We start from the raw sequence: 57,671 nt of genomic DNA, 5'->3' as shown, positions 1-57,671 counted from the left end.
CGCGCATCATGTCCGCTGCGCCCTCCCCTGTTACGTCCCCGTCCGCCCTGTCGCGCTGGAGCGGCTATGCCCTGGCTCTGGCCGGGGCGTTCCTGTTTGCCACCAAGGGCATCTTTATCAAGCTGGCCTATGCCTATGATGTCGATGCCTCAACGCTGCTGACCCTGCGCCTTCTGATCGCCACCCCCTTCTTTATTGCAGTGGGCCTGATCACCCGCTACCGTCAGCGCAAGGCCGCGCCCCTGTCGGGCAGCCTCTACCTCAAGGCGCTGGCGGTGGGCGCGCTGGGCTACTGGTTCGCCAGCTATACCGATTTCGAAGGACTGGTGTACCTGTCGCCGCAGTTTGAACGCCTGATCCTGTTCACCTATCCCCTGTTCGTCATCCTTCTGGGGGCGTGGCTGTTCCGTCAGCCTTTGAAGGCCATGGCCCTGCCCGCCTTTGTGATCGCCTATGCCGGTCTGGCCCTCGTCTTCTGGTCCGAAGCGGGCAGCGGCGGGCCGGACGTCGCCATCGGCGCCGGCTGGGTCATGGCCTCCTCCGTCGCCTTCGCCCTCTATCTGCTGCTGGCCAAGCCGCTGATCGCGCAGATGGGCGCCGCCCTCTTCACGTCAGTGGGAATGGTCGGAGCCGCCCTCGCCACCTTCATCCACTTCGGTCTGACCCATCAGGCCAGCGCCATCCCGGCCGATGCAGGTCTGTGGGTGCTGGCGCTGGGTCTGGCCATAGGCGCGACGGTCCTGCCCGGTTATCTGGTTAGCTTCGCTCTGGCGCGCATAAGTTCTCAGGCCAATGCCGTCATCGGCTTTATCAATCCCATCTTCACCATGGGACTGAGCGTTCTGATCCTGAAAGAAAGCCTGTCGCTCATCGACCTGATCGGCACGGTTCTGGTGCTGGGCGGCGTCGGTCTCTACACCTGGCTGGAACAGCGTCCTCAGTTGCTCAGCAAGGCGGACGTATCCTCCGCCGGATAGGCATCCGTCCCCACCGTCACCCGCGCGTAAAGGTCCCGCGCGCTTAGCCCCAACATCGGATGCACCCAGTCGGGAGCAATCTCCGTCAGCGGCCCCATGACAAAGCCCCGCTCATGGGCGCGCGGATGCGGCAGTATCATGTCACCGTCGATTACGACATCCCCATAGGCGATAAGGTCGAGATCGAGCACGCGCGGCTGATTGGGCTGCGGCCCGCGCACACGACCGGCCTCGGCCTCAAGCGCGTGCAACTCTATTAGTAAACGCTGCGGCTTCAAAGTCGTAGAGACCGCGAATACGGCATTATGATAGGGCGGATACTCAGGGTTTGGCCACGCCTGAGAACGCCACAAGGATGAAATCTGCGTAACCTTTATCCCGTATTGGCACAAGCGCTTGACAACCCTGTGTAAGGCCTGCAAAGGATTAAGCTCGTCGTGAGGCAAATTCGCACCGTAGGCTATATAGATAGCCGGTGTGATTTCAGAGAACGACGCTACTGTTTTAGTCATTTTGATTCTTCAATTTTCAAACGAAAGCTATTTGAATGAGTTTTTATCCAACTGACAAGATTGCTCTTTTTATCGACGGCGCCAATCTTTACTCAGCCGCCAAGGCGCTCAACTTCGATATTGATTACCGCAAGCTTCTCGATGAGTTCCGCAAGCGCGGCATTCTTCTGCGTGCCTACTACTATACGGCTCTGGTCGAAGGGGATGACTATTCGCCGATACGCCCGCTCGTGGACTGGCTCGATTATAACGGGTTTGCCCTGATCACCAAGACCGCCAAGGAATATACGGATGCGCAGGGCCGTAAGCGCTGGCGCGGCGATATGGATATCGAAATCGCCTGCGACATGATGGAAATTGCTGAGCACGCGGACCATCTGGTCCTGTTTTCCGGTGACGGCGACTTCCGCCGCCTGATCGAGGCCGTTCAGCGCAAGGGCTGCCGCGTCACTGTCGTGTCCACCGTGAAGTCGCAGCCGCCCATGACTTCCGACGAACTGCGCCGTCAGGCCGACACCTTTGTCGATCTGGCCGATCTGGCCAGTGTCGTGGGCCGCCCGCGTCAGCAGCCCGCCAATACCCGCAACGAAGAGTTTGAGGACTAAAAGAAGAAGGCCCCACCACCCGGCGGGGCCTTCTGTCTATCCGTGATCCTTGAGCAGGCGAGCTTTTTCGCGGCCCCAATCGCGCTTGGCCTCGGTTTCGCGCTTGTCGTGCAGTTTCTTGCCCTTGGCCAGAGCGATCTCGACCTTCACCCTGCCCTTGTCGTTGAAATAGAGCTTGGTTGGCACGATGGTCATGCCTTCGCGCTGCACGGCAATCATGAAGCGTGCAATCTCACGCCGATGCATCAGCAGTTTGCGATGACGGCGCGGCTCATGGTTGAAGCGGTTGGCAAAGCCATAGTGCGGAATGTCGGCATTGATCAGCACCAGTTCGTCGCCATTCTCGATCGAGACATAGGACTCGGCGATATTGGCGCGGCCCTGACGCAGCGACTTGACCTCGGTTCCGGTCAGGACGATGCCCGCCTCGGTATTGTTTTCGAGGAAATAGTCGAAGCGCGCCCGCCGGTTATCGGCGATGACCTTATAGTTGGATTGCTCTTTTTCGGCCAAGTCAGAGCCCCGCGGCTTTCATCGCCTCATCGACCAGCGGTCGCACGGTGGCGGCGCAGGGCACGATGGGCAGGCGCACCTCGTCGGTCGTCTGGCCCAGACGGCTCAGGGCGTATTTGGTGGGCGACGGCGAGGCATCGGCAAACAGCACCTTGTGCAGCTTGATCAGTTTGTCCTGCCAGAGGCGGGCCGTGGCGAAATCGCCGTCTTGCGCAGCCTTGTAAAGCGCCACCATTTCCGCCGGCGCGACGTTGGAGGTGACTGAAATCACGCCGTGACCGCCATGCGCCATATAGCCCAGAAGCGTCGGATCATCGCCGGAGATAAACGAAAAGCCCGGTTCGATAGCGATGCGCAACTGGCTCATGCGCACCAGATCGCCGGTGGCGTCCTTGATGCCGACGATGTTGGGTAGCTTAGACAGGCGCACAATGGTGTCGTTGGAAATGTCGATGACCGTGCGGCCCGGCACGTTATAGAGCATCACCGGTATTTCAACCGAATCGTTGAGTGCCTTGAAATGTTGGTACAAACCCTCCTGCGACGGCTTGTTGTAATAGGGCACGACGACCAGCACGGCATCGGCACCGACCGTCTTGGCGTGGCGCGCCAGTTCCAGCGCTTCGGCGGTGTTGTTCGACCCGGCCCCGGCGATAACCTTCACGCGACCGGCAGCGACTTCGACGCACAGACGCACGATTTCCTTATGCTCGTCCATCGACAGGGTCGAGGTTTCGCCCGTCGTACCCACCGGCACCAAACCATGCACACCGGCCTTGATCTGCGTCTCCACCAACTGTTTGAAGGCCGCATAGTCCACCTCACCGTCTTTGAACGGCGTTACCAGCGCGGTAATGACGCCGGAAAACAGGGGCAGAGCATCAGCGTTAGACATGGAGGTCATCATCCGGATTAAGCAGATCGAAATGTGGGGATGAGCCTTAAAACCACAATGGATTTGCTGCAACGACTTTGTAAAAAGAAAACGTCGGAATAAGGCGCGACTTGCGTCGAACCTAAATATCCGCACCATTACGCCATCAGGTTTTGCTCTGACGGTTTTTGTGATCGAAGCGTGACCACCGCACCGCGGAAATCACGATAAAAACCCCGGACACATAATTGTGCCGTCATGTGCGGCCATTATGACCCGCCGCCTACGCTTAAGGAATTTGTGATGACCAAGGCTTTCCGGACATTCAATGCGCGCTCGCTGACGTCGTGGTGCCGCTGGATGGGTGGCGCAGCCCTGATCGCGCTGACGGCGGGGGCGGCCCTGTCGCCCGTTCTGGCGCAGGATACGACATCGGCACCGCGCCCCTATCAGGCGGGGCTTATCACGGAAACCGAACGCGCCACGCTGAAACAGGCCCTAGAGGCGGCGCGCAGCAAGAAGTTCGCTTTGGCCGAGTCTCTGCGCGGCAGCTTAAGCGATCCGGTGGCGCGCAAGATCGTGCAATGGGCCATCCTCAATAACGACGGTGATGTTTACGGCTTTGCCGCGCTCGATGGCGCGCGCCGCGACCTGTGGGGCTGGCCGCGCGAGCAGAAGCGTCAACTGGCCGCTGAAAAGCAGATCGTCAATTCCAGCCTGACGCCGCCGCAGACCATCGACTGGTTCAAGGGCGCGCCGCCCGTTTCGGTCGATGGGGCCATGGCCCTGATCAGTGCCTATGAGCGCGCCGGTCAGACGGAGGCCGCCTCGGCACTGGCGCGCTCATGGTGGCGCGATCAGGCCTTCGACCTGACCGATCAGACGCGTTTTCAGACCAGCTTTGGCCGCTACCTGACGCCAGAAGACCATAAGGCGCGCCTGACCACCCTGCTGCTCGGCACGCAAGGGCCCGCCACCAATGCCATGCTGCCGCTGGTCGATGAAACCAGCCGCAAGGTGGCCACGGCCGCCATGGCCCTGCGCTCCGGCTCGGCGTCCGGCGTGACCCTGTACGAACAGGCGCTGACGGTCAGCCCGCGCAATCCGGTGCTGGCCTATGAGCGTCTGCGGGCGCTGCGCCGCGCCAAGCTGGAGACGCTGGGCTTTGGCCTGCTGGCCGACCTGCCCGCTGCTCCGGCCTCGGACGCCGCCATGAGCAATCTGTGGGTCGAGCGCCTCTCCTATTTCCGCGCGGCGCTCAAGGCCCGCAATTATCAGGCCGCCTATGAGGCCATGAACGGCGGGGGCTTTCCCAACGGCGAAAAGAAGGCCGAGGGCGAATTCTTCGCCGGGTGGACCTCCCTGATCCGCCTGAACCGCCCCGATCTGGCCCTGCCGCATTTTGAAAAGGTGCGCGAAGCCGGGACCTCTCCCATTACCCGCAGCCGCGCCCACTACTGGCTGGGCCGCGCCTACGAGGCCCGGGCTCAGGCCGGCGACGCCGAAAAGGCGCACGCCCATTTCGTCGAAGGCGGTCAGTTCATCTACGCCTTTTATGGTCAGCTGGCGGCCGAAAAGGCCGGTGTGAAGGCCATCACCCTGGGCAAGGACCCGGTGCCGACCGCCGCCGACCGCGCGCGCTTCGACAATCGCGATATGGTCAAGGCCGCGAAAATTCTGGGGCAGAGCGGAGAACGCGACCTGTTCAACGCCCTGATTCTGGCGCTGGACGACGTATTGCCGACCGCCGAAGAGCAGGCACTGCTCGTCGATCTGGCCGGGACCTACGGCACGCAGGATCTGGCCATGCGCGTGGCGCGCGTCTCGCAGCAGCGCGGCTTCTACCTGCCGGAACGCGCCTATCCGCTGCGCAAACTGCCCGCCGTGAAATCCCCAGAAGGGGCCTTTGTGCTGGCCATCACGCGTCAGGAATCGGGCTTTGACCCGATGGTACGCTCAAGCGCCAATGCGCGCGGCATGATGCAGTTGATCCCGCCGACCGCAAAGGGCGTGGCGCGGCGTATGTCGCTGACCTATTCCGACTCGATGCTGTACGATCCGGACTATAATATGCAGTTGGGGGCGTATCATCTGGGCGAACTGGTCGATCGCTACGGCGGTTCCTACGTCATGGCCGCCGCCGGCTATAATGCCGGACCGAACCGCCCGCCGCAGTGGATTGTCGATTGCGGCGATCCGCGCGGCGAAACGGCGGACCCCATCGCCTTTATCGAGTGCGCGCCCTTCACCGAAACGCGCAACTACATGATGCGGGTCATGGAAAACCACGCCGTCTATCGCGCCCGCCTCAATGGCGGCACCGCCCCTCTGACGCCGATGGCCGACCTGAAACGCGGCATGATCATCGCCTATACACCGCAAACCGGCGACAGCGAGGATACGGGCAGCCTGCCAACCGGCCCGATCAACTATAATGAGCTGAAAAGCACCGCCGGCAATTAGGTGGTCACGACAGGATTTGGCGAATTTTCACACACCGCCGCAAATTCGCGTGCGAAAAAAACCGCACAAAATTCATGCATTGAAATTTATAAAATTAAAATATTTCAATTACTTATAAATAGTCCGCCGCTCGATTACCCTTCGATGCAATACTGTTATTGCTGATTGCAGTGATGCCTCACAGGTGAGTCGATCAGCGGACTGTGACCATTGACCTCCCACAGCATCGCTCGAGCGGAGAGCCGGAGGCGCGCGCCACGCCCCAGGTTCTCTTTTATAATCAGAGTTGGTGCCCAAAGGGAGCCATAAATATGCGCATCAAAAATGTTCCGATAGCGTTCAAGATCGTCGGCATACTCGCCTTTCTGGCCATTTCGATGATCTCCGTCGGCGCCCATTACGCCGTGACCTTCAAAAACATCAATCAGACCTATTCCGAACTGGCCACGGATGATTACCCGGCGCTGGTGGCACTCATCCGGATCAGTCAGCGTAACGCCTATATTGCGCAGCACCTGTTCAAGGTGGAGAGCCTGACCTGCCCTTCGCAGGCATGTGAAGCCGCGGGCAAGGAGGTCACCAGTTCCGTCAAGGAATCCGACGAACTGATGCAGACGGCCCGCGATCATGTGCATGGGCGTGACGACGTTCTGGATCAGCTTGATGCAGCACGCAAACAGATCACCGCCGCCGCGCAACCCGCGACCACCGCCTATCTGAGCGGCGACAAAGTTGCGGGCCGGCGTCACCTTCAGGAAGTCGAAAAGGGTCAGCAAACCTTCCGTAAGGTGATCCGCCCGCTGATCAAGGATATAGACAACAGCACCCAGACCACGACCGCCGACCTGCAAAAGCGAACAGAGAACCTGCTTCAGCTCGGTGCTCTGGTAGCGCTGGGCCTCGCTCTGGCGGCGATCCTGATTTCATTCCTCGGGGCACGGGCCCTAATTGCGCGTCCCATACTGGACGTGTGCAATCATATGAAGCGCATGTCCGATGGCGACATTTCCGAAATGTCCCTCGATTCAACACGTCGCGACGAAATCGGCCGCATGAACGGCGCCCTGCTCATCTTTGCCGAGGGACTGAGACACGCAGAAACCCTGCGGGCCCAGGCGGCGCAGGATAAGGCCGCTGCCGAGGCGCTACGCCGTCAGGCCATGCTCGATCTGGCCGATGAGTTTGAACGCTCGGTCGGCGGGATCGTCACGCTGGTGTCATCAGCGGCTACCGAAATGCAGGCCGCCGCCACCCAACTCAACGCTTTGGCACAGGAGGCCACCGTGCAGTCGGTCGCCGTGTCCGCCGCCGCCGAAGAGGCCGGGGCCAGCGTCACTTCAGTAGCCGCTTCGACCGAAGAACTGGGCTCCTCCATCAGCGAGATCAGCCGTCAGGTCGAAATGTCGGCGACAGTGGCCGCCACCGCCGCCCGCGAAGCCGACGGTGTCCAGTCCATCGTTCGGGAACTGACCGATACGGCCGCCTCAATCGGCGGGGTAATCGAACTGATCGCCGGTCTGGCCGATCAGACCAACCTTCTGGCGCTCAACGCCACGATCGAGTCGGCGCGCGCCGGCGAAAGCGGCAAGGGTTTTGCGGTCGTTGCCTCCGAAGTGAAGACGCTGGCCGGTCAGACGGCCCTGGCCACTACGGAAATCTCGTCCAAGGTCGCCCACATACAGGAGGCCGCGGGCAAGGCGGCTCTGGCCATGCAGAGCATTACGGGCACTATTTCGCGCATCAATTCGTCCAGCACCGCCATTGCGGCCTCGGTAGAACAGCAGGGCGCGGCCACGCGGGAGATCGTTCAGGCCGTCACCCAGGCCTCAGTCGGCACCCAGCAGGTCAGTTCCAACATCACCGGCGTCGCTTCGTCAGCGGAACAAACGGGCGGTGCCGCCTCTCAGGTGCAAACCGCTTCCGCCGAACTGGCGTTACAGGCCGAACGCCTGCACAGCGAAATGGACCGGTGCCTGTCCAATGTGCGCGCCGCTTAAACCTGTCAGGGAATCAGAGGGTGCGCGCCTAAATGCAGGCGGGTCCCCTCGCCCGCGACTTCAAAGCCGCCCGTCAGGTGAAAGACCTCAGCCAGAAGCGCCGGTGTAAACACCGTCTCAGGGCGTCCGAACCCGGCCAGAGACCCGTCGTGCATTACGCACAGGTCGTCGCAGAAGGCCGCCGCCAGCCCAAGATCGTGCAGACTGGCGATCACGACATGGCCGCGCGCGGCCGCGGCCTTCAGCACGCCCAGAACCTGACGCTGCCACGCCGGATCGAGCGCCGTCAGGGGTTCATCGAGCAGCAGGACCGGACACGCCGTCGCCAGAAGTCGCGCCAGAAGCACCCGCGCTGTCTGACCGCCGGACAGCGAAAAGACGCGGCGGTGCGCCACATCGCCCAAGCCCACCTCCCGCAGTGCCGCCGCCGCGCGCGGCTCAGCATCACGAAAACGCTGCGCCCCCAGTTGCACAATCTCGTGCACGGTCAGGTCCCAGCTTATGCTGCGCGCCTGCGGCAGGTAGCCGATACGGGCGGACCGTTCAGAGAGGGATAAGGACGACAGGGCGCGATCGTCGATCCTTACCGCCCCCGCCGACGGGGCGACCAATCCCGCCAGTGCGCGCAAAAGCGTCGTCTTGCCGGAACCGTTGGGTCCGACAAGGCCGTAAAGGCGGCCCGGCTCGAAGCGTAAGGTAACGTCGCGGACGGCTTCGGTCTGCGCCAGACGGACATGGATGTTCTGTGTTTCGATCATCCCTGCACCCATTCCTTCGCGCTTTTCCACGCCAGAAACGCGAACAGGGGCGCACCGATCAAGGAGGTAAGCACCCCCAGTCGAATATCGGTCGAGGTCGGCAGCAGGCGCACCGCCCCGTCGGCCAGCAGCACCATCACCCCGCCCGCCAGTCCCGATGGCGCGATCAGCCGATAGGGGTCGCGCACGCCCAGACCGCGCACCAGATGCGGCGCGGCCAGCCCGACAAAGCCGATCACCCCCGATACGGCCACGGCCAGCCCGGCCAGCACGCTGATGGCGACAACCGACAGGGCCGCCAGTTGGCGCAGATCGACGCCTTGCGAGCGCGCCGTATCCTCGCCGAGCGTCAGTATCCTCAGACCCGGCCCCACCCGCCACAGCATAAGCGCCGCCAGCAGAAGTCCCCCCGCCGCCAGGGCCGCATCCGTCCAGCTACGGTTTTCCACCGAGCCCATCATCCAGCCCAGAATCTCGGCTGTAGTGACCGGCGAGGGCGACAGATTGAAGACCAGCGCCATCAGCGCCCCGGTCAGGCTCGACAACCCAACCCCCAGAAGAATCAGGGCCTGCCGGTCGGGAAAGCGGCTGACAAAGGCCAGAATAATCAGCGACACGCCGCCCGCAAACAGCAGGGCAAAGCCTTCGACCGCCCCGGGAGTCAGCCCCAGGCCCAGCACGATGGCCACCGCGGCCCCCAGACCGGCCCCGCCCGACACGCCCATCAGCCCGGGTTCGGCCAGCGGGTTGCGGAAATAGCCCTGCGCCACTGCCCCGGCCACACCCAGCATGGCACCGACCAGCAGCGCACACAGATTGCGCGGCAAGCGGATCTGCCAAACGATCTCTCCGGCCAGACTGCCGGGCGCGCGCAGGGCTTCAGCATAGTCGGCGGGGCTCAGGGCCACCTCGCCCATGCCCATCAGCAGGATCAGCAAAAAAGCCGCCGAAAGGGCCAAAATCGTCCAGAGTTTCAAGAGAGTGTCTCCGCCAGTTCAGGCAGGCTAAACGCCGCGTACCACGCACTGCACGCCAGCATCGGGCTGGGGATGGTTACATGTGCCGCCCGCTCGATACGCGCCCGCACCAGCGGATGCCGCCCCGGCGCGCGCCGCATGGCATAGGCGTCGTCATAGAAGCCCAGCGCATAGACATCCGCCCTTTCCCGCAGGAACAGTTCGGGCGACAGATAATAGAAATAGGGCTGCGACGCCACCAGCCGATGACCGGTCGCGCCAATGATCTGCCCCACCCAGGTCGAAGCCCCCGCCGAAAAACCGGAGGGGGTGTAATAGACGACCTGACGCGACCGGACCGGCGCCGGAACCCGTGACAGGGCGGCAGTCATGTTTTGCGCTTCGCGTGTTCCGGCCAGAGGCACCCCTAGTTGGGACGCCACGGTTTCGACCTCGGCCCCGGCCTGAGCGAAGGTCGAAACCTCGTCGATCTGAATGGTTTTTATGCCATGCGCCTGCGCCTGAGCGATGAGTCGGGCATCGCCGCCCCAGGTCCGCAAAATAGCGTCAGGCTTCAAAGCCAAAAGCGCCTCAAGCGTCGGGCGGCGTAGCGGTATCGCCCCCACACGGCTGCGATAAAAACTGTCCTGATGGCGCGCGCGCGGCGACAGACTGAGGATATGATCGGACGGCAGCAAGGCCAGCGCATACTGGTCGGCGCACATGTCCAGCGACACAACACGCAGGGGTTTAGCCCCGGCACCACACGCAAAAAGGCCCAACCCGCCAAAAAACAACCATAGGATGATATTTTTCACCCGATTTACCACCTCAGATTGGTTATCCACAGGCCTTTTTCCGTCTTACTGGCCACTCCACAGGCCGTCGCGCCAGTTTCCGAAGAAGGGTATCCACCCTGTCGGATTACGCGTCATGGGGGGAGACATGCCGCCGGAACCCAAACGCCAGCCCGCTCTGTCGCCGGACCTTGCCGAAAGCGCGCGCCCGAACCTATACGTCGTCTCCGATTCCGCAAGGGGCATCGCGCCCCTGCCCGCGCGTTTTTCGGCTCGCACCCCGCCCGCCGTCTGGCAGTGGGCGGCACTGGCGGCTCTGACCCTCGCCCTGGTGAGCGGCCTGTGGCTGGCCTTCGGTCCGCTGACTCAGGCGCTCTACTGGCTGTGCTGGGGCGTGTTCATGCTCAATGCCAGCCTGCGTCTGGCGGCCTGCGTCGTGCCGGTCGTCACGCATACGCCGGCCCCCCTCGCCGATGCCGACCTGCCGGTCTATTCGGTGATCGTTGCCCTCTATAAGGAAGCCGCCATTGCGCCGCAACTGATCGCCGCGCTCGAAGCGCTCGACTATCCGCGCCACCGGTTGGAAATTCTGTTCGCCATCGAAGACGACGACCCTGAAACCCTCATCGCCTTTGAACATCATCTGAACCGCGACCTGCACCCGCATCGGGCGCACATGCGCGTCGTGCGGGTCGAAACCGCGCCCCCGCGCACCAAGCCGCGCGCTCTCAATTTTGCGCTTCAAAGGGCGCGGGGCGATCTGGTCGCGATCTATGACGCCGAAGACATCCCCGTGCCCAGGCAGTTACGCGAAGCGGCGGCGCATTTTGCCAGCCTGCCCGCCAGGGTCGCCTGCCTTCAGGCCCCCTTGCGCCCCGCAGGGGCACGCGGCTTCATCGCCCGTCAGTTCGCCGCCGAATACGCCGTGCAATTCGACGTGCTTCTGCCGGCCCTGCACCGGGCGGGCCTGACCTTTCCGCTGGGCGGCACCAGCAACCATTTCCGTGTCGAGGCGTTGAAAGCCGCAGGCGCGTGGGACGCCCATAATGTCACCGAAGACGCCGACCTCGCCTACCGTCTGGCGCGACAGGGCTATGGCAGCGGTCTGATAGCCGCGCCGACGCGCGAAACCCCGCCACCGGACACGCGGACCTGGTTGCCGCAACGCACGCGCTGGCTGAAAGGACATATGCAAACCCTGCTGGTGCATACGCGCAGTCTGCGCGATCTGCCGGTGATGACGGGGTTAGGCCTGATGCTCAGTCTGGGCATGAACGTCTTTTCCGCCCTGTTCTACGCCCCGTTTGTGGCGCTGGTGCTGGCCGGGCGGCTCGTAAACCTCCTGCAACCCGGCCTCGGTGGCATGGCCATACCCGATCTGATCCTGCTGATTTGCGGGCCGGGCTTTGCTCAGATCGCCCTGCACGGGGCCGCCCGCCGTGCGGGCCTGCACCTGAGCCTGTGGGATCGCCTGAGCCTGCCTGTCTATTGGGGGCTGCAATCCTTTGGTGCCGCCTTTGCCCTCTATCAGCTTGTGATGCGTCCTTTTCACTGGGACAAGACCGAGCACCTTCCCGCCGAACCCGCCCCTGCCCCGGCCTCATAGACGTAACCGCAGGATTTGACGCGGACCGCGGCTGGCGGTATGGCCAGCGCATGACCGAGATCAGCCCGACGCCCCTGACCCTGCGCACCCTGCCGTGGCGCGACTACGCCCTGATTGACTCCGGCAAAGGGCTCAAGCTCGAACGCTATGGCGACTATCTGGTTATCCGGCCGGAACCGCAATGCTGGTGGTTGCCGAAATATCCCGAATTGTGGGACAAGGCCGACGCCGTCTTCGATGCGGAAAACGAAGACGAAGATGGCGGCCGCTGGTCGTTCCGCCGCCGCCCGGAGGAGCAGTGGGCGCTGGGATACGATCGCGTCAAATTTTATGGCCGCTTCACGTCCTTCCGCCACCTTGCCTTTTTCCCGGAACAGGCCGCCAACTGGGCATGGCAGAAAACCGCCATCGAAGCGCGCAACGACCAGCCGCGCGTCCTCAACCTGTTCGGCTATACCGGTGTCGCCAGCCTCGTTTGTGCCGCTGCCGGGGCGCGCGTCACCCATGTCGATGCCTCCAAGAAATCCGTCGCCTATGCCCGCGACAATGCCGCATTATCCGGCATGGAAGACGCCCCCATCCGCTGGATCGTCGAAGACGCCCGCAAGTACGTGCAGCGCGAGGTGAAGCGCGGTTCCAAGTACGAAGGCATCATCCTCGACCCCCCGAAATATGGACGCGGCCCCACTGGCGAAGTGTGGCGGCTGTTCGAAGACCTGCCCGAACTGCTCGATCTGTGCGCGCAGCTTCTGTCGGACGACGCGGCCTTTTTCCTGCTCAACGCCTACGCGGCGCGCGTCTCAGGCCCGGCCCTGGCCCATCTGATGGCCGAGACGATTGGCCAGCGTCCCGGCCGCATCGACTACGGCGAACTGACGTTGTGCGAAGACCCAAAGACGCCCAAGGGCGCGAAGCCATCCCTGATCGCCCCACGCGAATTCGGCCTGTCCTTCTTTGCACGCTGGATGAAGGCCCCGGTCTAAGCTCATGTCTATAAAACAGATTACATCCCTCACCAACCAGACGATCAAGGACATTCGCGCGCTACATATGCGCAAGGAACGCGAGGCCACGAAGCAGTTTCTGGCCGAGGGTCTGAAGATCATTATCGACGCGCTGGATCAGGGAATTGCGCCGCAAATCCTGATCTATGGCAAGGACGCCGATCACCACCCTCTGCTTCAGCGGGCCATTGACGAGACGCTGAAAGCCCGCGGGCAGGTGCTTGAAGTGACGCGCGACATCCTCGAAAAAATCTCGCGCAAGGAAAATCCGCAGATGGTGCTAGCGGTCTTTGCCCAGCGCATCCGGCGTCTGTCGGAGATCGACCCCGACAGCCATGAGGTCTGGGTGGCGCTGGAGCAGGTGCGCGATCCCGGCAATCTGGGGACCATCATCCGCACCGCCGATGCGGCGGCCATCGGCGGTGTCATCCTGATCGGGGACTGCGTCGATCCGTTCAGCGTCGAAACCGTGCGCGCCACCATGGGCTCGATCTTCGCCTTGCCCATCGTCAAATGCACACGCGAGGAATTTATCGCCGATCGCGGTCGCTGGAGGGGCTCCGTCGTCGGCACCTTACTGACAGCCAAACACGATCACCGCAGCGCGCCGTACAAGCGTCCGACGCTTTTGCTGATGGGCACCGAGCAGTCGGGCCTGACGCCGGACATTGCCAATACCTGCGACCTGCACGTCAAGATTCCGATGCGCGGGCGGGCCGACAGCCTCAACCTGTCGGTGGCCACCGGCATCATGATCTACGCCGCCTGCGGCCTGTAATCGCTTCTTTACGCCGTCGCAGCGTCATACCTATTTCGCCTTTCGCCACTCTGCGGCAGCCTCTCCGGCAGGAAAGGGCGTCACATGGTCTCGAAAATCGTCAAAGGTCTGATGCTGCTGGGCACGTTCGCTGCCCTTGGGGCCTGTGGTTCCTATGGCGCGCGCTATCACTATAACGGTGCGTATTATCAGGAATCCCCGCCCAATTACGAAGAACCGCGCTGCGATCGCCTCTACGATACCCGCCATTGCGAACGCTATTACGAGCGTCACCCCAAGGGTTAAGTGCCCTGGTTTGCGAAGATAAACTCCGCGCCGCAGCCCCCCTAATGCCTCCCCTGTGAGCCACCTCGCTCAAGCCGCGAGATTCATTACATATTTGTCATTCAGACTGCGTTCAGATTCAGGGCAGTATGCCTTGGCTGGGGCTTGGGCTGGGTGCTTGGTCCCCTGTATCACTAACGGGATCAACACCAATGAAACTGACCTTGAAACTTCTGGCGGTAGCGGCTGTGGCCGTGACGCTCTCCGGATGCCTGATGTATCTGGATGGGAAGGCCGACGCGAACGGTGCCCTGCAACCCCAAGGTGCCCTCACCCTCAAAGCGCAATGAACTTCATTACCGCTGTTCCTACCTCCCCTTACCCAGAGAGACTCAAGATGAAATCGCTTATCCTCAAAGTGGCCGCCCTGACCGTCCTCGCCGCCAGCCTGTCGGGCTGCGTCGTCATCGTCAAGGACGATCAGTCGAAGCCCATCCACAACCACGAAACCAAGACGACCACGACCAAGACTCAGGCGTAGTCGTAAGGCCCGCCACGGGACAGGGCGCGTTGATAGGCGTCGCGGGCGTGGATGCGCGCGACAAAATCCTGCAAGATCGCGCTCTGTCCCGCTCCGGCGCGGCTCACCGCCGCCTCGACCGGGAAGCTCATCATGATGTCGGCGGCGCTCAAGGCGTGGCCCGCGAACCAGCCTGTGTCTTTCAGCGACGCCTCCCAGAAGGCCAGATGCGTCTTCAGGCCGGGCGTGACCATCTTGGCTTCAAGCCCCTTGGCGATCTGACGCGCAATCGGGCGGATCAGCCCCGGCACCTTGGCCGGCAACTGGCTGGTAATCAGTTTCAGCAGCAATAGCGGCATGGCCGACCCTTCGGCATAGTGCAGCCAGTAGCGCATCTGTAGCCGCGTTTTCGGATCTGCGGGCACGAGCCGTCCCTGCCCATAGGTGTCCAGAATATAGTCTACAATCGCGCCCGTTTCGGCGATGGTCAGGCCGTTATCGGTAATGACCGGCGACTTGCCGAGTGGGTGGATGGCCTTCAGTTCGGGCGGCGCGAACATGTCGGGATCGCGCTGATAGCGCACGATCTCATAGTCGAGCCCCAGTTCTTCCAGAAGCCACAGCACGCGCTGCGAACGCGAATTGTTCAGGTGATGGACGGTGATCATGGCAACTCCTGTGGCTTATACGTTGGGTGTAGAGCGCATTCCGAAAAGTGTGCAACGGTTTTGGCTTCGCCGAACTCCGTTTCGGAATCAAATGCGCGACAAAAAATGTGAGATCATGGTTTTACGTACCGCGCGGCTTGGCCCGCGTGGTGGGGTCGGCGTCGCGGGGGTTTTCCGGCCAGACGTGGCGCGGATAGCGGCCCTTCATGTCGCTGCGCACCTCCGCCCATGAGCCGTCCCAGAAAGCGGGCAGGTTTTTCGTAATCTGGATAGGGCGATGCGCCGGCGACAGCAGAGCCAGGGTCAGTGGCGTCCGCTGCGGCCCCACCACGGGGTGCTGCGTCACGCCATACAGTTCCTGCACCCGCACCTCCAGCCGCGGCCCGCCTTCGGCCCCATAGTCGATGCGGATATTCGACCCCGTCGGCATCCGCCAGTGTTCGGGCGCCAGTGTATCGAGCGCGCGTTGCTGGTCATAATCGAGCCGCCCCAGCAGGGCCTGATACACGTCGCTGGCGGTCAGCGAAAGAAGGGGCCGCCCCGCGGCATAGGGGCCCAGCCAGTCGGCCAGACCGCTCAGCAGGGCCTCATCCGACAGGTCGGGCCAGGTCGGGTCCTGCGCGTGTAGAAAATTGACCCGCGCGCGCAGGCTTTCGGCATTTTCGGAAAATTTGAGGACTTTCAGCCCCTTGGTGCGGATTTCTTCAGCCTCGGCCTCAATCAGCAATTCCGGTGGCACGGCGGGTAAGGGCTGGCTCGACAGGATCAGCTCGCCGAAGCGCACCTGCGCCAGCGCGCGGTAGCGGCCATTAAAGCGCTCCAGCACGGTGCGCTTTTCCAGTCGGTCCGCAAACAGGCTCAAGACCTCGGCCTCGCTCAGGGCCGCCCCCAGCAGCACGCGGTCGCGCCCGGCCCCGCCGCCCAGATCGCCCACCGCGATATAGGGCGCGCGCGCCAGCGGATCATGTTCATCGACATAGACGCCGCGCCCATTGGCCATGACAAATTCCCCGGCCTTCCCCCGCGCCTTGGCCACGCGCTCCGGGAAACATTCGGCCAGCAGGGCATGGACCGATTTGACGGCGCTTTGCGCATACGCTGCGTCCTTCGGCAGATCACGCACCAGTTGCCCGGCCAGACGCGCCCAGGTCTGCGCCAGCTGCCGCGCCTGCGCCACCTTGGGCGAACGCTCCTTCGACAGGCCCTCCAGCCGCAGGTCGAGATCGGTCGCCTTGCCCCCCAGACCGTTTTCCGACAGTAACACCGCCAGAGCCGCCCCCTGATCGCTCAGGCCATCGCGCGCCGCCAGCAGCAGCATGTGCCCCAGACGCGGCGACATGGGCAGCCGCCCAACCAGCCGCCCGTGCGGCGTGACTTCACCCTTTGCATCAAGAATATCCAGCCCGCGCAGCAGCTTTTCGGCCTCGTGCAAAGCCGCCTTCGGTGGATGATCAAGCAGAGCTAATCCGTCTGTCGATTTCGCCCCCCACAGGCGCAGGTCAAGCACCAGCCGCGACAGGTCGGTATCGAGGATTTCCGGCCGCGCAAAGGGGATCAGAGACCGGTCGTTTTCTTCATCCCACAGGCGGTAGCAGTCGCCCGCCTGCGTCCGCCCGGCCCGCCCGCGCCGCTGATCGGCGGCCGCTTTTGAGACGCGCTCGGTCACCATGCGCACCACGCCGCGCGCCGCATCGAAGCGCCCCAGCCGCGCCACGCCGCTATCGACCACCATCGACACCTTGTCGAGCGTCAGCGAGGTTTCGGCAATGGCCGTGGCCAGCACGATGCGCGGCGTGCCGGGGGCATTTTTGGCCAGCACCCGCGTCTGATCCTTCGCCTCCATCGCGCCATAGAGCTTGTGCACCTCAATGAAGGGCGGCAGGCCCTTTTCGGCCAGCAGCGTCGCCACACGGTGGATTTCGCCCTGCCCCGGCAGGAAGACCAGCATCGTCTCGGCACGCTCGGGCGTCAGCCGCGCCGCCACCCGCGCCACGACCTTCGCCACATCCTCTTCCAGCCGCAGAGTCTGATCGCGGCCGGTATAGTGGGTGGTCACCGGAAAGGCGCGGCCCAGAGAATGAAACACCTCCGCATCGGGCAACACGCTTCGGACGCGCTCCCCGTCCAGCGTTGCCGACATGACAAGAATACGCAGATCGTCGCGCAGCACGCTCTGGCTGTCGCGGGCGAAGGCCAGCCCCAGATCGGCATCGAGGCTGCGTTCATGAAATTCGTCGAAAATGACGCAGCCCATGCCTTCCAGCGTCGGATCATCGACGATCAGCCGCGAAAACACCCCTTCGGTGACGACTTCGATGCGCGTCTGTTTGGATACCCGGCTGTCGCCGCGCACGCGGTAGCCGACCGTCTGGCCCACGGGTTCGCCCAAGACCTCCGCCATACGCATGGCCGCCGCCCGCGCCGCCAACCGGCGCGGCTCCAGCATCACGATCTTTTGCCCGGCCAGCCACGCTTCATCGAGCAGGGCCAGTGGCACGCCCGTCGTCTTGCCCGCCCCCGGCGGCGCGATCAGGATGGCGGTCGTCCGCTCAGCCAGAAAGGCCCTCAGCGGCGCAAAAATCTCTTCAATGGGCAGCACGGTCTGTTCCGACAAAAAACGCCCCGGCTCTGGAGCCGAGGCGTTCTCTGTAACCTATGCTTGTCAGCAATCAAGGCTTAGCTGATTGGCGGCACCGAGCTGGGCGGCACATCCGAGTCGTCCTCATGCACCTCGATCAGACCCTTGCCGACGTGCGAATGGCTGCGGCTGTAGCCAAAGTAGATGACCAGACCGATGGCGCCCCAGATGGGCAGCACCAGCTTGGCCACCAGCGGCAGGTTGAGGTAGAGGCCCAGCGTTCCGGCAATGGCCAGCGGGGCGACGATCCAGATCAGCGGCGTCTTGAACGGACGGCGACGGTTCGGATCGGTCTTGCGCAGGACCAGAACCGCGATGGCCACCATGAAGAAGGCAAACAGCGTACCGGAGTTGGAGATGTCCGCCAGTTGACCGACCGGGAAGAAGGCGGCCGCAATGGCGACGAAGATACCGGTGAAGATGGTGACCTTCCACGGCGTCTTCCACTTCGGGTGCACATCGGCCAGCTTTTCCGGCAGCAGGCCATCGCGGGCCATGACGAAGAAGATGCGCGTCTGGCCATAGATCATCATCAGGATAACCGACGGCAGGGCGATCGAGGCCGCCAAACCGACCAGATTGCCGACCTGAGCGAAGCCGTTGATGCGCAGAACCTCGGCCAGAGCTTCGCGCGAACAGACAATGGGGGCATTCCCCGCCGCCGCCAGTTCCTTACAGTGGGCCGCAAAGGCCGCCGAATCGGGTGACAGGACGACACCGGCGGCGTCACGCAGGGGCTGAGCGCCGACCGTGCCGATCACACCGGCGGCGACCAGCAGGTAGAAGATGGTGCAGATGGCCAGCGACCCGATCAGGCCGATGGGGACATTGCGCTGCGGGTTCTTGGTTTCTTCGGCGGCGGTCGAAACCGCATCGAAGCCGACATAGGCGAAGAAGATTGAGGCGGCGGCCCCGATGACCCCCAGACCGTCATGGCCGAACAGACCCGTCGGCATCAGGGGCGTGAAATTCTCGCCTTTGAGCAGCGGCAGGCTGAGGACGATGAAGGCCGTCAGCGCCGTCACCTTGATCACCACCAGAATGGCATTGACCATGGCGCTTTCGGACGTCCCCATGACCAGCAACCACGTCACCAGCCCCGCCACGATGATGGCCGGCAGGTTGACGATACCGTGGCTGAAGTCGGCGACCGGCATATAGCCGTTCATCGACCAGGCCGGCCCGTTACTGAGGAGTTCCGGCAACGCAAACCCCGTCGCGTGTTCGATCAGCCCCATAATATAGCCGGACCAGCCAACGCAGACGGCAGACGCGGCCACCGCGTATTCGAGAATGAGGGCCCAGCCGACCATCCAGGCCAGCAGTTCGCCCATCACCGCATAGGTGTAGGTATAGGCCGAACCCGACACCGGCACCATCGAAGCCAGTTCGGAATAGCAGAGCGCGGCCACCGCACAGACAAAACCGGCCACGATAAAAGAAAGCATCATCCCCGGACCGGCCTTCTGAGCCGCCGCTGCCGTCAGGACGAAGATACCCGTCCCGATGATCGCCCCAATCCCCAGCATGGTGAGCTGGAAAGCGCCCAGCGAGCGATGCAGAGACTTCTTTTCTGCGGTCGCCAGGATCGCATCCAATGGCTTAATGCGCCAAGTGTTCATTTGTCACCCTTTGATGAACTCTGATCTGGTCGGGACCATCCCCTGAGGATTATCCAGACCCCCCTATCTTTTTTACTGACTTCCGTTGATGCGAAGCCGAAGGTTTTGAGCCTATAATGCAAAAGTTCACTCTGCAACCAAGTTCACGCCACAGGCTTAACCATTCTGTCACGAAGTGCCACAGTGCGTGATCCAAATGCCTCTATCCGGACCCTTATGACCGCTGCCCCCCCTATCCGTCTGTTCGTTGCCCCCGTCACGCCGCTACAGCAGAACTGCACCGTCGTGTGGTGCACGAAAACGCAGAAAGCCGCCGTGATCGACCCCGGCGGCGATATCGAGCCGGTGCTGTCCGAAATAAAGCGACGCGGCCTGACGGTTGAGAAAATCTGGGTGACGCACGGCCACGCCGACCACGCGGGCGGGACGGAGGCTTTGCATGAGGCGACGGGCGCGCCCATCGAAGGCCCGCACGAGGACGACCGCTTCTGGATCGAACGCATCCCGGAAGACGCCAAACGCTGGGGGATTTACGACGCCCGAAGCTTCGAGCCGACGCGCTGGCTCACGCACGGCGACACGGTGACCCTGGGCGAAACCGAATGGCAGGTGATCCACTGCCCCGGCCATACGCCGGGCCACGTCATCTTCTACCACCCCGAAAGCCAGTTCGCTCAGGTGGGGGATATTCTGTTTCGCGGCTCGATCGGGCGCACCGACTTTCCGCGCGGCAACCATGCCGACCTGATCAACGCCATCACCACGCGGCTTTGGCCGCTGGGCGATGTGCAGTTCGTCTGCGGGCACGGCCCGATGTCGAGCTTCGCCGCCGAACGCGCCCACAATCCGTTTGTCGGCGACCGGGTGATCGCGCAGTCGGCCCCCAATCGCTCGGGGCCGGGCTAACAAAAAACCCCGCCGAAGCGGGGCTTTCGAGGTTTAGCCTTTGAGTAGCGGCACCAGCTTCTGGGCGATGCCCATGTCGCCGATGATCTTCAGCTTGCCCTGCATGAAGGCCATCATCGGATCGAGCTGGCCCTGCGCCAGCGCCTTCAGGTTGTCGATGGAGACGACGACCGTAGTATCGGCGGCGCCGTCTTCGTTGGAGACGACGTTCGGCACATTGGCGGCATTGATCAGGATCTTGCCATCGTCACCGAAGTCGAGCTTGACGATCTTGCCCAGACCGGAGTTTTCGCCCACGGCGGCGGTGATTTTTTGCGTAATGGCGGCCAGATCGGACATGGTCATTTCCTCTGAGTGTGTGTAAGGCGCTTGAGTTGACGCCGTCGGGCTTGACCTTAACGGCAATTTTTTCAGACACAAGCGTGACCAAGCGTCAGGTCGCGGTAAATTTTTCGGGATAAGTCCATGCGTAGCTTTGAGGCGGTCATAATCGGGGCCGGTGCCGCCGGATTGATGTGCGGCATCGAAGCGGCAAAGCGCGGTCGCAAGGTGGTCGTCATCGACCATGCGCGGGCCCCGGCGGAGAAGATCCGCATTTCCGGCGGCGGGCGTTGCAACTTTACGCACCTTGAGGCCGCGCCCAAACACTATCTGTCGCAAAACCCGCATTTCTGCAAATCGGCGCTCAAGCGCTTCGGACCGTGGGATTTTCTCGACCGCGTCATCGCCCACAATATCCCCTATCATCACAAGACCGAAGGCCAGTTGTTCTGCGACAACTCGGCCAAAGACATTATCGACATGCTGCTGGGCGATCTGCGCGCCCACGGCGGCGAACTGTGGCTGCAAAGCCCGGTGCAGGGGCTCGACAAGACGCCAGAGGGGTTTCGCCTCTCCCTGCCGGATGGCGTGATCGAGACGCCGAAGCTGGTGCTGGCCACGGGTGGTCTGTCGATCCCCAAGATGGGGGCGACGGGCTTTGCCTATGAGGTGGCGCAACGCTTCGGGCATGGGCTGATTGCCCCGCGTGCGGGCCTTGTGCCCTTTACGCTGGGCGGACAAAAACTCGATTATATTTCAGGACTTTCCGGCGTCTCTCTTCAGGCACGCGCCCGCATCGGCAAGACGGTGTTTGAGGACGGATTCCTGTTTACCCACCGCGGCCTGTCGGGGCCGGCCATGTTGCAGATTTCGTCCTTCTGGACACCGGGACAGACGGTGGAAATCGACCTCCTGCCGGGTACCGACGCTTTGGCCGTTTTGAAGGAGCGCCGCCAATCCACGCCGCGCCAGCATATCGGCAATGTCCTGCCCGACCTCGTGCCGGCGCGCCTGAGTGAACGCATTCTGGAGGCCACGATCATCGCCCCTGAGACTCGCATTGCCGACCTTTCGGACAAGCGCTTAAGCGCGCTGACGGCCCTGATGCAGCCGTGGGCGCTGATCCCCGACGGCACCGAAGGTTACCGCACCGCCGAGGTGACCGTGGGGGGGATTGACACCCGGCAAATCTCTTCGCAAACCATGGAAAGTCTGCTCTGTCCCGGCCTGTACGTTATTGGCGAAGCGCTGGATGTTACGGGTTGGCTGGGCGGCTATAATTTCCAGTGGGCCTGGTCATCAGGCTGGGCGGCGGGGCAAGCCATATGACATCACTCCTGTTTCGCGATCGCAACGCCGCTCATTCAGGCCGGGTCAGCTTTATCGAGCTGTTCTTCGATCTGGTTTTTGTGTTCGCTATCACGCAGTTATCGCATTCGCTTCTGGCTCATTTCACCCCAAGAGGCGCGCTGGAAACGGGGTTTCTGCTGCTCGCCGTATGGTGGGTATGGATCTATACCTCGTGGGTGACCAACTGGATGAATCCCGAAAGCGGGCCGGTTCGGGTCATGCTGTTCGTTCTGATGCTGGTCGGGCTTGGACTGACAACCTCTCTGCCGCAGGCCTTTTCCAGCCCGACCCACGGACTGATCTTCGCCGGCTGCTACGTGGCCATGCAGGTGGGGCGGTCGCTGTTCATGGCTATCAATGTGCGCGCCCATAGTCATGAAAACCATCTGAATTTTATTCGCATTACGACGTGGTTCGTGGTGTCGGGTGCCTTCTGGATAGGGGGCGCATTCAGTCACGGCGACGCCCGGCTGGGTCTGTGGGCGATAGCTCTTCTGATCGAATATATCGGGCCGCGCGCCTTTTACTGGGTGCCGGGTATTGGCAAGTCGTCATTTGAAACCTGGGACGTCGATGGCGAACATCTGGCCGAACGCTGCGGCTTATTTGTTATCATCGCCCTCGGCGAGTCGATCCTCGTCATGGGGGCCAGCTTTGCAAAGGAAGCCCTGTCCATTGATACCACCCTCGCCTTCCTGCAATCCTTTATCACCTGTATCGCTATGTGGTGGCTCTATTTTGGCATCACGGCCAGTAAGGCCAGCCATAAGATCGCCACGGCGGAGTTGCCCGGCGAACTGGCGCAGGTCGCCTATACCTATGTCCATCTGTTATTGGTTGCGGGGATTATACTGACGGCCGTCGGTGACGAGCACGTTCTTCTGCATCCGCATGAAGCGGCCGGGGTTGTCAATATGACGTCGATCCTTGGCGGCCCCGCCCTCTACCTCCTTGGTAACCTGCTGTTTATCCGCGTTACGAGCGGTCAGTGGGCCCCCTTACATGTGCTAGGGATCGTTATGCTCATCGCTACAGGCGGTTGCGCCTGTTACGGAGCCTTGGCGCTGAACGCGCTGGGTCTGGCCTTTGCCAGCGCCGCCGTTATGGTTGTCGTGTCGCTTGTTGAGCCGTGGCTTTACCGACAGTTGAAGCCGTCTGCCCGCCTTCACGCCGAATGATTCTTATAGAAGTAGGACGGCGGACAGGCGTCGTCATCACCGCACAAGGAAGGCAAGACTGGCCAGCCAGGCCATACCCCCTAAAGTACCGCTCCATAGCGCAATCTGGACAGCCACCTGCATCATGGCCTTGCGGCGCTGCTCAGCCTTCTCAAAACGCTTTTTCCGATACTGTTTATCGGCCTGCATCCAGTTCATCGGGAGCCTCCTTCCAGATAGAATATGTCTTCAACACGACAATCGAGCACCTCGGCCAGTTTGAGCGCCAACAGGGTCGAAGGCACGAAGACCTCGTTTTCAATGGTATTGATTGTCTTGCGCGATACACCGGCCATCACGGCCAGATCGGCCTGCGTCAGATTGCGGGCTGAACGGATATCTTTCAGCCGGTTTTTAAGCCTCACTTCGTGCATTGGGCCCTATCCCCGGTAAAGCCAGGCATAGATAAACGAATTGAGCGTGACCCCCGTTGCCAACAGTAGCGGCAGGACGACGCGGGCATCCACCTGAGTAAAGAAGGTCGCCGCATAGACGGCGGCGACCGCCAGTAACAACCCCCAATATCCCCCTTGATAGGCGTATCTTGTGACATGGGCGGTGCGCTCATCATCGATCAGTCGCGTCACCTGTCGGTTGCGTCGCAACCACGCCATCTGCACGAACACGCCCCCCAGACTTATCGCCCAGATCGGCCAGCTGAGTGTCTGGATGAGGCTCCACTCTTGCGGGGACCAGCCGAGGAGGCCGGTCTGGTTTAAACCTTGCGAACCGATCCACGCAAAATAGGCAACACCATTAATGGCCAGCAACAAACGTCGCCAGAGTCTCTGTCTTTCGGCCTGCTCAATCCGCTTTTCGTTATCCACGTCGGTCGCCTTAGAAATATAACCCATAGGTTACATGTAACCCATGGGTGACATACCGTCAAGGACCGAAAAAAGCCTCCGGAGCGAACCCCGGAGGCTTTTTTGTTTGGGGGGTCGAGGGGTCGAGACCCCTCGCCTTTCTTTCATGCTTACTCGGCCGCAGGGCCTTCGAGCAGGACTTCCGCCGGCAGCGGCTCCATCGTCTCTTCGCGCTGATGGGCCAGAGCCTCGTCGCGCTTCATGGCGATGCGTTGCAGGCGGCGCAGGTAGGCGCCGGTGCCGACCGGGATCAGGCGGCCGACGATGACGTTTTCCTTCAGGCCATCGAGGGTGTCGATCTTGCCCTGCACCGAGGCTTCGGTCAGGACGCGCGTCGTTTCCTGGAACGAAGCGGCCGAGAAGAAGCTCTTGGTGTTGAGCGAGGCCTTGGTGATACCGAGCAGGACCGGGGCCGTGAGGGCGGGACGACCGCCACGTTTTTCAGCCTTGAGGTTCTCGGCTTCCACTTCGCCCTTGTCGAGCTGATCGCCCTTGATGAGGCCGGTATCGCCGGGCTCCAGGATTTCGACCTTTTGCAGCATCTGACGGACCACGACTTCGATGTGCTTGTCGTTGATCGGCACGCCTTGCAGACGATAGACCTCCTGCACCTCGTTGACGAGGTATTCGGCCAGCGCCTCAACGCCCTGAATACGCAGCAGATCGTGCGGATCGGGGTTGCCGTCGATGATGTAGTCGCCCTTCTGGATGATATCGCCGTCGTGGACGGAGATATGCTTGCCCTTCGGGATCAGGAATTCGACGGGTTCGCCACCGTCCTCCGGGGTGATCTTGATGCGGCGCTTGTTCTTGTAGTCGCGACCGAATTCGACGCGGCCATCCATTTCGGCGATGACGGCGCAATCCTTCGGACGGCGGGCTTCGAACAGTTCGGCGACGCGCGGCAGACCGCCGGTGATGTCGCGGGTCTTGGCACCTTCGGTCGGGATACGGGCGATGATTTCACCCGGACGGACCTCGTCGCCATTGCCGACGGATAGAATGGCCCCGACCGGCAGCAGGTAGCGGGCTTCGGCCCCGTTCGACAGACGCTTATAGGCGCCGCTGTCATCGACCAGACCGAGGGTCGGACGCAGATCCGCCGCGCGCGAAGAGGCGCGGAAGTCGGTGACGACGCGGTTGGTGATGCCGGTGGCTTCGTCGGTTTCCTCGCGGACCGATTGACCTTCGGTCAGATCTTCGAAGCGGATCTTACCGCCGACTTCGGTGATGATCGGGGTGGTATAGGGGTCCCACTCCGCCAGACGCTGGCCCTTCTTGACCTCGGTGCCCTCTTCGACGCGCAGACGCGAGCCGTAGGGCACCTTGTAGGTTTCGCGATCCTTGCCATCGTGATGGATGGTGATGATCAGGTTGCGCGACATGGAGATCAGGTCGCCGTGCGAGCCACGGACGGTCGGAGCCGCCGACAGCTTGATCACGCCGGCCGACGTCGTCTCATAGAAGGACTGCTCGGCCACCTGAGCCGTACCGCCGATGTGGAAGGTACGCATGGTGAGCTGGGTGCCCGGTTCACCGATCGACTGCGCGGCGATGACGCCGACCGCTTCACCCATATTGACGCGGGTGCCGCGGGCCAGGTCACGACCGTAGCAGGCGGCGCAGGTGCCCTGTTCGGCCTCACAGGTGAGGACCGAGCGCACCTTGACCGACTGAACGCCGGAAGCTTCGATCTGATCGACGACGTTTTCATCGACATAGGTGTCGGCCGGCACCACGACTTCGCCCGAAGCGACGTCCTTGATGTCTTCGGCCGTGGTGCGACCAAGGACGCGCGCGCCCAGAGACACCAGCACGTCACCGCCTTCGACGACGGCGCGCATGGTGATGCCCTTGGTCGTGCCGCAGTCCTCTTCCATGATGATGCAGTCCTGAGCCACGTCCACGAGACGACGGGTCAGGTAACCGGAGTTCGCCGTCTTCAGAGCCGTATCGGCCAGACCCTTACGCGCACCGTGGGTCGAGTTGAAGTATTCAAGAACGGTCAGGCCTTCCTTGAAGTTCGAGATGATCGGCGTTTCGATGATCGAACCGTCCGGCTTGGCCATCAGGCCGCGCATCCCGCCGAGCTGCTTCATCTGGGCCTGCGAACCGCGGGCACCGGAGTTGGCCATCATGTAGATCGAGTTGATCTCCTTTTCACGGCCATCGTCGGTCTTCAGCTTGCGGCTGATTTCCTTCATCATCTCGTCCGACACGCGGTCGGTCGCCTTGGACCAGGCGTCAACCACCTTGTTGTACTTCTCACCCTTGGTGATCAGACCGTCGGCGTATTGCTGCTCGTATTCTTCCACCAGCTTGCGCGTCTCTTCGACGATGCCGTGCTTGGTTTCGGGGATAACGATGTCGTCCTTACCGAACGAGATACCGGCGCGGGCAGCTTCCTTGAAGCCCAGAGCCATCATCTGGTCGGCGAAGATCACCGTCGCCTTCTGACCGCAGTGGCGATAGACCACGTCGATCAGGTTACCGATTTCCTTCTTGGTCAGGTTCTTTTCCAGAACGCGGACGCCGATGGAAGCGTGCAGCGGCAGCAGGGCAGCGATCTTCATGCGGCCCGGCGTCGTGTCGATGACGCGGGTGCGCTGAACGCCGTCCGGGTCCACTTCGGTGAAGCGGCACTTGACCTTGGCGTGCATGGAAACGACACCAGCGTCGAGCGCCGACTGGATTTCGTTGAGGTCGGCGAAGATCATGCCTTCACCCAGCTCACCGTCCTTGACCAGCGACAGGTAGTAGAGACCCAGCACGATGTCCTGCGACGGCACGATGATCGGCTTGCCGTTAGCGGGGCTGAGGATGTTGTTGGTGGACATCATCAGCACGCGCGCTTCAAGCTGCGCTTCGAGCGACAGGGGCACGTGGACGGCCATCTGGTCGCCGTCGAAGTCGGCGTTGAAGGCCGAACAGACGAGCGGGTGCAGACGGATCGCCTTGCCTTCGATCAGCTTCGGTTCAAAGGCCTGAATGCCGAGGCGGTGCAGGGTCGGGGCGCGGTTGAGCAGGACCGGGTGTTCACGGATGACCTCTTCGAGGATGTCCCACACCTGCGGCTGCTCGCGCTCGACCATGCGCTTGGACTGCTTGACGGTGCCCGACAGGCCCTTGGCGTCGAGTCGCGCATAGATGAAGGGCTTGAACAGTTCCAGCGCCATCTTCTTGGGCAGGCCGCATTCGTGCAGCTTCAGTTCCGGACCGACGGTGATAACCGAACGACCGGAATAGTCCACGCGCTTACCAAGCAGGTTCTGACGGAAGCGACCCTGCTTACCCTTCAGCATGTCGGCCAGCGACTTCAGCGGACGCTTGTTGGCACCTGTGATGACGCGACCGCGACGGCCGTTGTCAAACAGGGCATCGACCGATTCCTGCAACATCCGCTTTTCGTTGCGGATGATGATGTCCGGCGCGCGCAGTTCCATCAGGCGCTTCAGACGGTTGTTGCGGTTGATGACGCGGCGATAGAGGTCGTTGAGGTCAGAGGTGGCGAAACGGCCACCGTCCAGCGGCACCAGCGGGCGCAGTTCCGGCGGGATGACCGGCACGACCGTCAGCACCATCCATTCCGGACGGTTGCCGGATTCGATGAAGTTTTCGATCAGCTTGAGGCGCTTGGAGGCCTTCTTGGCCTTCATTTCCGACGGATTGTCGGCCAGTTCGGCACGCAGCTTGTCGGCGACCTCGTTGAGGTCCATCGACATCAGCATGTTGCGGATGGCTTCGGCCCCGATTTCAGCGGTGAAGCTGTCGTCGCCGAACTCTTCCTGATAGCGATAATACTCGTCTTCGCTGAGCAGCGAGTTGAGCTTCAGCGGCGTCAGGCCCGGCTCGGTGACGATGTAGTTTTCAAAGTACAGAACGCGCTCAACGTCCTTCAGCGCCATGTCGAGGAACATGGCGATGCGGGAAGGCAACGACTTCAGGAACCAGATGTGCGCGACCGGCGACGCCAGCTCGATATGGCCCATGCGTTCACGGCGAACGCGCGACAGGGTTACTTCGACGCCGCACTTTTCGCAGATAATGCCCTTGTACTTCATGCGCTTGTACTTGCCGCACAGGCATTCGTAGTCCTTGGTCGGACCGAAGATACGGGCGCAGAACAGGCCGTCACGTTCCGGCTTGAACGTGCGGTAGTTGATGGTTTCCGGCTTCTTGATCTCACCGAACGACCACGACAGGATCTTTTCGGGCGAGGCCAGGGTGATGCGGATCTGGTCGAAGGTCGGGGCGACCTGGACCGGATTGAAGATATTGAGGACTTCCTGGTTCATATGAATTCCAGCTTTCCGTCATTAGAACTTAGTGGGCAGCGATGCGGGGGCAGGCCCCCTCCACCACTTCGTGGTCCCCCTCCCCCGCTACGCAGGGGAGGAGCATAGGCGGAGGTCAGGACTATCCCTGCCCGTTTTCCAGTTCCACGTTCAGACCCAGCGAACGCATTTCCTTGATCAGGACGTTGAAGCTTTCCGGGATACCGGCTTCGAAGCTGTCGTCGCCGCGGACGATGGCTTCGTACACCTTGGTCCGGCCGGCCACGTCGTCCGACTTCACGGTCAGCATTTCCTGCAGGGTATAGGCGGCACCATAGGCTTCCAGAGCCCAGACCTCCATTTCCCCGAAGCGCTGACCGCCGAACTGCGCCTTACCGCCCAGCGGCTGCTGGGTGACGAGCGAGTATGGCCCGATGGAGCGTGCGTGGATCTTGTCATCGACAAGGTGGTGCAGCTTCAGCATGTAGATGATGCCGACGGTGACCGGACGCTTGAACTGCTCACCCGTCAGACCATCGTACAGGATCGACTGACCCGAACGATCGAGACCGGCAAACTCAAGCATGTTCTCGATGTCGTTAATGTGCGCACCGTCAAAGACCGGGGTCGCAATCGGCACGCCGCGCGCGAGGTTTTTCGCCAGTTCGATCAGCTCTTCTTCCGTTTCCGGCAGCTCCTGATCGGCACCGTAAGCGCCCTTCAGGTGGTCGATAAGCGCCTGCTTCTGACCGCCGTTCTGCCACTCTTCGAGCAGGTTGGTGATCTGCTTGCCGATATTGGCGCAGGCCCAGCCGAGGTGGGTTTCGAAGATCTGACCGACGTTCATGCGCGACGGCACGCCCAGCGGGTTCAGCACGATATCGACGTGCTCACCATCGGCGAGGAACGGCATGTCTTCGACCGGGAGGATCTTGGAGATAACCCCCTTGTTGCCGTGACGGCCGGCCATCTTGTCGCCCGGCTGAAGCTTGCGCTTCACGGCCACGAAGACCTTGACCATCTTCATGACGCCCGGCGGCAGTTCGTCGCCGCGTTGCAGCTTTTCGACCTTATCCTCGAAGCGACGGTCCAGACGCTTGCGGGCGTCTTCGAACTGGCGCTTCATGGCCTCCAGCTCGCCCATCAGCTTCTCGTCTTCGAGCGCAATCTGCCACCACAGGCCCTTCGAGATTTCGGAGAGCTTCTCTTCGGTGATTTCACCGCGACCCAGACCCTTCGGGCCCGAAACGGCGGTCTGACCGAGGATGACTTCCTTCAGGCGGCCATAGATGTTGCGCTCAAGGATCGACAGTTCGTCGTCGCGGTCCTTGCCCAGACGCTCGATTTCGGCGCGCTCGATAGCCATGGCGCGTTCGTCCTTGTCCACACCGTGACGGTTGAAGACGCGGACTTCGACGATGGTACCGGCGACGCCGGGGGGCAGACGGAGCGAAGTGTCACGCACGTCCGAAGCCTTTTCACCGAAGATGGCGCGCAGCAGCTTTTCTTCCGGCGTCATCGGGCTTTCGCCCTTCGGCGTCACCTTGCCGACGAGGATGTCGCCCGGCTGCACCTCGGCACCGATGGCCACGATACCGGCTTCGTCGAGGTTGCGCAGGGCTTCTTCGCCGACGTTCGGGATGTCGCGGGTGATTTCTTCCGGCCCAAGCTTCGTGTCGCGGGCCATGACTTCAAACTCTTCCAGGTGGATAGAGGTGAAGATGTCGTCGCGCACGATGCGTTCGGAAATCAGAATCGAGTCTTCGAAGTTGTAGCCGTTCCACGGCATGAAGGCGACGAGGACGTTGCGGCCCAGAGCCAGATCGCCGAGGTCGGTAGACGGACCGTCGGCGATGATGTCACCGGCCGACACCTTGTCACCCACGTTCACGATCGGACGCTGGTTGATACAGGTGTTCTGGTTCGAACGCTGGAACTTCGACAGGCGGTAGATATCGACGCCCGGCTTGGTAGGATCAAGCTCGTCCGTGGCGCGCACAACGATACGGGTGGCGTCCACCTGCTCGATCACGCCGGTACGGCGGGCGGCAATGGTGGCCCCGGAGTCGCGGGCGACGACCGATTCCATGCCGGTGCCGACGAAGGGCGCATCGGCCTTCACCAGCGGCACGGCCTGACGCTGCATGTTCGAACCCATCAGCGCGCGGTTGGCGTCGTCGTTTTCGAGGAACGGGATCAGGGCGGCGGCGACCGAAACAACCTGCTTCGGCGACACGTCCATATAATCGACGGTCGGGGCCGGTTGCAGACCCGGCTCACCGTTGACACGGCCCGGCACGAGGTCTTCGACAATGCCTTCGCTGCCCAGCTTGATATTGGCCTGAGCGATGACGTGCTTGGACTCTTCCATCGCCGACATATAGACGACTTCGTCCTGCGGCTTGCCGTCGATGACCTTGCGGTAGGGACTTTCGATGAAGCCGTACTTATTGACGCGGGCGTGGGTGGCCAGCGAGTTGATCAGACCGATGTTCGGGCCTTCCGGCGTTTCAATCGGGCAGATACGGCCATAGTGGGTCGGGTGCACGTCGCGGACTTCGAAGCCCGCGCGTTCGCGCGTCAGACCGCCCGGCCCAAGGGCCGACAGGCGGCGCTTGTGCGTGATTTCCGACAGCGGGTTCGTCTGGTCCATGAACTGCGACAGCTGCGACGAACCGAAGAATTCACGCACCGCCGCCGCGGCCGGCTTGGCATTGATCAGATCGTGCGGCATGACGGTGTCGATATCGACCGACGACATGCGCTCCTTGATGGCGCGTTCCATGCGCAGCAGGCCGACGCGGTACTGGTTTTCCAGCAGTTCGCCCACCGAACGCACGCGACGGTTACCGAGGTTGTCGATATCGTCGATTTCGCCGCGACCGTCGCGCAGACCGATCAGGATGCGCAGGATCTTCAGAATATCGTCCTTGCGCAGGGTGCGCTCGGAATCGGCGACGTCCTGCTCAAGACGCATGTTCATCTTGACGCGGCCCACGGCCGACAGGTCGTAGCGCTCCAGTTCGAAGAACAGGCCCTGGAACATGGCTTCAGCGGCTTCGATCGTGGGCGGCTCGCCCGGACGCATGACGCGGTAGATGTCGAACAGCGCATCTTCACGCGAGGTGTTCTTATCGACACGCAGCGTGTTGCGCAGATAGGCACCCACGGTCACGTGGTCAATATCGAGCACGTCGATGGTGGTGAAGCCCTGCTCTTCCAGCACCTTGATGGCGGCGGGGTCCAGCTCGTCACCGGCTTCTGCGTAGATTTCGCCAGTCTCGAAATTGACCGCGTCGCGCGCCAGATACTTGCCATTCAGGGCGTCCGGCGAAAGCAGCAGCGCCTTCACCGTGTCGCCCAGCTTCTTGGCGGTCCGCGCCGAAATCTTGGTCCCGGCCTGCGCGACCACTTCGCCCGAGTCGGCGTCGATCAGGTCGAATTCCGGCTTCACCCCGCGCCAGCGCTCGAACTTGTACGGCGTGACCCAGCCGGCATCGCGCTTCTCATAGGGCACGACGTCGTAGAAGGTGGTGAGGATTTCTTCGCCGTCCATGCCCAGCGCCGACAGGAAGGTCGTGGCGGGCAGCTTGCGGCGGCGGTCGATACGCACATAGACGATGTCCTTGGCGTCGAATTCGAAATCGAGCCACGAACCGCGGTACGGGATGATGCGCGCGCCGAAGAGAAGCTTACCCGACGAATGGGTCTTGCCCTTGTCGTGGTCGAAGAAGACGCCCGGCGAACGGTGCATCTGCGACACGATCACGCGCTCGGTGCCGTTGACGATAAAGGTGCCCTTGTCCGTCATGAGCGGGATATCGCCCATATAGACGTCCTGCTCCTTGATGTCCTTCACCGAACGGGCACCCGTGTCCTCGTCCGTTTCAAACACGATCAGGCGCAGCTTGACCTTCAGCGGAGCGGCATAGGTGATGTCGCGCTGAATGCACTCTTCGACGTCGTATTTCGGCTCTTCGAACTCGTAAGAGACGTATTCGAGGGTCGCACGCTCGTTGAAGTCCTTGACCGGGAAGACGCTCTTGAACACGGCTTCCAGACCGTCGTCAACGCGCTCCGAAGCGCGGACGAAACGTTGCAGGAATTGTTCGTAGGAGGAGCGCTGAACCTCGATCAGGTTCGGCATACGGATCGCTTCGGGGATTCGGCCAAAAGACTTCCGAATCCGCTTCTTTTCGGTGAACGATAAGGCCATCGTTGTTCCTGTAAAGCGTTTGAGACGCAGTGAATGTGTCGAGAAACCCCGGATGGGGCATTGAGAAACAGTTGGATGCGCCCGCTCTTTTATGACCGCTTTCGGTCAAAGACGCTGTTTTTCAATAACTTTCCAAAACAGAAAGTCAGGCCCCATCGCCGGTGGAAAGAGCAGAAGACCGGCATTCGGGCAGGTTTAAGGACGCAATACGCCTTAAAGGGAGGATGCGATAGCGCAACTGTCCCCACTTGTCGAGGGGGTGTGGGGGATTATTTTTTTGTGATCCTCGCTTCGATAGTCAGGCACACATCACGGCAAGGGCAGCTTCACCGCGCGGCCAGTTTTAATCGTCGGATGACCATTGCGCAGGATCACCTCGGCACCACCGAATCTGAAAAATATCGGCCCAAACCCGTATGAAGCCAGCGAAGGCCCCTTATCGAAAGCGCCCGTTTCAAGTTCCACTCGGCACGGTGATTGACCTAGTGATCCGTAAACACACCTGAGTTGGAATCTTCCTGACAGAATACCGTCCAGAGCCTCAGCAAACTCAGCCTCTACTTTGGCATCCTCCACAGGAAACCACGAAAATGTAAAAAAGCCGCCCGAAATCCAAAGCTCGTCATTATTCTGCAAACACAGCCATAATGACCAATCAAGGCCAGGCTGTTGGGGCAGCGTCGCCGCGAGTTCAACCGGAGACGTCTCATCCCACTCCAACTTTAAAGCATACTTATCAGCCAATTGAAGGAAGAGCGAACGGGCGCGCTCACTATTGCGCTCGACGTGTTGTGTTTCGGGATCAGGAGGTTTCATTGCGTTTGCCGCCCGTAATCTCCGTTGAGCAGGTCTTTAAACCCCGGATCGGCAATGGCCTCCTCAGCCCCCAGTGGCTTACCCAGCATGGCGGCGGCGTCCCCGTCCGGCGACCAGTAGAGATTGGCGCTGTGCGTGGCCGACATAAAGCCGTGTGGATTGTCCGGCCCCAGGTAGATGCGATGCGGGGCCGTCAGATAGAAGATATTGCGGGTAATGCTCACCCCGGCGTCGCGGTCGCCGGCGCAGCCGTTCCAGCAGATCGACCAGAAGATCGCGCGCAGCGACCAGAAGTCCTTGTCCGTAATGTCCGGAATCCGTGTACGGATGATGATGTTGCCGTCGATCTTCAGGTTACGGATGCCATTGGTCCCGACGAACTTATCGACATCGTCGCTGATATTTTTGGCGATGGTCACGTCGTGCGTATTGCCGGCGATTTCCAGAAAGCCACCCTTGGTATTGCGCGACAGATTGTGGTGCACAAAGGTGTGGTGCGCGTCGAAGAAACGGTCCTCGCCGTCCAGTTCGACCGCCGCTCCGTCATTGACATAGGACCCGCCATAGAAGCCGTAGTTTTCAATGCGGTTGTGCGCCACCTCATTGTGCGGCCCGACGATGACAATGGCCATCGCGCCCCAGTATTCGGTGATGCGCGAGGCGTCGTGAAAATAATTGCCTTTTACAAGTGAGTTCGCGCCACGCACGCGAACACCCACCGGCATGTTGTTGAATTCATTGTTTTGCAGGGTGACGTGGTGGGTGGTGGCATCGGTATAGATACCGGCCATTTCGGTCACCAGTTTGTGCTGATGGCTTTCCTTCCACGGCAAGGGCGGCTCATCCGGCGGCGGGGTGGCCCCGTCATAGAGGTAGAGGTTTTCGACGGTCACATAGCTGCCGTACACCGACACAACCCGCCCGAATTCCAGTCCGAAGCGCGGGTTCATCAGCTTCGGCGCGGGCCCCTCGCCATAGGCGCTGACCACGATGGGTTTGGCCTCGGTGCCGGACTGGGCAATGGTCAGATGCCCGACAAAGGCCGTGCCACGCGCCAGCAGAATACGGTCACCGGGTTCAAGCGTCTGGGCATGGACGCGGCTGAGGCTGCGCCACGGTTGCGCCTGAGTACCCGGCTGGGCGTCGTTACCGGTCGTCCCATTGACGTAATAGTCCGCCGCCATGGCCGGTCCAGCCAGACAGCACAGCACACCGATCCATTCCCACATCGCCGCCTCCATTGCCCCTCAGTAAGGCAGGGCGCACGAGAAATGACAAGTGGGCGATCATCACGCCACCCTCAAAAGCCGTACCGGAAAGGTTGCATGGCACCGCGACGCAAACATAAATAGGTATTTAAAAACATGCGCTTACTCCATGTCTCATTAACCAAACCGAAAGACCGGCCGAGGAATAACATCACTATAAGTGCGCCGCGAAACCGACGGCCCGATACAGTTCAGCAGGGAGGCATTAAGAGATGGGCTTATTTTCCAACGCGAAGACCGATACGGAAAGCCAGTCGTTCAAGGAGCTGTGGTCGGTTTTGAGCCGTCACGCCGGAGTCGGCCTGTGGGACGCGGTGCTGCATAATGGCGACCCGATGCACCGCGAAAGCCAGTGGCGCTGGTCGGAAGAGTTCCGCCGTCTGCTGGGCTTTCAGCCCGGCGATGTGGCGGGCTTCCCCGAAGAGGTCCATTCGTGGTCGGACCGCCTGCACCCTGAAGACGCGCAGGCGACCTTTGACGCCTTTGGTGCCTGTCTGGCGGACCGCTCGGGGCAGACGAAATACGACGTGCAATATCGTCTGAAGAGGCGCGACGGGGCCTATCGCTGGTTCCGCGCCATCGGCGGCGTGGTGCGCAATACGCAGGGTACAGCCGTTCGCGCCTGCGGGGCATTGATCGACATCCACGAGGAACGCGACGCGGTCACCCGCTTTGAGCTGCTGGACAGCTTTGCAGGCGTCGGTCTGTGGGACGCCATCATCCACAATGCCGATCCGATGCACGCCCAAAGCCGCTGGCGCTGGTCCCCCGAACTGCGGCGTGTGATGGGTTTTGCCCCGCACGACTATAAGGGATTTCCGGACGTGGTATCCTCCTGGGCCGACCGCCTGCATCCCGAAGACGCCCAGCCGACCTTCGATGCCTTTTCCGCCTGCCTCAATGATCGCACGGGCAAGCTGAGCTATGATGTGACCTACCGTCTCAAGATCGCTGACGGCAGCTACAAATGGTTCCGGGCGGTGGGCGGCGTGCTGCGCGACCGTTCCGGCACCCCGCTGCGTGCCTGCGGCTCGCTGATCGACGTGCACGAACAGAAACTGGCCGAGCTCAGCCGCGTGGAAGAAGGCCGCATTCATCACCGCATTACGCAACTGGTCGAAGGCATGGTCACCGACTCGACCGCCGTCGCCACCCAGTCCTCCGGCGAAATCGCCGCCATTGCCGGGGCGACTGACGAACTGGCTCTGTCAATCCGTGAAATCGCCAGCCGTGTGCGCCGCTCTTCCGAAGCCACGGCACAGGCGTCGGCCAATGTCGGCGAAACCTCAAAGGTCTTTTCAGAGCTACAGGCTTCTATCGCCCAGATTTCCGAAGTGGTGACCCTGATCAACGGCATCGCGTCGCAGACCAATCTGCTGGCCCTCAATGCCACCATAGAGGCGGCGCGCGCGGGCGAAGCGGGCAAGGGGTTCGCCGTCGTGGCGACCGAGGTCAAGCAACTGGCGACGCAATCGGCCAATGCCACCAAGCAGATCCAGTCCCATATCGCCACCATCCAGACGGCGGCCGAAAAAGCCTCTGCCTCGATGAACGAGGTGACACACGTGACCCAGACCACCGAGTCCATCGGTTCGGAAATCGCGGGCGCGGTCTCGCAGCAGGACGCCGCCTCTCAGGAGATCGCCCGCCGCGTCGATGAGGTCTCGCAAAAGTCGCTGCAACTGGAATCCCTGATCCAGAATTTCGCCTCCGACGTCCGCGAAAACATCAACCAGCTCGAAAAGCTGCGGGCCTGAGCCCTGGGTCGCTCAAGGCGTGTCTGAGCCGCTGATCAGCGCCAGACGCGCCCTGTCCTTCGGGCGTCCAAAGAGGCGCAGCAGGGCCGCCTGTTCGCTCAGGGTCGGCACCCGCCCCCCTTCGATCCACACATCACTTTCGATTCGCAACTCACGCCAGTCGCCCGCTGAAAACACTTGCAATCCGCCCATAAAGTCGATCTCCAGCCCGCCCGGTGGACGGTACTGAAAATAAGGGCGGGAGCGAAAGCGATTGTCGGCGCGCGGCGGACTCACGGGCACGCCCAGGGCGATCCGGGCGGCCTCGATGACCTCTGAGGGGCCATAAACATCCACGTCGCGTACCGTGACCGGCAGCCCGCTCAGTGACAGGGCCGCCGAGCCGATCAGCCACCACGGCTGTTCGGGCGGCATCAGGCGGCGGATCAAATCCAGTGAGCGGCGAAGGTCGGGCGGCATGGACGTATCGGCTATGGGTACAAAAAAAGCCGGGGTTTGTGCCCCGGCTTTTTGGTTTTATTCTTCGACGGCATCGCGGGTCGCGCCGACCCGCTGGGCCAGAGACGCCCCCATGAAGGCGTCCAGATCACCGTCCAGAACCCCTTGCGAATCCGAGGTTTCGACGTCGGTACGCAGGTCCTTGACCATCTGATAGGGCTGAAGCACGTAGGAGCGAATCTGGTGACCCCACCCGATATCGGTCTTCTGGTCTTCGAGAGCCGCCTGCGCCGCCTCGCGTTTTTGCAGTTCCAGCTCGTACAGGCGGGCACGCAGCATCTTCCACGCTTCGTCGCGGTTGGCGTGCTGCGAGCGTCCGGCCTGACAGGCCACAGCAATACCGGTCGGGATGTGCGTCAGGCGCACCGCCGAGTCGGTCTTGTTGACGTGCTGACCGCCCGCCCCCGACGCGCGGTAGGTATCGGTGCGCACATCGGCCGGATTGATGTCGATGACGATGGTGTCATCGACCACCGGATATACCCACACCGAAGCAAACGAGGTGTGGCGGCGCGCATTGGAATCGAAGGGCGAGATACGCACCAGACGGTGCACCCCGGCCTCGGTCTTCAGCCAGCCATAGGCATTGGTGCCCTTGACCATGATGGTCGCCGACTTGATGCCCGCCTGTTCGCCGGGCGTCTCTTCTTCGATGGATACCGTCATGCCGTGCTGGGTGGCCCAGCGCGTGTACATGCGCAAAAGGATACCGGCCCAGTCGCACGACTCCGTGCCCCCGGCCCCGGAATTGATTTCGACATAGGCGTCGTTGCCGTCGGCTTCGCCGGACAGGAGCGCCTCAAGCTCGGCGCGGGCCGCCTTGTCCTTGATGGCTTTCAGCATGGCGCGGGCTTCTTCGAGCAGTTCCTCGTCGCCCTCCATATCGGCCAGTTCGGCATAGTCGAGCGCGTCCTTAAGCTCTTTGGTCAGGCTGTTGACCGCCTCGACGCCGCCGCTCAGCTTGGTGCGTTCGCGCATCACGGACTGCGCCTCTTCGGGCTTGTCCCACAGCGTCGGGTCTTCGACCCGCGCATTCAGTTCGTCGAGACGTCTTAGAGCGACGTCCCAGTCAAAGACGCCTCCTGAGCAATCCGATGGATTGCTCGATGTCCCTGGCCGAAGCCTCAACATCCAGTCGCATTACAATGTCCTTACGGTAAAAAAGGTAGCCGTGGGGGATAGCCGCGCCCGCGCAAAATGGCAACACGTTTCGCGGTCAGGTGGCCGCGATCGGAGGAGGTTCAGTAAAGAACCTCTTCCTCGATCTCATCGACGTACTTCTTCTTTTTCGGCTGATCCTGCGGGGTCGCCTGATTGGACGGTTGCCCCGTCAGGCCGTCGCGCCACACCTCGTTATAGGGCTTGGGACCATCGACCACATCGGGGGCGCGCTCGATAACCTTGGGCTCGGTGCCGGGGCGGAAGGCTTCCTCATGGCCGCGGATCGACACATAGACCGCGTCCTTCGGCTTGCGGAAGTCCTTGACGGGCTTGTTCTTCGTCGCCGAGGCCATGAAGTCGATAAAGATCGGCAGGGCCGCCGAGCCGCCGGTTTCCGACTCGCCCAGAGAGCGGTTGTCGTCGAAGCCGACAAACACCCCCGCGACCAGATCGGGCGTAAAGCCGACGAACCACGCCGAGCGGTATTCATTGGTCGTGCCGGTCTTCCCGCCCAGCGGGATGCCCAGCGCACTGGCGCGCGCCGCCGTACCGCGCTGCACCACGCCCTGCAGGAAGGAGTTGATCTGATAGGCGACAATGGGGTCCATCACCTGCTGCCCTTCGGGCGTCAGGCGCGGCGATTCCGTGCCGTCAAAGGCGCGCGTACAGCCGGCCGGACATTTACGCTGATCGGCCCGGTAGATGACCTTGCCCTGATAGTCCTGCACCAGCTCGATCAGGTGCGGCTTGATGCGCCGCCCGCCATTGACGAAGGCCGAATAGGCGGCGGTGAGCTGATAGGGCGTGGTTTCCGTCGAACCCAGCGCGTTGGACAGATAGGGTTCCATACTATCGACGGCACCGTACTGCACCACCTTGGCCGCCACCGTCTTCATGCCCACCTTGTCGGCAAGGCGCACGGTCATGGCGTTGCGCGACAGCTCAAGTCCCTTGCGCAGGGTTTGCGGCCCGTAATAGGTGCGCGAATAGTTCTTGGGCGACCACGACTCGCCATTGGCCCCCTTGAAGGTGATGGGACCATCGACCACGATGGAGGCCGGGGTGAAATCGCCTTCCAAGGCCGTGGCATAGATGAACGGCTTGATGGCCGAACCGGGCTGACGCTTGGCCTGCGTGGCGCGATTGAACTTCGACAGAGAGAAGGAATAGCCGCCGACCATGGCCACGACGCGGCCCGTCCACGGGTCGATGGCGACCAGCGCGCCATTGACCGCCGGTACCTGCTTCAGGGCATAGGCCCCTGTCGCGTCACGCGCCACATAAATCAGGTCACCGGCTTTGAGCCCTGCCCCGCCCTGCGCCCACGCCACGTCCGAAGCACGGAGATTGCCGTGGTTTTCGCCCGCTGGAGCCTCGGCCAGACGGATGGCGCCACCGGCGCGCTCGACCACCGCGACCTGCCAGTCGGGGCGTTCAAACGGCGCCTTGCGCCGTTCGGGCAGCTTGGCCTCGACAGCGGCGGCCTCCTGCTGCCAGCCCTCATTGATACCGCTGATGTTCCCCCATGCGCCGCGCCAGCCGTGACGGCGGTCATAGAGTTCGAGCCCGTCCATCAGGGCAATGCGCGCCGCCGTCTGGAGTTTGGGGTCGAGCGTGGTCTTCAGATAGTAGCCCGCCGAATAGATGTCCTCACCGAACAGCGCCTTGGAACGGCGCTCGACCTCCGACACGAAGAAGTCGGCATCGCGGTACTTGGTGCGCTGCGGGGCCGACTGCACCACCAGATCCTCACGCATGGCGGCCTCGGCCTCGGCCTTCGTCACCCAGCCAACCGACGCCATTTCGCCCAGAATCCAGTTGCGGCGGGCAATGGCCTGATCCTTGCGACGGATGGGGTGATAGTTGTGCGGCCCCTTGGGCAGGGCGGCCAGATAGGCGGCCTCAGCCAGGGTGAGCTGATCCACCGACTTGCCGAAATAGTTATAGGCCGCCGTGCCGATCCCGTTGGAGCGATAGCCGAGATAGATGTCGTTCAGATAGAGTTCGAGGATCTGTTCCTTGGTCAGGGAGGTTTCGAGCCGCCGCGCCAGAATAAATTCCTTCAGCTTGCGCCCGATGGTCCGCTCATTCGACAAAAGGACGTTCTTGGCCACCTGCTGCGTGATGGTGGACCCGCCTTCGAGGCGGCGGCCCTGCACGAAATTGATCACGTTCTTGACCATGGCCCGCGACAGGCCACCGACATCGACGCCAGAATGGTTGAAGAAGTTGCGGTCTTCGGCCGCCAGAAAGGCGTGGCTGATGCGATCGGGGATGCGGTTATAGGGGATGAAGATGCGGCGTTCCTGCGCAAATTCACCGATCAGCGTGCCGTCCCACGCGAACAGGCGCGTCGAGGTCGGCGGGCGGTAATCCACGATCTCGTTCCCATCGGGCAGGTCATGAAACAGCCATGCGGCATAGATGGCGATGGCAAAGCCCGCTACGGCCACCAGCGACATCAGCACCACCCCCGCCATGGCGAACCAACGCTCAGTGGATTTCACAAACACCCTCCGTCACCGCGACGCGGTTCCGTTACAGAGAGCCGTCCGCATCATATCCCGCCGTGTGTATCAAAGCCCGCCCGTCCCGCAAAGCCCTGATCACGGCCCTCTGCGGCTTATTGCGGGCAAATGCGGCTTATTGGCGACGCTTTGACCGCAACAACAAAGCCCTGCCGCAACGGCAGGGCTTTGTACGCAAGGCGCTTGCGGGATCAGCGGGCGACGAAGCCAAACGAGGCATAGCGCACATCGTTGGCGAAATACTGATCAATCGCCTTCACCAGTTGCGAGGCCAGCCGGTTGCGGTCACCCGAATCGTTGAGACGCTTCTCATCCTCTTCGTTGGTGATGAAGCCCATCTCCAGAAGCACTGCCGGCACGTCCGCCGCCAGAAGGACGACAAAACCCGCCTGACGATGGCTGCTCTTGAGCAGCGGCACATCGCCATCCAGATTATCGAGCATCAATTCGGCAAAGGTCGCCGAACGGTTCTTGGTGGCGCGCTGCGTGAGGTCGATCAGGATGCGCCCGACCGTCTTGTCCGTCGCGCCCGTCGGCAGGGCCCAGTCGCCGCGGTTCATGGCGTTGCGCGCCGCGCGTTCGGTGCCGGAATCCGACAGGGTATAGATAGAGGCCCCCTTGGTGGCCGTGTTCGGGCCGGAATCGGAGTGCAGCGAGATAAACAGGTCGGCATTGGCGTTGCGGGCGATACGGACGCGGGCCACCTTATCGACATAGACGTCGGAATCGCGCGTCATAATGACCTTGTAACGCCCCGTGGCTTCCAGCCTGGCCTTCAGCGCCTTGGCTGCCGCCAGATTGACATCCTTTTCCCACGACGACGCGCCGCGCGCACCGGGGTCGTGACCGCCGTGGCCGGCATCGACGACAATGATCTTCTTGCCCGTGCGCGGTTTGTCAGCCGCTTCGGTGCGCAAGGCAGGGGGAATGGGCGCGGTATCGGCCACGGCCTTTGCCGCAACGGTCTGCGGCGCGGGCGCATCGGCGGGCACAACGTCGATCACGTAGCGGTAGGTGCCGATACCATCGGCGGGCGGCAGCAGGAACCGGCGCGCGATGCGGGCATTGCCGTTGAAATCGAGGCGCAGGCGCGTCATGCCGGCCGTGGTGTCGAGCTTCCAGCCCTTGATAAGGCCCTGCCCCTGCCCGCTCAGCGACGCACCGACATCCGCGCCCGACAGGCCGAGAACAGCGCGTTGCTGATCCGCTTCACGGCTGAGCAGTTCGCCCTTGACCGACGATTGCAGGTCGATGACCAGTCGCGTCTGACCCGGCGCGCCCCCGAGGCGCACATTGACGACATCGCCGCTGGAGGCCGCTTCGACCGGGGTGATGTCCCCTGTCGCGATAACAATGGCGCCCGCCATCAGGGCTGCCAGCCATAGCTGGCCTTTGCCGGCCAAACGCCACGCACGTCGGATCATTCACCCGCTCCACCAAAATACCGTGGACGCCTTTCTGGCGCCGCTGCTTTGTATTGTGACCGTATGGATACACGATGCGGGTAGCGATCTCGTTAACAACAAAAATAATTGCGTGCTTTTCTTTTGCGCAACCTTGTTGCATATTCGCCGCGTGCAAGACGGATTGCGCCCGTCAGGCCCTGGCTCCCCAGCCCGTCTGATAAGCGAGTCCCGCATATTTCCGGTGCCCGGTCCGTGGCCTTTTTTGATTGTCGCGCGCACCTTTCACCGGACAACACCTCTTTTGAGGAGGTCCTGTTCCGGTCCTGTGCGGCCGGTCTGGCCCTCTTCCGGCGAAACCTTCCCTTGCGGAATCCCTCGCCACTCCGAATGAAATTCACCGGCGCGTCCGCCAAAGGGGCCTCAATCGGCACCGGGACGCTTCGGCCAAGCGTAGTTAGAGCATTCGTCGGCTCAGTCGGGCCGCTTCATTGCTCTGATTTTTTGTAACGCCTTACGTGTTTCCGAAACGTGCCAGGAAAGTTTCATGGCCGTTTTGGGCACAAGGCTCGAAGGTATTAAACACCCAATGGGCTGTGCCGCTCATTTGAACAGGCTCCGGATATCTGCCGCTCCGCGCTCCTTGCGCGCCGGACCGGGCCTTTGCGCACGCCTTTCACCCCAAATCAGTCAGCGCCCCCTGTCACCGCCCGGCCCTGTGTCCGGCGCGGGTTTAAGGCGTGCGCGCTGCGGAGATCGCGTTAATGTCGAAAACCATGTTAATCGACGCGACGCACGCGGAAGAAACCCGCGTCGTCGTTCTGAACGGCTCAAAAGTTGAGGAATTCGATTTTGAAAGCCACGCCCGCAAGCAGTTGCGCGGCAATATCTACCTCGCCAAGGTCACCCGCGTAGAGCCCTCGCTTCAGGCGGCCTTCGTGGAATATGGCGGCAACCGCCATGGCTTTCTGGCCTTCAACGAAATCCACCCGGACTATTATCAGATACCGGTCGCCGACCGCGAAAAGCTGATGGCCGAGCTGGCGGCACAGGCTGCCGCCAACGGCCATGACGACGCTGAGGACGAGGATCACGAAGACGACGGTGACGACCTGCCGGATGAGGAGCGCCGCCTGCGCGCCCACCTGATCAAGCGCTACAAGATTCAGGAAGTCATCAAGCGTCGTCAGATCCTGCTGGTGCAGGTCGTCAAGGAAGAGCGCGGCAACAAGGGGGCAGCGCTCACCACCTATCTGTCGCTGGCCGGGCGCTACTGCGTGCTGATGCCCAATACGGCGCGGGGCGGCGGCATCAGCCGCAAGATCACCAACGGGGCCGATCGCAAGCGGCTGAAGGCCGTGGCGCAATCACTCGACGTGCCGCAGGGCATGGGCCTGATCGTGCGCACGGCCGGGGCCAAGCGCACCAAGACCGAGATCAAGCGCGACTATGACTACCTGCTGCGCGTGTGGGAAAATATCCGCGAAACGACGCTGCGTTCCAACGCCCCGGCGCTGATCTATGAGGAAGAAGACCTCGTCAAGCGCGCCATCCGCGACCTGTTCGACAAGGATTTCGACCACGTGCAGGTCGAGGGCGTCGAAGGCTACAAGTCCGCCAAGGACTTCATGCGCATGATCATGCCGTCGCAGGCGAAGAAGATTCAGCTCTATAATGGCGGGATGCCGCTGTTTGCGCGCCACGGCATAGACGACATCCTCAACCGCATCTATTCCCCGGTCGTGCCGCTGCGTTCGGGGGGGTATCTGGTCATCAACCAGACCGAAGCCCTGGTCGCCATCGACGTCAACTCCGGCAAATCGACCAAGGAGCGCAATATCGAGGCGACGGCGCTCAAGACCAATCTTGAAGCTGCCGAAGAGGCCGCGCGCCAGATGCGTCTGCGCGATCTGGCCGGTCTGGTGGTCATCGACTTCATCGACATGGATGAGTCGAAGAACAACCGCGCCGTCGAAAAGAAGCTCAAGGACGCCCTCAGCGAAGACCGCGCCCGCATCCAGATGGGCAAGATTTCCGGCTTCGGCCTGATGGAGATCAGCCGTCAGCGCCGCCGCACCGGCTTCCTCGAAGGCACGACGGTCATCTGCCCGCACTGCGAAGGCATGGGCCGCGTCCGTTCGACCGACTCCTCGGCTCTGGCAGCCATGCGCGCCATCGACCTTGAGGCCATGACCAATGGCGCCGGCGCCATCACCATCAAGCTTCCGCAGGCCGTGGCCCTCTATATCCTCAACGAGAAGCAGGTGCATCTGGCCAAGCTGCGCCTCGAATGGGGGCTCAAGGTCAATGTCGAGATCGACTCCGACCTGAACCACGCCGAATTCGAGATCGTGCGCACTGTCCATGCCGATGAGGTGGAATTCACGCCGCCGCCGCGTCCCGATCCGATCATCGACCTCGGTCCCGACCCGGACTATGACGAGGACGAGGACGAAGACGTCATCGCCCTCGACGAAGAGGCCATTGAGCGCGAAGACACGGACGACGATGAGGCGTCAGAGCGGACGGAAGCGCGTGAAGACCGCGATGACCGTCGCGGCCGCCGCCGCCGCCGTCGCCGGGGCCGTCAGGACACCGAAGCGCGCGTCGACTCTGAGACCGCCGATGCCGAATCCGTTGACTCGGAGTCTGAGGCCGACAGCGAAGACGAAGACGCTGAGGACGACGGCGATTTCCGTCGCAACCGTCGCCGTCGTCGCGGCCGCCGCGGGGGCCGTCGCAACGGTCCGGACGCCCGCCCGCGCGAAGCCTATGCCTGGGTGCGCGCCCGCACTCCGTCGCTGGAAGAACCCTATGTGTGGATCGACCCGTTCGACGAATCGCAGGGCAAGCGCGCCCCTCAGCCGGGTGAAACGCCGGACGGCTTCGATGTGATCGAAGTGGCCGCTGAAACACCGGTGATCGCTGGGGATACGCCCGAAGCCGCCTCGGTGCTGGGGGCCGCGACTCAGGCACCGACCTCGCTCGTGCCCGAAGACCTGCGCGATCAGCCCGCCCCCAAGGGCAAGCGTCCGCCGCGTAAGCGGCGTGGCAAGGCCGAAGCCGAAGCCGAAGCGAGCGAACCCGTCGCGGTCGCCGCTGAACCTGCCGCGATGGAAACCGCGCCTGAGCCGGTCATTGACGCCGTGCCGGACGTGATGGCCGAAGCCGTTGCGGAAGAGGTGGTCAAACCGGCCCGCAAGACCCGCTCGCGCAAGAAAAAGACCGACGAACCGGTGGCCGAAGTCGCCGCAGAGCCCGCACTGGCCGCCGAACCGGCGGTGATGGAAACGGCGGTGGAACCTGCGCCGGTCGAAGCCGTCGCCGAAACCGCTCCGGAACCCGTCCTTGCGGAACCGGTGCTGGAAAACGAACCGATGGGCGGCAGCTTCGCCCCCACAGCGCCCGAGCCCGATCCGGCGGAAATCAACACGCCGCCCGCCAAGCCCAAGCGCGGCTGGTGGCGCCGATAAAAGCACAAGGCCCGCAATGTTCACGTTGCGGGCCTTTTGTTGTCGTCAGCCATCCGGCTTTTCCGGTTGTGTGGGGGCCTTAGATTTGTCACTCTTACTGCCCATATAAAGCTGAACGAAATCCGCGACAGAGACGTGCCTATGGTGTGGAACGGCCTTAAACACAGAGCGTCTGGCTGGCTGAAGCCTCTGGCGGCGGCCTCGCTGATGACTCTGGCCGTCACCGGACTGGCCCCGAAGGCGCAGGCCCAGACCGTCATCCGCGACACCGAGATCGAGCGCTTCCTGCATAAAGAAACGCGCGGCATTCTGACCGCGTCGGGCCTCAATGCCGATCAGGTACAGTTCCTGCTGATCGCCGATCAGTCGATCAACGCCTTTGCCACTTCGCGTCAGATCATCGGCCTCAATACCGGCATGATCGGCGAAGCCGAAACCCCCAATGAGCTGTTCGGCGTCATCGCCCACGAAGCCGGCCACCAGGCGGCCGGCCACACCGTTCGCTCCGACGAAATCTATCAGGCGGCCAAGGCCCCGATGGCCATTTCACTGGGACTGGGGATTATCGCCATTCTCGCCGGGGCCGGGGATGCAGGCGTGGGCCTTCTGGGTTCGTCGCAGACCTTCGGCACGCTGGGGGCGCTGCGCTACATGCAGACGCAGGAATCCGCCGCCGACATCGCGGGCGTCAAGGCGCTGGAGCGCGCCGGCATGTCCGGTCGCGGTCTGGTCGAATTTTTCGATAAGCTGCGCAATTACGAGACCTTTTCCAATGCCGAGCGCTATCAGTATTTCCGCACCCACCCCCTGTCGCGTGACCGTGTCGCCACCCTGCGCCGCCTGGTCGAGCAGCAGCCGCACAAGGACGCGGTGGACTCGCCGGAACTGATCGCGGAATTCAGCATCGTCAAGGCCAAGCTGTCGGGCTTCCTCGATCACCCGCAAAAGGTGTTCATGCGCTATCCCGAAAGCGACCGCTCCTTCCCGTCGCGCTACGCCCACGTCATCGCCTGGTACAAGCAGACCGAGGTGAAGAAGGCGCTGACCGAGCTGGATCAGCTTCTGATCGAACAGCCGAACAATCCCTATCTTTGGGAACTGAAAGGGCAAATCTATTTCGAAACGGGTCAGACGGCGCTGGCCATCCCCGCGCACCGTAAATCGGTGGAGCTGCTGCCCGATGCGCCGCTGTTGATGGTCAATCTGGGGCAGGCCCTGATCGCCGCCGGCGGGGACGACAATCTGCGCGAAGGGATCGACCGCCTCAACGCCTCGCTGAAATACGAGGCCGACAACAGCTTTGCCTGGAACCTGCTGGCGCAGGGCTATGATGGCCTGAAAATGCCGGGTCAGGCGCGTCTGGCCTCGGCCGAAGCCGAATTCTATCAGGGCAATATCCCGCAGGCCCGCACCTTCGCAGTGTGGTCGCAGAAAAACCTGCCCAAGGATTCCGTCGAATACCGCCGCGCCCGCGACATCGTCCTGACCACCTCCTCGCTCATGGGTATCGACCCCGTGGAGGAAGAAACCCGCCTTCGCCGCTAAGAAAGTTGATAAGTGACCGATACCCCCGAAACGCCGACGCCTGCACCGGAAACCAAAACAGAGACGCCCGCCCTCGCCCCGCATGAGCCCCTGCTCAGCAAATCCAATCTGGCGCTGGCTCTGGCGACCGGGGCTTTCGTACTGGCGCTGGCCCCCTATGTCCTGCCTAATATTCAGGGCCTGATCGTGCGCGGTGGCCTGATGACGCGGCCCGAAGTGCTGGTCGATGCCTCCACCGCCCTGCGTGAAAAGCAGGACGCCGAAACGCGCAAGAGCGTTGAAACCGCCATCAAGGCCAATGAAGGTTCGATCATCGCCGCCGACGATCCCATCCTCGGTAACCCGTCGGCCCCCATCACCATTATCGAGTTCCACGACTATCTGTGCAGCGCCTGCCGCGCCAGTCACCCCAGCCTGCTGAGCTTCCTCAAGGCCAATCCCGATGTGCGCGTGGTGATCAAGGAATATCCGATCATCGGTAAGGACAATTCGCGCGTTCTGGCCGGTCTGGCCTTGGCCGCACGCGACACCGGCCACTATGCCGCCGTCCACAACGCGCTCTATAGCCACGAACTCAGCTCTCAGGCCGATGTCGATGCGGCCCTGACCGCTGCCGGGGTCGATCCGGCCAAACTGCACGCCAAGGCCCAGTCGCCGGACGTTCAGGCCAAGATAGATGAGACCCTGCAACTGGGCTACAAGCTGGGCATCGGTGCCACGCCCAACTTCATCGTCGATGGCGTGCTGGTCAATGGCGGCGATATCCCGCAGCTCCAGACTCTGGTGACGGCGGCGCGTCAAAAGGCCAAGTAAGCGAAACGACTCTGGGGGCCGTTGCCCCCAGACCCCTGATAGGGGTTTCACGAGGATCTATCCCCGCGCAATCCGCCTGTGTCATCATGGCCTCATGGATGTCCTCGCGGAAAACAAGGCGGAACTGAGAGCGCTGCTGGCCGAACGTCGCGCCGCCCTGCGCGATTTTGCCGACACGGTGCTGGGGCACGTGACCTCCCTTTCGAAACCGGAAACCGCCCTCGAAGCGGAGCGCACGGCCCGCGCCGTCATGACCGCCGATCGGATGCTGTGTCAGGTGTTTGCCCCGCCACCGGAGCCCAGACCAGCCAAGGCCGCCACCGCACGCCCTGCCCGCTTTGATGAGGACGAGGAAGAGTACGAAGAACGCTATCCCGGCGACAAGCGCTACACGATCGACGAAAAGGCGGCGCAGATTCTGGCGCTGGAGCGTGCCGAGGCCGAAATCGCCCGCCACGAACTGTACGAGACCCGCCTCGGCGAAGTGGAAGAAAAGCTCGTCCGCCTTGCCAAAGGCATGCACCTCGCCCTCTGGCGTGACGACGGTTATGTCGATGGCGACGTCAGCGATCTGATGGCCTTATGGCGTGAATATCACAAACGCATTGTGAACGAGACCGGGAAGCCTCCGGACGTTGAACTGCGACGCCACCCGGCCATCTTCGCCCCCGACTATCACCGGGCACATCTCGAAAGGCTGGAAAAGGGAGAAAGGATCGCCCCGGATTAGATCGTCTTAAGATCAGATCAACCCCGCCAGAGGCGAGGACGGATCGGCATAGAGCTTCTTCGCCATACGCCCGGCCAGATAGGCTTCGCGGCCGGCGATCACCGCGTGCTTCATCGCCACGGCCATGCGGATCGGGTCCTTGGCTTCGGCAATGGCGGTGTTCATCAGAATGGCGTCGCAGCCCAGCTCCATGCCCACAGCCGCATCCGACGCCGTACCCACGCCCGCATCGACCAGCACCGGCACCTTCGCGTTCTCGATAATGATGCGCAGCGTCACGCGATTCTGGATGCCGAGACCCGAACCAATGGGCGCACCCAGGGGCATGATGGCGCACGCCCCGGCCTCTTCCAGCTTCTTGGCATAGACCGGATCGTCCGAGCAGTAGACCATGACGTCGAAACCGTCCTTGACCAGCAGCTTCAGCGACCGCAGCGTTTCTTCCATATCGGGATAAAGCGTCTTGGGGTCGGACAGGACCTCCAGCTTGACGAGGTTCCAGCCGCCGGCCTCACGCGCCAGACGCAGGGTGCGCACCGCATCCTCACCCGTGAAACAGCCCGCCGTATTGGGCAGGTAGGTGAATTCGTCCTGTTTCACATAGTCCATCAGCATGGGCTGGTTCGGATCGGTCAGATTGACCCGCCGCACGGCCACGGTGACGATCTCCGCGCCCGACGCCCGCGCCGCCGCGGCGTTCTGGGCATAGTCCTTATACTTGCCGGTGCCGACGATCAGGCGCGAGGAAAAGGTGCGCCCGGCAACGGTCCAGGTATCAGGGGAAAGAGCGGCGGTCGGTTCGGTCATGAGTATCGGTCCCGTATGAAACGCTTTGGCGTCTCTATACGGCTTTCTGCTGGCAAAACCACCCCTTCACGCGCGGCAATCGCGCCATGAAATAAGTTGTGTTCGGATGAAGCGACGCGATTAAGGCTTAACCACGGATAGACCCGATTCAATCGCCGCCGCCGACAAAGTGGACGATCTCAAAGCGGTCTCCGGCCTCGATAGGCGTGGCGACATAGGCCGATTTGGGCACGATTTCGAGATTGCGCTCCACCGCCACCTTGCGCGGATCAATGCCGATCTGTTCGATCAGCGCCATCACATTGGCGGCCAAAACCTCGGTTTCTTCGCCATTCAACAGAATTTTCGTCATTTTCGGATCGTTTTCGGGCGAAAAAGCCCGCTTTTTCTTGTGAGCACGCGCAACAGGGGATACAAGACCGCATCCCACAGGATCAGGCTTTGCATGTCGAAACCCATATATGTCCTTAACGGCCCAAACCTCAACCTTCTGGGGGTGCGTGAGCCGGAAATTTATGGATATACACGTCTTTCGGACATCGAGGCCCGGTGCACCGCGCTGGCCGCCGCCCGTCATGTCCCGGTCGTCTTTCGCCAGACGAATCACGAAGGCGAACTGATCGACTGGGTGCAGGAGGCGCGCGAACACGCCTCGGTCCTGATTCTCAACCCGGCCGGCTATGGCCACACCTCGGTCGCGTTACTCGACGCGCTGAAGGCCCTGAGCCAGCCGATCATCGAATGCCACCTGTCGAACCCTCACGCCCGCGAACCGTTCCGCCATCACTCCTATGTGTCTCTGGCGGCCAAGGCGGTTATTGCCGGTATGGGGGCGATTGGCTATGAACTGGCTATCGAGGCGGCCCTACGCCTCATCGAACAATAGCCCACCGGCCCGTTCCTACGCACGGCCCCACCCCCTAACCAAGGTAAGCGCATGTCATCGCAAAAACCGGTTGACCCGATCGACCCCCGCCTCATTCGCAAGCTGGCGGACATCCTGAAGGAAACCGAGCTGACCGAAATCGAGGTCGAGCAGGGTGAACTGAAGATCCGCGTCGCGCGCACCCTGACCGCCGCGCCGGTCGCTGCCCCCCTGACGACATACGCCGCTCCGGTCGCCGCTCCCGCCCCTGTGGCCGCGGCTGCGGCTCCGGTTGCGGCCCCTGCCGCCGCCGAAGCGCCGAAAGCCGCCAAGGACGCCCTGAAATCACCCATGGTCGGCACCGTCTATCTGTCGCCGCAACCGGGTGCCGCCACCTTCGTCAAGGTCGGCGACAAGGTGAAGGCCGGTCAGACCCTGCTGATCATCGAAGCCATGAAAACCATGAACCCGATCCCGGCGCCCAAGGACGGCACGGTGTCGGAAATCCTCGTGTCCGACGCCCAGCCCGTCGAATTCGGCGAAGGCCTCGTGGTAATCGACTAACGCCATGTCCGACACCCCCAAACTGTTCGACAAGATCCTCATCGCCAACCGCGGCGAAATCGCCCTGCGCGTCATCCGCGCCTGTAAGGAGATGGGGATTGCCACCGTTGCGGTGCATTCGACCGCCGACGCCAACGCCATGCATGTGCATCTGGCCGACGAAAGCGTCTGCATCGGGCCGCCCGCTGCCGCCAAGTCGTATCTCAACATTCCGTCGATCATCGCCGCCGCCGAAATCACCGGCGCTCAGGCGATCCACCCCGGCTATGGCTTCCTGTCGGAAAACGCCCGCTTCGCCGAAATCGTCGGCGCGCACGGCATGACCTTCATCGGGCCTCAGCCGGACCACATCCGCCTGATGGGCGACAAGATCACCGCCAAGCAGGCGGCCAAGGACTCCGGCATCCCCGTCGTTCCGGGCTCTGACGGCGGCGTGGCCACGGTCGAAGACGCCATCGAAGCGTCGAAATCCATCGGCTTCCCGCTGATCATCAAGGCCGCTGCCGGCGGGGGCGGTCGCGGCATGAAGGTCGCGGCCAATGCCGACGTGCTGGCCGAACAGGTGATGAGCGCCCAGACCGAGGCCGCCGCGGCCTTTGGCGACGGCACGGTCTATATGGAGCGCTACCTCCAGAAGCCGCGCCACATCGAGATTCAGGTCATCGCCGACAGCCACGGCAATGTGGTGCATCTGGGCGAACGCGACTGCTCGCTGCAACGCCGCCACCAGAAGGTGCTGGAAGAAGCCCCTTCGCCCGTCATCGACGCGACGGCGCGCGACAAGATTGGCATGATCGTCGTCGAGGCCATCCGCAAGATCGGCTATCTGGGCGTCGGCACCATCGAGTTCCTGTACGAGGATGGCGAGTTCTTCTTCATCGAGATGAACACCCGCCTTCAGGTCGAACACCCGGTCACCGAATTTGTCACCGGCGTCGATCTGGTCCGCGAACAGATCCGCATCGCGGCGGGCCTGCCCCTGTCCTTCACCCAGGCCGATATCGACCTGAAAGGCCACTCTATCGAAGTGCGGATCAATGCTGAAAACGCCCGCACCTTCGTCCCGTCGCCCGGTACGGTCACCGACTTCCACACCCCCGGTGGTCTGGGCGTGCGCATGGATTCGGCGGTCTATAACGGCTACACCATCCCGCCCTATTACGACTCGATGATCGGCAAGCTGATCGTCTATGGGCGCGACCGTCCCGAAGCCCTGGCCCGCCTCAAGCGCGCCCTTCAGGAAACCGTTGTGGCCGGTATCGACACCACGATTCCGCTGTTCCTTGACTTGCTGAACGAAGCCGATATCCAGAAAGGGGATTACAATATCCACTGGCTGGAAAAGTGGATCAAGGCGCAGGAAGAGGCGAAGGTATAACGCCCGTTTCTTCGAGAGGGTTTGGCTACATCTCTTATACCTCCCTGCCTTTGGCGGGGAGGAGGACCATTAGCGGAGCAAATGGGGGCGGGGTGGCCTGAGCAAGTTGGCGCTGTTGCCTCACGACAAGAGCCCCCACCACCACATCTCGCCGACTGCGTCGGCTCGTGCGGTCCCCCTCCCCACCACAGGTGGGGAGGTATAATTGGCTTACAGAGGCCCCCAGCCCAGAATGGGGGAGTGTAGATGGCCGACTTTACGTTAGACGATCTCGTTCAATGCTACCGCACCGGGATTTTTCCGATGTCGGATGCGCGCGACGATGAGACCCTGTTTCTGGTCGATCCGCCGCTGCGGGGCATATTGCCGCTGGAGGGCGTCCATGTGCCGTCGCGATTGGCGCGCACCGTGCGCAACACAACCTTCACCGTCAAGATCGACACGGCCTTTCGTCAGGTCATCGAACTGTGCGCCGAAAGCGCCGCCGACCGCGAAAGCACGTGGATTTCCCATTCCATTCAATCGCTTTACGAAGCCCTGTTCGCGCGCGGTCTGGCCCACAGCGTCGAGGTGTGGGACGGCGCAAGGCTGGTCGGCGGGCTTTATGGCGTGGCCATCAACGGGGCCTTTTTCGGCGAAAGCATGGTGTCGCGCGCCACGGATGCCTCAAAGATCGCGCTGGTGCATCTGGTGGCGCGGCTGCGCGCCGGTGGCTATCGCCTGCTCGACTGTCAGTTTTTGACCGACCATCTGCGACAGTTCGGCGTCATCGAAATTCCGCGTGAGGACTACAAGGCGCGCCTGAAAGACGCGCTGTCGGTCGAAGGCGACTTCTACCGGCTGGCGACCGCCGTAACCGGCAAGGGCGTCCTGCAACTGACCACCCAGACGTCATAGACCGGGTGTTCCATCCCGTTAACGCCCGGCGTCGAGGCATAGGTCCAGCCCCGGAACACGTCCTTCGGCTTGGGCACCGTGCCGTTGGCCGCGGGCTGGGGCGAGGTGCGTACCTCCAGATAGGTCATGGTGTCGCTCATCGCCTCGTCCTGCGCCGAGGTTTCGCAGGCCTTTACCGTATAGACCATGCCGCGATAACGCTTGGGCTTGCCCACCGGCGCTTCGAAGCGGATGGCTTCGCCGGTCACCTTGTCGAGCACCGTCAGGATAGCCGCCCCATAGCGCACGCGCTTTTCCGGCGGCACCACAACGGTCGCCACCGAAGACTGAGACGCACTGCTGACGGGTGGCGCATTGCCGACCACCTGACCGGTGGAATCGACATAGGGCGTGGTCGAAGCCGGGCGCGTCGCGGCGGCGGTCGGCGGGGCCGCTGACGGCGTGCCAGCCCCTACCCCCTGCGGCTGAGCCGCGACGGGGGCGGACGGGCGGTTCACCGGCTGGGTCGCGGTGGCGCGCTGCGGCGTATTGCGTTTACCCCCGTTCGGATCGTAGGGCTTATACTCGACGCCGTCGATATAGTAGGGTTCGGGATCGAAGTCGGCATTGTCGCGCGCATCGCGGCGATCACGGCTTGGCTCCCGGCGCGGGGCTTCTTCGTCGGGCGGGATGTTCTGGGCATAGAGCGGCAAGGCGATGGCGGCCACGCCGGCCATCAGCAGCACCGCCCGAACCATCACGCCGGTCTTTCTCATCAGGGCTTCCACGCCTCGTAATCGCCCGACTTCGAGGCCTGACGCTCGCCTTCGGCATTCAGCGACCCCTTGGGGAACTGCGCAAACGGCGTGCCCGACAGGTTGGGCAGGTGCGGCTTTTCCCACGACTTGCGCGGCAACGGCGCCACCGTCGGCGGCTCGTCGTACATATAGTGCATCCAGCCGTGCCAGTCGGGCGGGATCTTCGAGGCGTCGGCATAACCGTTATAGATCACATAGCGGCGCGGCTTGTCGCCGTAGCTTTCCTTGGTGTTCCGGGCCTGATAGTACTTGTTGCCGAATTCGTCGGTCCCGACGAGCTTCGACGTGCGGCCGATGGTGAACAGCGTACCGAGCGTCGCACCGCTCCACCACAAGAAGGCTTTATCCAGCAAGGTCTTACCCTATTTCACTAAAGACGGAGACGGACTCCGCCGGTTATGCGTCCCCTGACTTATAAAGCGCCGCTGCATCTGCGTAAAGCGCTTCAAAGGCCGCCACTTGCGAATTATCCCCCACGAGAGTCTCACGCAACATATTGTGGATGGATCAGCGCGCCCGCCCCACATTTATTGCTGAAAGGTTAAAATCGGTCTAGGCTTTATCCCCAACTGTGTTCGCCAATCCGGGGAAGCCAATGGCAAAGATAACGTCCGGCGATTCTGTCCTGCCCGATCTGTCCTTTGCGGCGCGCGCCGAACAGGCCCAGCCGGTGCTGGAATGGCGCGAAATCGAACGCGGCCCCGACAGTTTCAGCGTCCTGTGCCCGCGCGACTGGACGACGGCGCAAAGCGAAGCCTGGCACGACTGGGTCGAAGCCCTGCCGCGTGACCTGCCCGAAGGGGCATTTCCTCCCGTGGCCGAAGGGCTGGATGGCGCTTTCGACCTCTATGCCCATCGGTTAGCGGCGTGGGGGCGGGTGTACGGTATAGTGCGCGAAGACGAGGCGCAGGCCTTTGCCGCCGAACTGGCGGCGACCCTGCGGCTGGGGCTGGCCGCACCGGGGACGGGATTGCGGACGGGGCACCGTGTGCCGCTGCTGGATGGCACGAAATCCGCCCAGACGGAGACCCGCTACGCCGATATCGAAGACCATGCCTGTGTGCGTGAGCTGCGCGACCTTCTGGTCGGGGCGCGCTCCGAAGCCGTCGCCCGCGCCACCCGCGATCAGTTGCACGCCGCCCTGTCCGGCATCACGGCTGCCATTGCCCGCGCCGAGGGCGAACAGCGGGCCAGTCTGCACCACAATCCGGCTCTGGCCCGCGCGGCGCTCAAGGCCCGCCGTCTGGGGGCCTCAGATGCCCTCATTCAGTCAGTTATTCAGTCCACGGACGGTTTGACCGGCGACAGTGCCCTGCCCGACTGGTCTTTGCAAAATGTCGAGGCCGACCGACCCGCCCCGGCCGTCATCGTCACGGCGCGCCGCGACCTGATCGCTGCCGGTGATCCGTCGGCGCGCCTGGCGGCGCAGGCGGCGCTGGAAAGCGGTCGCCTGTGGGTCGCCTTCGATCCGGACGCCGCCGAGGCGCTGGACGACGCCCTGATCGCGCCGCGCGCCGCGCTCAACGCCTATGGTTTCCTTAAGCCAACCGGCTTCGATGTCGAAGGCTTTGCCGCCTGCGCCGCCCTGTGGACCGTGGCGCTCGATATCGAAAGCCACCTGACCTTTGCCGCCACGCCCGAAGCGGCGCTGCGTCTGGCCCAGCATCGGCCCATCGCCCTGACCGTGGCGGGCCTCAGCGAAACCCTTATGGCGCTGGGGCTGAGCGCCCAGACCGAAGCCGGACAGGACTTTGCCGCGGCCCTGATGGCCGTGCTGGATGCCGAAAGCGTGCACGCCTCTGCCGTGCTGTCGCGTCACCTGACGCCCTATGCCGGGTTCGCCGCCGAGCGCGACGACCGGGTATCGGCGCTGAGTCAGAAGCTCTATCGCCTGTCGGGCCTCAAAAGCGCTGACCTTAAGGCGCACGCCCTGACCCGCCTGCAAGCGGCCCTGAAACTGGCCAAGCCCACCGGCCTGCGCCACGTCCAGACGACGACCCTGTTCGACGATCCGGAATTGTCGCTGCGGCTGGGCGTGACGCTGGGCGATGCGCCCCTGACCGCCCTGACCGTGGCCATGGAAGGCGCCGACGGCGTCTTTGTGCGCGGCCTGCACCCCGCCGTCTGGCAAGGGCTGAGCGGCGATGAGCGCGACGCGGTGCGCACGCATCTGCTGGGGCACCGCACGCTGGACGGCGCACCGCATATCCATGCCCAGACCCTGAAAGCCAAGGGACTGAGCGATTTTGAAATCGCCGCCCTGGAGGCCGCTCTGATCACCGCCCACAGCCTCGATGAGGTGGTGTCCCCGGCGGTGTTGAATACTGATTTTATCAAGGATATCTGGGGCATCAGCGACGAAGACCTGCACGCGCCGGGCTTCAGCCTGCTGCGCCTGATGGGCTTTACCGCCAACGAAATTGCTGAGGCGCAGGCCTTTATCTTCGGCCATGACACCCCGGAGGGGCTGCCTGATGCCCTGCGTCAGCGCCTGAGCCCCCCCGGCCTGAAGGCGCGTCTGGCCCTGCGGCACAAGCTCGAAAGCTTTGCCTCGGCCCAGGCGGCCTCGGCCCTTGTTCTGGAGTGGGATAAGGGCGTGCCAGACGCGCTCAAGGTTCTGGCTCAGGCCGCCGATAGCGGTCTGCGCGCCATCGGCCTCAAGCGTCAGCCGGCCCCGCCGTCGCTGACGCTCGATATTCCGGAATTTGAGGAGGCCCGCCGCCCGGCCCCGGAACCGGTGCGCGAAGCCCCGGCCCAGACGGTCATCGAAAAGATCATCGAACGCGACCGCGAACGCCAGAAGCTGCCCGACCGCCGCAAGGGCTATATCCAGAAGGCCAGCGTCGGCGGCCATAAGGTCTATCTGCATACCGGTGAATACGAAGACGGTTCGGTCGGCGAAATCTTCATCGACATGCACAAGGAGGGCGCGGCCTTCCGTTCACTGATGAATAATTTTGCCATCGCCGTGTCGATCGGCCTGCAATACGGCGTGCCGCTGGACGAATTTGTCGATGCCTTCGTCTTTACGCGCTTTGAACCGGCCGGTCCGGTCAGCGGTAACGACTCGATCCGCTCGGCGACCTCGATCCTCGACTATATCTTCCGTGAGCTGGCGATTTCCTATCTCAACCGCGAAGACCTGTCGAATGCCGACCCGGATGAGTTGAACGCCGACGGTCTGGGGCAAGGGCATGGCCTGTCGAAACTGGCCGATGACGGCAATGAAGGCATTGCCGCCTCGCACCTGATTTCCAAGGGGTTTATGCGCGGACAGCCGGACAATCTGGTCGTCGTGCCCTTTGGACGCAAGACTCCGAAATCCGACGATCAGTCCCTGCCCCCCGAAGCGCAAGGGGAATAGTCTGTTTTATACCTCCCTGCCACTGGCGGGGAGGGGGACCGCACGAGGCGAAGCTGAGATGCGGTGGTGGGGTGAGCTATTAAAGCGGAATGATTTCCAGTGGAATCATTCCGCTCAAGCCGCCATTGAGGCGGCCGCCGCAGGCAGGGCTCAGAGTGCCTGATCGAAAAGAGCCCCCACCACCCCTAATGCAGTTCACTTAAGGGCCGATACAGTTCTCTGGTCGTATTTTCTGGGCAGGGTTTTGACGACACGGGGGCATGATCGCCCCCGTTTTGTTGAGAGTAACAAATCGCCGAGTCTGT

The 57,671-nt window shown here is 62.4% G+C and carries 48 protein-coding genes; 23 read left to right on the top strand and 25 right to left on the bottom strand.

Features of this window, described 5'->3' with window-relative positions; translation table 11 throughout:
- Positions 1-8 precede the first annotated feature (8 nt).
- A complete protein-coding gene (locus PQU94_RS13590) occupies positions 9-977 on the top strand; it encodes a DMT family transporter (RefSeq protein WP_272741987.1) in 969 nt (322 codons plus the stop codon).
- Here PQU94_RS13590 and folK read toward each other — a convergent pair.
- The gene (folK, locus tag PQU94_RS13585) at positions 938-1,489 is read right to left on the bottom strand and encodes a 2-amino-4-hydroxy-6-hydroxymethyldihydropteridine diphosphokinase (protein WP_272741986.1); all 552 of its coding nucleotides are present in this window, start codon (positions 1,487-1,489) and stop codon (positions 938-940) included. The genes PQU94_RS13590 and folK overlap by 40 nt on opposite strands.
- Positions 1,490-1,524: 35 nt before the next feature.
- Between folK and PQU94_RS13580 the strand changes: the two genes are divergently transcribed.
- A complete protein-coding gene (locus PQU94_RS13580; RefSeq protein ID WP_272741985.1) occupies positions 1,525-2,094 on the top strand; it encodes a LabA-like NYN domain-containing protein in 570 nt (189 codons plus the stop codon).
- Between the two features lie 36 nt (positions 2,095-2,130).
- Here the strand turns inward: PQU94_RS13580 and smpB are convergent, their stop codons facing one another.
- Positions 2,131-2,607: an SsrA-binding protein SmpB gene (gene smpB, locus PQU94_RS13575; protein WP_013480432.1), complete on the bottom strand. Its 477-nt coding sequence runs from the start codon at positions 2,605-2,607 to the stop codon at positions 2,131-2,133.
- A gap of 1 nt (position 2,608) precedes the next feature.
- Positions 2,609-3,502 carry a 4-hydroxy-tetrahydrodipicolinate synthase gene (dapA, locus tag PQU94_RS13570; RefSeq protein WP_272741984.1) on the bottom strand — a complete coding sequence of 298 codons (894 nt, stop codon included), beginning with the start codon at positions 3,500-3,502 and terminating at the stop codon, positions 2,609-2,611.
- Between the two features lie 282 nt (positions 3,503-3,784).
- On the opposite strand from dapA, the gene PQU94_RS13565 reads away from it, so the two are divergent.
- Together PQU94_RS13565 and PQU94_RS13560 are read left to right on the top strand one after the other, a co-directional pair.
- Positions 3,785-5,944, top strand: a complete 2,160-nt coding sequence (locus tag PQU94_RS13565) for a lytic transglycosylase domain-containing protein (protein ID WP_272741983.1) — start codon at positions 3,785-3,787, stop codon at positions 5,942-5,944.
- Positions 5,945-6,255: 311 nt separating this feature from the next.
- Positions 6,256-7,941: a methyl-accepting chemotaxis protein gene (locus PQU94_RS13560; protein ID WP_272741982.1), complete on the top strand. Its 1,686-nt coding sequence runs from the start codon at positions 6,256-6,258 to the stop codon at positions 7,939-7,941.
- Between the two features lie 5 nt (positions 7,942-7,946).
- Here the strand turns inward: PQU94_RS13560 and PQU94_RS13555 are convergent, their stop codons facing one another.
- The 3 genes from PQU94_RS13555 to PQU94_RS13545 are packed head-to-tail and all read right to left on the bottom strand — an operon-like array spanning position 7,947 to position 10,473.
- The gene (locus PQU94_RS13555) at positions 7,947-8,699 is read right to left on the bottom strand and encodes an ABC transporter ATP-binding protein (RefSeq protein ID WP_272741981.1); all 753 of its coding nucleotides are present in this window, start codon (positions 8,697-8,699) and stop codon (positions 7,947-7,949) included.
- Positions 8,696-9,676 carry a FecCD family ABC transporter permease gene (locus PQU94_RS13550; protein ID WP_272741980.1) on the bottom strand — a complete coding sequence of 327 codons (981 nt, stop codon included), beginning with the start codon at positions 9,674-9,676 and terminating at the stop codon, positions 8,696-8,698. The genes PQU94_RS13555 and PQU94_RS13550 overlap by 4 nt, the downstream gene beginning before the upstream one ends.
- Positions 9,673-10,473: a substrate-binding domain-containing protein gene (locus PQU94_RS13545; RefSeq protein WP_272741979.1), complete on the bottom strand. Its 801-nt coding sequence runs from the start codon at positions 10,471-10,473 to the stop codon at positions 9,673-9,675. Before PQU94_RS13545 ends, PQU94_RS13550 begins: the two co-directional genes overlap by 4 nt.
- Positions 10,474-10,600: 127 nt before the next feature.
- On the opposite strand from PQU94_RS13545, the gene PQU94_RS13540 reads away from it, so the two are divergent.
- The 6 genes from PQU94_RS13540 (at position 10,601) to PQU94_RS13515 (ending at position 14,645) form a co-directional block, all read left to right on the top strand.
- Complete coding sequence (locus PQU94_RS13540) at positions 10,601-12,058, top strand: glycosyltransferase family 2 protein (protein WP_272741978.1); 1,458 nt, start codon at positions 10,601-10,603, stop codon at positions 12,056-12,058.
- Positions 12,059-12,108: 50 nt separating this feature from the next.
- On the top strand, positions 12,109-13,041 hold the full coding sequence (locus PQU94_RS13535) for a class I SAM-dependent methyltransferase (protein ID WP_272741977.1): 933 nt from the start codon (positions 12,109-12,111) through the stop codon (positions 13,039-13,041).
- A gap of 4 nt (positions 13,042-13,045) precedes the next feature.
- A complete protein-coding gene (locus tag PQU94_RS13530) occupies positions 13,046-13,840 on the top strand; it encodes a TrmH family RNA methyltransferase (protein ID WP_272741976.1) in 795 nt (264 codons plus the stop codon).
- Positions 13,841-13,924: 84 nt separating this feature from the next.
- The gene (locus tag PQU94_RS13525; protein ID WP_272741975.1) at positions 13,925-14,125 is read left to right on the top strand and encodes a hypothetical protein; all 201 of its coding nucleotides are present in this window, start codon (positions 13,925-13,927) and stop codon (positions 14,123-14,125) included.
- A gap of 191 nt (positions 14,126-14,316) precedes the next feature.
- Positions 14,317-14,454: a hypothetical protein gene (locus PQU94_RS13520; RefSeq protein ID WP_272741974.1), complete on the top strand. Its 138-nt coding sequence runs from the start codon at positions 14,317-14,319 to the stop codon at positions 14,452-14,454.
- Between the two features lie 47 nt (positions 14,455-14,501).
- Positions 14,502-14,645: a hypothetical protein gene (locus tag PQU94_RS13515; protein ID WP_172961272.1), complete on the top strand. Its 144-nt coding sequence runs from the start codon at positions 14,502-14,504 to the stop codon at positions 14,643-14,645.
- Here PQU94_RS13515 and PQU94_RS13510 read toward each other — a convergent pair.
- From PQU94_RS13510 to PQU94_RS13500, 3 genes are all read right to left on the bottom strand, one after another.
- Positions 14,636-15,292, bottom strand: coding sequence for a glutathione S-transferase family protein (locus tag PQU94_RS13510; protein WP_272741973.1), 657 nt, complete (start codon positions 15,290-15,292; stop codon positions 14,636-14,638). The two genes, PQU94_RS13515 and PQU94_RS13510, sit on opposite strands and share 10 nt — an antisense overlap.
- 121 nt (positions 15,293-15,413) lie before the next feature.
- Positions 15,414-17,891 carry an ATP-dependent helicase HrpB gene (gene hrpB / locus PQU94_RS13505; protein ID WP_272742082.1) on the bottom strand — a complete coding sequence of 826 codons (2,478 nt, stop codon included), beginning with the start codon at positions 17,889-17,891 and terminating at the stop codon, positions 15,414-15,416.
- Between the two features lie 77 nt (positions 17,892-17,968).
- Positions 17,969-19,552, bottom strand: coding sequence for an amino acid permease (locus PQU94_RS13500; RefSeq protein WP_272741972.1), 1,584 nt, complete (start codon positions 19,550-19,552; stop codon positions 17,969-17,971).
- A gap of 216 nt (positions 19,553-19,768) precedes the next feature.
- On the opposite strand from PQU94_RS13500, the gene PQU94_RS13495 reads away from it, so the two are divergent.
- Entirely contained in the window at positions 19,769-20,458 is a 690-nt protein-coding gene (locus tag PQU94_RS13495; RefSeq protein ID WP_272741971.1) for an MBL fold metallo-hydrolase, read from the top strand.
- Between the two features lie 33 nt (positions 20,459-20,491).
- On the opposite strand, the gene PQU94_RS13490 is transcribed toward PQU94_RS13495, so the two are convergent.
- On the bottom strand, positions 20,492-20,797 hold the full coding sequence (locus PQU94_RS13490) for an SCP2 sterol-binding domain-containing protein (RefSeq protein WP_272741970.1): 306 nt from the start codon (positions 20,795-20,797) through the stop codon (positions 20,492-20,494).
- 126 nt (positions 20,798-20,923) lie between these two features.
- Between PQU94_RS13490 and PQU94_RS13485 the strand changes: the two genes are divergently transcribed.
- Positions 20,924-22,108: a BaiN/RdsA family NAD(P)/FAD-dependent oxidoreductase gene (locus PQU94_RS13485; protein ID WP_272741969.1), complete on the top strand. Its 1,185-nt coding sequence runs from the start codon at positions 20,924-20,926 to the stop codon at positions 22,106-22,108.
- Positions 22,105-23,307: a low temperature requirement protein A gene (locus PQU94_RS13480; protein WP_272741968.1), complete on the top strand. Its 1,203-nt coding sequence runs from the start codon at positions 22,105-22,107 to the stop codon at positions 23,305-23,307. The genes PQU94_RS13485 and PQU94_RS13480 overlap by 4 nt, the downstream gene beginning before the upstream one ends.
- 36 nt (positions 23,308-23,343) lie before the next feature.
- Here PQU94_RS13480 and PQU94_RS13475 read toward each other — a convergent pair whose 3' ends face one another.
- The 7 genes from PQU94_RS13475 to PQU94_RS13445 all read right to left on the bottom strand — a co-directional run bounded on the left by PQU94_RS13475 (position 23,344) and on the right by PQU94_RS13445 (position 34,747).
- On the bottom strand, positions 23,344-23,505 hold the full coding sequence (locus PQU94_RS13475) for a hypothetical protein (protein WP_272741967.1): 162 nt from the start codon (positions 23,503-23,505) through the stop codon (positions 23,344-23,346).
- On the bottom strand, positions 23,502-23,720 hold the full coding sequence (locus PQU94_RS13470) for a helix-turn-helix transcriptional regulator (protein ID WP_272741966.1): 219 nt from the start codon (positions 23,718-23,720) through the stop codon (positions 23,502-23,504). The genes PQU94_RS13475 and PQU94_RS13470 overlap by 4 nt, the downstream gene beginning before the upstream one ends.
- A gap of 6 nt (positions 23,721-23,726) precedes the next feature.
- On the bottom strand, positions 23,727-24,173 hold the full coding sequence (locus PQU94_RS13465) for a hypothetical protein (protein ID WP_272741965.1): 447 nt from the start codon (positions 24,171-24,173) through the stop codon (positions 23,727-23,729).
- A gap of 149 nt (positions 24,174-24,322) precedes the next feature.
- Positions 24,323-28,507, bottom strand: coding sequence for a DNA-directed RNA polymerase subunit beta' (gene rpoC / locus PQU94_RS13460; protein WP_272741964.1), 4,185 nt, complete (start codon positions 28,505-28,507; stop codon positions 24,323-24,325).
- Positions 28,508-28,628: 121 nt separating this feature from the next.
- On the bottom strand, positions 28,629-32,702 hold the full coding sequence (gene rpoB / locus PQU94_RS13455; protein ID WP_272741963.1) for a DNA-directed RNA polymerase subunit beta: 4,074 nt from the start codon (positions 32,700-32,702) through the stop codon (positions 28,629-28,631).
- 309 nt (positions 32,703-33,011) lie between these two features.
- The gene (locus PQU94_RS13450; protein WP_272741962.1) at positions 33,012-33,518 is read right to left on the bottom strand and encodes a hypothetical protein; all 507 of its coding nucleotides are present in this window, start codon (positions 33,516-33,518) and stop codon (positions 33,012-33,014) included.
- A complete protein-coding gene (locus PQU94_RS13445; RefSeq protein WP_272741961.1) occupies positions 33,515-34,747 on the bottom strand; it encodes a right-handed parallel beta-helix repeat-containing protein in 1,233 nt (410 codons plus the stop codon). The genes PQU94_RS13450 and PQU94_RS13445 overlap by 4 nt, the downstream gene beginning before the upstream one ends.
- A 251-nt stretch (positions 34,748-34,998) precedes the next feature.
- Between PQU94_RS13445 and PQU94_RS13440 the strand changes: the two genes are divergently transcribed.
- Positions 34,999-36,543 carry a methyl-accepting chemotaxis protein gene (locus PQU94_RS13440; protein ID WP_272741960.1) on the top strand — a complete coding sequence of 515 codons (1,545 nt, stop codon included), beginning with the start codon at positions 34,999-35,001 and terminating at the stop codon, positions 36,541-36,543.
- A 12-nt stretch (positions 36,544-36,555) separates the two neighbouring features.
- Here PQU94_RS13440 and PQU94_RS13435 read toward each other — a convergent pair whose 3' ends face one another.
- The 4 genes from PQU94_RS13435 to PQU94_RS13420 all read right to left on the bottom strand — a co-directional run bounded on the left by PQU94_RS13435 (position 36,556) and on the right by PQU94_RS13420 (position 42,154).
- Positions 36,556-37,002, bottom strand: coding sequence for a nucleotidyltransferase family protein (locus tag PQU94_RS13435; RefSeq protein ID WP_272741959.1), 447 nt, complete (start codon positions 37,000-37,002; stop codon positions 36,556-36,558).
- 57 nt (positions 37,003-37,059) lie between these two features.
- A protein-coding gene (gene prfB / locus PQU94_RS13430) for a peptide chain release factor 2 (protein WP_272741958.1) occupies positions 37,060-38,182 on the bottom strand; the annotation gives its coding sequence in 2 pieces (ribosomal slippage) (positions 37,060-38,112 and positions 38,114-38,182; 1,122 coding nt in all).
- A gap of 100 nt (positions 38,183-38,282) precedes the next feature.
- Positions 38,283-40,715 carry a penicillin-binding protein 1A gene (locus PQU94_RS13425; RefSeq protein WP_338735800.1) on the bottom strand — a complete coding sequence of 811 codons (2,433 nt, stop codon included), beginning with the start codon at positions 40,713-40,715 and terminating at the stop codon, positions 38,283-38,285.
- Positions 40,716-40,921: 206 nt separating this feature from the next.
- Positions 40,922-42,154: an N-acetylmuramoyl-L-alanine amidase family protein gene (locus tag PQU94_RS13420; protein WP_272741957.1), complete on the bottom strand. Its 1,233-nt coding sequence runs from the start codon at positions 42,152-42,154 to the stop codon at positions 40,922-40,924.
- Positions 42,155-42,897: 743 nt separating this feature from the next.
- On the opposite strand from PQU94_RS13420, the gene PQU94_RS13415 reads away from it, so the two are divergent.
- From PQU94_RS13415 to PQU94_RS13400, 4 genes are all read left to right on the top strand, one after another.
- On the top strand, positions 42,898-45,606 hold the full coding sequence (locus PQU94_RS13415; RefSeq protein ID WP_272741956.1) for an Rne/Rng family ribonuclease: 2,709 nt from the start codon (positions 42,898-42,900) through the stop codon (positions 45,604-45,606).
- A gap of 141 nt (positions 45,607-45,747) precedes the next feature.
- Positions 45,748-47,151 carry a M48 family metalloprotease gene (locus PQU94_RS13410; RefSeq protein ID WP_272741955.1) on the top strand — a complete coding sequence of 468 codons (1,404 nt, stop codon included), beginning with the start codon at positions 45,748-45,750 and terminating at the stop codon, positions 47,149-47,151.
- Between the two features lie 12 nt (positions 47,152-47,163).
- A complete protein-coding gene (locus tag PQU94_RS13405) occupies positions 47,164-47,964 on the top strand; it encodes a DsbA family protein (protein ID WP_272741954.1) in 801 nt (266 codons plus the stop codon).
- 94 nt (positions 47,965-48,058) lie between these two features.
- Positions 48,059-48,694, top strand: coding sequence for a hypothetical protein (locus PQU94_RS13400; protein ID WP_272741953.1), 636 nt, complete (start codon positions 48,059-48,061; stop codon positions 48,692-48,694).
- A gap of 12 nt (positions 48,695-48,706) precedes the next feature.
- Here the strand turns inward: PQU94_RS13400 and PQU94_RS13395 are convergent, their stop codons facing one another.
- Positions 48,707-49,501, bottom strand: coding sequence for a thiazole synthase (locus PQU94_RS13395; RefSeq protein ID WP_126423929.1), 795 nt, complete (start codon positions 49,499-49,501; stop codon positions 48,707-48,709).
- A 148-nt stretch (positions 49,502-49,649) separates the two neighbouring features.
- Positions 49,650-49,853, bottom strand: a complete 204-nt coding sequence (thiS, locus tag PQU94_RS13390) for a sulfur carrier protein ThiS (RefSeq protein ID WP_272741952.1) — start codon at positions 49,851-49,853, stop codon at positions 49,650-49,652.
- A 93-nt stretch (positions 49,854-49,946) separates the two neighbouring features.
- Between thiS and aroQ the strand changes: the two genes are divergently transcribed.
- From aroQ to aat, 4 genes are all read left to right on the top strand, one after another.
- On the top strand, positions 49,947-50,387 hold the full coding sequence (gene aroQ, locus PQU94_RS13385; RefSeq protein ID WP_272741951.1) for a type II 3-dehydroquinate dehydratase: 441 nt from the start codon (positions 49,947-49,949) through the stop codon (positions 50,385-50,387).
- A gap of 51 nt (positions 50,388-50,438) precedes the next feature.
- Entirely contained in the window at positions 50,439-50,930 is a 492-nt protein-coding gene (gene accB, locus PQU94_RS13380) for an acetyl-CoA carboxylase biotin carboxyl carrier protein (RefSeq protein WP_272741950.1), read from the top strand.
- Positions 50,931-50,952: 22 nt separating this feature from the next.
- Entirely contained in the window at positions 50,953-52,308 is a 1,356-nt protein-coding gene (gene accC, locus PQU94_RS13375) for an acetyl-CoA carboxylase biotin carboxylase subunit (protein ID WP_272742080.1), read from the top strand.
- A 246-nt stretch (positions 52,309-52,554) separates the two neighbouring features.
- Positions 52,555-53,205, top strand: a complete 651-nt coding sequence (gene aat / locus PQU94_RS13370; protein WP_272741949.1) for a leucyl/phenylalanyl-tRNA--protein transferase — start codon at positions 52,555-52,557, stop codon at positions 53,203-53,205.
- Here aat and PQU94_RS13365 read toward each other — a convergent pair.
- A complete protein-coding gene (locus tag PQU94_RS13365; RefSeq protein WP_272741948.1) occupies positions 53,142-53,960 on the bottom strand; it encodes a DUF2155 domain-containing protein in 819 nt (272 codons plus the stop codon). The two genes, aat and PQU94_RS13365, sit on opposite strands and share 64 nt — an antisense overlap.
- A complete protein-coding gene (locus PQU94_RS13360; protein WP_013480471.1) occupies positions 53,960-54,355 on the bottom strand; it encodes an NADH:ubiquinone oxidoreductase subunit NDUFA12 in 396 nt (131 codons plus the stop codon). The genes PQU94_RS13365 and PQU94_RS13360 overlap by 1 nt, the downstream gene beginning before the upstream one ends.
- 242 nt (positions 54,356-54,597) lie before the next feature.
- Between PQU94_RS13360 and PQU94_RS13355 the strand changes: the two genes are divergently transcribed.
- Positions 54,598-57,366, top strand: a complete 2,769-nt coding sequence (locus PQU94_RS13355; protein ID WP_272741947.1) for a TSCPD domain-containing protein — start codon at positions 54,598-54,600, stop codon at positions 57,364-57,366.
- Positions 57,367-57,671 lie beyond the last annotated feature (305 nt).

Source organism: Asticcacaulis currens (assembly GCF_028550395.1).
Lineage (GTDB): Bacteria > Pseudomonadota > Alphaproteobacteria > Caulobacterales > Caulobacteraceae > Asticcacaulis > Asticcacaulis currens.
The sequence above is the reverse complement of the archived record's forward strand: the minus strand, read 5'-3'. Positions and strand labels throughout refer to the sequence as shown.

What these genes read in the sequence shown, in the direction of transcription:
- PQU94_RS13590 (WP_272741987.1), top strand. Translation starts at nt 9, where the DNA reads ATGTCCGCTGCGCCCTCCCCTGTTACGTCCCCGTCCGCCCTGTCGCGC.
- folK (WP_272741986.1), bottom strand. Translation starts at nt 1,489, where the DNA reads ATGACTAAAACAGTAGCGTCGTTCTCTGAAATCACACCGGCTATCTAT.
- PQU94_RS13580 (WP_272741985.1), top strand. Translation starts at nt 1,525, where the DNA reads ATGAGTTTTTATCCAACTGACAAGATTGCTCTTTTTATCGACGGCGCC.
- dapA (WP_272741984.1), bottom strand. Translation starts at nt 3,502, where the DNA reads ATGTCTAACGCTGATGCTCTGCCCCTGTTTTCCGGCGTCATTACCGCG.
- PQU94_RS13565 (WP_272741983.1), top strand. Translation starts at nt 3,785, where the DNA reads ATGACCAAGGCTTTCCGGACATTCAATGCGCGCTCGCTGACGTCGTGG.
- PQU94_RS13560 (WP_272741982.1), top strand. Translation starts at nt 6,256, where the DNA reads ATGCGCATCAAAAATGTTCCGATAGCGTTCAAGATCGTCGGCATACTC.
- PQU94_RS13555 (WP_272741981.1), bottom strand. Translation starts at nt 8,699, where the DNA reads ATGATCGAAACACAGAACATCCATGTCCGTCTGGCGCAGACCGAAGCC.
- PQU94_RS13540 (WP_272741978.1), top strand. Translation starts at nt 10,601, where the DNA reads ATGCCGCCGGAACCCAAACGCCAGCCCGCTCTGTCGCCGGACCTTGCC.
- PQU94_RS13535 (WP_272741977.1), top strand. Translation starts at nt 12,109, where the DNA reads ATGACCGAGATCAGCCCGACGCCCCTGACCCTGCGCACCCTGCCGTGG.
- PQU94_RS13530 (WP_272741976.1), top strand. Translation starts at nt 13,046, where the DNA reads ATGTCTATAAAACAGATTACATCCCTCACCAACCAGACGATCAAGGAC.
- PQU94_RS13525 (WP_272741975.1), top strand. Translation starts at nt 13,925, where the DNA reads ATGGTCTCGAAAATCGTCAAAGGTCTGATGCTGCTGGGCACGTTCGCT.
- PQU94_RS13520 (WP_272741974.1), top strand. Translation starts at nt 14,317, where the DNA reads ATGAAACTGACCTTGAAACTTCTGGCGGTAGCGGCTGTGGCCGTGACG.
- PQU94_RS13515 (WP_172961272.1), top strand. Translation starts at nt 14,502, where the DNA reads ATGAAATCGCTTATCCTCAAAGTGGCCGCCCTGACCGTCCTCGCCGCC.
- PQU94_RS13510 (WP_272741973.1), bottom strand. Translation starts at nt 15,292, where the DNA reads ATGATCACCGTCCATCACCTGAACAATTCGCGTTCGCAGCGCGTGCTG.
- PQU94_RS13500 (WP_272741972.1), bottom strand. Translation starts at nt 19,552, where the DNA reads ATGAACACTTGGCGCATTAAGCCATTGGATGCGATCCTGGCGACCGCA.
- PQU94_RS13495 (WP_272741971.1), top strand. Translation starts at nt 19,769, where the DNA reads ATGACCGCTGCCCCCCCTATCCGTCTGTTCGTTGCCCCCGTCACGCCG.
- PQU94_RS13490 (WP_272741970.1), bottom strand. Translation starts at nt 20,797, where the DNA reads ATGTCCGATCTGGCCGCCATTACGCAAAAAATCACCGCCGCCGTGGGC.
- PQU94_RS13485 (WP_272741969.1), top strand. Translation starts at nt 20,924, where the DNA reads ATGCGTAGCTTTGAGGCGGTCATAATCGGGGCCGGTGCCGCCGGATTG.
- PQU94_RS13480 (WP_272741968.1), top strand. Translation starts at nt 22,105, where the DNA reads ATGACATCACTCCTGTTTCGCGATCGCAACGCCGCTCATTCAGGCCGG.
- PQU94_RS13475 (WP_272741967.1), bottom strand. Translation starts at nt 23,505, where the DNA reads ATGAACTGGATGCAGGCCGATAAACAGTATCGGAAAAAGCGTTTTGAG.
- PQU94_RS13470 (WP_272741966.1), bottom strand. Translation starts at nt 23,720, where the DNA reads ATGCACGAAGTGAGGCTTAAAAACCGGCTGAAAGATATCCGTTCAGCC.
- rpoC (WP_272741964.1), bottom strand. Translation starts at nt 28,507, where the DNA reads ATGAACCAGGAAGTCCTCAATATCTTCAATCCGGTCCAGGTCGCCCCG.
- rpoB (WP_272741963.1), bottom strand. Translation starts at nt 32,702, where the DNA reads ATGGCCTTATCGTTCACCGAAAAGAAGCGGATTCGGAAGTCTTTTGGC.
- PQU94_RS13450 (WP_272741962.1), bottom strand. Translation starts at nt 33,518, where the DNA reads ATGAAACCTCCTGATCCCGAAACACAACACGTCGAGCGCAATAGTGAG.
- PQU94_RS13445 (WP_272741961.1), bottom strand. Translation starts at nt 34,747, where the DNA reads ATGTGGGAATGGATCGGTGTGCTGTGCTGTCTGGCTGGACCGGCCATG.
- PQU94_RS13440 (WP_272741960.1), top strand. Translation starts at nt 34,999, where the DNA reads ATGGGCTTATTTTCCAACGCGAAGACCGATACGGAAAGCCAGTCGTTC.
- PQU94_RS13435 (WP_272741959.1), bottom strand. Translation starts at nt 37,002, where the DNA reads ATGCCGCCCGACCTTCGCCGCTCACTGGATTTGATCCGCCGCCTGATG.
- PQU94_RS13420 (WP_272741957.1), bottom strand. Translation starts at nt 42,154, where the DNA reads ATGATCCGACGTGCGTGGCGTTTGGCCGGCAAAGGCCAGCTATGGCTG.
- PQU94_RS13415 (WP_272741956.1), top strand. Translation starts at nt 42,898, where the DNA reads ATGTCGAAAACCATGTTAATCGACGCGACGCACGCGGAAGAAACCCGC.
- PQU94_RS13410 (WP_272741955.1), top strand. Translation starts at nt 45,748, where the DNA reads ATGGTGTGGAACGGCCTTAAACACAGAGCGTCTGGCTGGCTGAAGCCT.
- PQU94_RS13400 (WP_272741953.1), top strand. Translation starts at nt 48,059, where the DNA reads ATGGATGTCCTCGCGGAAAACAAGGCGGAACTGAGAGCGCTGCTGGCC.
- PQU94_RS13395 (WP_126423929.1), bottom strand. Translation starts at nt 49,501, where the DNA reads ATGACCGAACCGACCGCCGCTCTTTCCCCTGATACCTGGACCGTTGCC.
- thiS (WP_272741952.1), bottom strand. Translation starts at nt 49,853, where the DNA reads ATGACGAAAATTCTGTTGAATGGCGAAGAAACCGAGGTTTTGGCCGCC.
- aroQ (WP_272741951.1), top strand. Translation starts at nt 49,947, where the DNA reads ATGTCGAAACCCATATATGTCCTTAACGGCCCAAACCTCAACCTTCTG.
- accB (WP_272741950.1), top strand. Translation starts at nt 50,439, where the DNA reads ATGTCATCGCAAAAACCGGTTGACCCGATCGACCCCCGCCTCATTCGC.
- aat (WP_272741949.1), top strand. Translation starts at nt 52,555, where the DNA reads ATGGCCGACTTTACGTTAGACGATCTCGTTCAATGCTACCGCACCGGG.
- PQU94_RS13365 (WP_272741948.1), bottom strand. Translation starts at nt 53,960, where the DNA reads ATGAGAAAGACCGGCGTGATGGTTCGGGCGGTGCTGCTGATGGCCGGC.
- PQU94_RS13355 (WP_272741947.1), top strand. Translation starts at nt 54,598, where the DNA reads ATGGCAAAGATAACGTCCGGCGATTCTGTCCTGCCCGATCTGTCCTTT.